General features: G+C 73.0%; 54 protein-coding genes, 2 tRNA genes, 1 other RNA gene and 4 pseudogenes (1 of these 61 running past the window's edge). 28 read left to right on the top strand and 33 right to left on the bottom strand.

Annotated features, from left to right (window positions below; all coding sequences use genetic code 11):
• The 4 genes from recR to ffs form a co-directional block, all read right to left on the bottom strand.
• Window positions 1-353, bottom strand: partial view of a recombination mediator RecR gene (recR, locus tag AB0J08_RS23345; RefSeq protein ID WP_360637435.1) — the 5' portion only. 247 nt of this gene lie to the left of the window's left edge; 353 of the gene's 600 nt are visible here — the first part of the coding sequence; the start codon lies at window positions 351-353; its stop codon lies off the left edge, out of view.
• 210 nt (window positions 354-563) lie between these two features.
• Window positions 564-905 carry a YbaB/EbfC family nucleoid-associated protein gene (locus tag AB0J08_RS23340; RefSeq protein WP_360637432.1) on the bottom strand — a complete coding sequence of 114 codons (342 nt, stop codon included), beginning with the start codon at window positions 903-905 and terminating at the stop codon, window positions 564-566.
• Window positions 906-1123: 218 nt separating this feature from the next.
• Window positions 1124-3280 carry a DNA polymerase III subunit gamma and tau gene (locus AB0J08_RS23335; RefSeq protein WP_360637429.1) on the bottom strand — a complete coding sequence of 719 codons (2157 nt, stop codon included), beginning with the start codon at window positions 3278-3280 and terminating at the stop codon, window positions 1124-1126.
• A 69-nt stretch (window positions 3281-3349) separates the two neighbouring features.
• Window positions 3350-3446: signal recognition particle sRNA small type (gene ffs, locus AB0J08_RS23330), an RNA gene on the bottom strand.
• A gap of 142 nt (window positions 3447-3588) precedes the next feature.
• Between ffs and AB0J08_RS23325 the strand changes: the two genes are divergently transcribed.
• A tRNA-Ser gene (locus tag AB0J08_RS23325) sits at window positions 3589-3673 on the top strand.
• 76 nt (window positions 3674-3749) lie between these two features.
• On the opposite strand, the gene AB0J08_RS23320 is transcribed toward AB0J08_RS23325, so the two are convergent.
• Complete coding sequence (locus AB0J08_RS23320) at window positions 3750-4661, bottom strand: LysR family transcriptional regulator ArgP (protein WP_360637426.1); 912 nt, start codon at window positions 4659-4661, stop codon at window positions 3750-3752.
• Between the two features lie 67 nt (window positions 4662-4728).
• On the opposite strand from AB0J08_RS23320, the gene AB0J08_RS23315 reads away from it, so the two are divergent.
• Window positions 4729-5340 carry a LysE/ArgO family amino acid transporter gene (locus tag AB0J08_RS23315; protein ID WP_360637423.1) on the top strand — a complete coding sequence of 204 codons (612 nt, stop codon included), beginning with the start codon at window positions 4729-4731 and terminating at the stop codon, window positions 5338-5340.
• A gap of 504 nt (window positions 5341-5844) precedes the next feature.
• Entirely contained in the window at window positions 5845-6402 is a 558-nt protein-coding gene (locus AB0J08_RS23310; protein ID WP_360637419.1) for a hypothetical protein, read from the top strand.
• Between the two features lie 417 nt (window positions 6403-6819).
• Here AB0J08_RS23310 and AB0J08_RS23305 read toward each other — a convergent pair whose 3' ends face one another.
• On the bottom strand, window positions 6820-7386 hold the full coding sequence (locus tag AB0J08_RS23305) for a TetR/AcrR family transcriptional regulator (RefSeq protein ID WP_360637416.1): 567 nt from the start codon (window positions 7384-7386) through the stop codon (window positions 6820-6822).
• Window positions 7387-7460: 74 nt separating this feature from the next.
• On the opposite strand from AB0J08_RS23305, the gene AB0J08_RS23300 reads away from it, so the two are divergent.
• Entirely contained in the window at window positions 7461-8270 is an 810-nt protein-coding gene (locus AB0J08_RS23300; RefSeq protein ID WP_360637413.1) for a cupin domain-containing protein, read from the top strand.
• Between the two features lie 280 nt (window positions 8271-8550).
• Entirely contained in the window at window positions 8551-10359 is a 1809-nt protein-coding gene (locus AB0J08_RS23295; protein WP_360637396.1) for a serine/threonine-protein kinase, read from the top strand.
• A gap of 147 nt (window positions 10360-10506) precedes the next feature.
• Here the strand turns inward: AB0J08_RS23295 and AB0J08_RS23290 are convergent.
• Window positions 10507-11031: pseudogene (locus AB0J08_RS23290) on the bottom strand (MOSC domain-containing protein); the annotation flags it as partial.
• 121 nt (window positions 11032-11152) lie between these two features.
• On the opposite strand from AB0J08_RS23290, the gene AB0J08_RS23285 reads away from it, so the two are divergent.
• Both AB0J08_RS23285 and AB0J08_RS23280 read left to right on the top strand, forming a co-directional pair.
• Complete coding sequence (locus AB0J08_RS23285) at window positions 11153-11797, top strand: RNA polymerase sigma factor (protein WP_360637393.1); 645 nt, start codon at window positions 11153-11155, stop codon at window positions 11795-11797.
• The gene (locus AB0J08_RS23280; protein ID WP_360637390.1) at window positions 11794-12576 is read left to right on the top strand and encodes a hypothetical protein; all 783 of its coding nucleotides are present in this window, start codon (window positions 11794-11796) and stop codon (window positions 12574-12576) included. Before AB0J08_RS23285 ends, AB0J08_RS23280 begins: the two co-directional genes overlap by 4 nt.
• A 164-nt stretch (window positions 12577-12740) precedes the next feature.
• Here AB0J08_RS23280 and AB0J08_RS23275 read toward each other — a convergent pair whose 3' ends face one another.
• From AB0J08_RS23275 to AB0J08_RS23260, 4 genes are all read right to left on the bottom strand, one after another.
• Window positions 12741-13607: a GNAT family N-acetyltransferase gene (locus tag AB0J08_RS23275; RefSeq protein WP_360637387.1), complete on the bottom strand. Its 867-nt coding sequence runs from the start codon at window positions 13605-13607 to the stop codon at window positions 12741-12743.
• 191 nt (window positions 13608-13798) lie between these two features.
• Window positions 13799-14650 (bottom strand): PEP/pyruvate-binding domain-containing protein, encoded by an 852-nt coding sequence (locus AB0J08_RS23270; protein WP_360637385.1) that lies wholly within the window; start codon window positions 14648-14650, stop codon window positions 13799-13801.
• The gene (locus AB0J08_RS23265; protein WP_360637382.1) at window positions 14647-16341 is read right to left on the bottom strand and encodes a PEP-utilizing enzyme; all 1695 of its coding nucleotides are present in this window, start codon (window positions 16339-16341) and stop codon (window positions 14647-14649) included. Before AB0J08_RS23265 ends, AB0J08_RS23270 begins: the two co-directional genes overlap by 4 nt.
• Before the next feature lie 60 nt (window positions 16342-16401).
• Window positions 16402-16980, bottom strand: coding sequence for a helix-turn-helix domain-containing protein (locus AB0J08_RS23260; protein ID WP_360637379.1), 579 nt, complete (start codon window positions 16978-16980; stop codon window positions 16402-16404).
• Between the two features lie 267 nt (window positions 16981-17247).
• On the opposite strand from AB0J08_RS23260, the gene AB0J08_RS23255 reads away from it, so the two are divergent.
• Window positions 17248-18375: an NADH:flavin oxidoreductase gene (locus AB0J08_RS23255; protein WP_360637376.1), complete on the top strand. Its 1128-nt coding sequence runs from the start codon at window positions 17248-17250 to the stop codon at window positions 18373-18375.
• Between the two features lie 115 nt (window positions 18376-18490).
• Here AB0J08_RS23255 and AB0J08_RS23250 read toward each other — a convergent pair whose 3' ends face one another.
• The gene (locus AB0J08_RS23250) at window positions 18491-19240 is read right to left on the bottom strand and encodes a DUF4386 domain-containing protein (protein WP_360637373.1); all 750 of its coding nucleotides are present in this window, start codon (window positions 19238-19240) and stop codon (window positions 18491-18493) included.
• A 77-nt stretch (window positions 19241-19317) separates the two neighbouring features.
• On the opposite strand from AB0J08_RS23250, the gene AB0J08_RS23245 reads away from it, so the two are divergent.
• Window positions 19318-19995 (top strand): TetR/AcrR family transcriptional regulator C-terminal domain-containing protein, encoded by a 678-nt coding sequence (locus AB0J08_RS23245; protein ID WP_360637370.1) that lies wholly within the window; start codon window positions 19318-19320, stop codon window positions 19993-19995.
• A 171-nt stretch (window positions 19996-20166) separates the two neighbouring features.
• Here the strand turns inward: AB0J08_RS23245 and AB0J08_RS23240 are convergent, their stop codons facing one another.
• On the bottom strand, window positions 20167-21102 hold the full coding sequence (locus AB0J08_RS23240) for an AraC family transcriptional regulator (RefSeq protein WP_360637367.1): 936 nt from the start codon (window positions 21100-21102) through the stop codon (window positions 20167-20169).
• A gap of 59 nt (window positions 21103-21161) precedes the next feature.
• The gene (locus tag AB0J08_RS23235; protein ID WP_360637364.1) at window positions 21162-22088 is read right to left on the bottom strand and encodes an NADP-dependent oxidoreductase; all 927 of its coding nucleotides are present in this window, start codon (window positions 22086-22088) and stop codon (window positions 21162-21164) included.
• Window positions 22089-22317: 229 nt separating this feature from the next.
• On the opposite strand from AB0J08_RS23235, the gene AB0J08_RS23230 reads away from it, so the two are divergent.
• A complete protein-coding gene (locus AB0J08_RS23230; protein ID WP_360637361.1) occupies window positions 22318-22818 on the top strand; it encodes a carboxymuconolactone decarboxylase family protein in 501 nt (166 codons plus the stop codon).
• 103 nt (window positions 22819-22921) lie between these two features.
• On the opposite strand, the gene AB0J08_RS23225 is transcribed toward AB0J08_RS23230, so the two are convergent.
• Entirely contained in the window at window positions 22922-24445 is a 1524-nt protein-coding gene (locus tag AB0J08_RS23225) for an alpha/beta fold hydrolase (RefSeq protein WP_360637358.1), read from the bottom strand.
• Window positions 24446-24538: 93 nt separating this feature from the next.
• Between AB0J08_RS23225 and AB0J08_RS23220 the strand changes: the two genes are divergently transcribed.
• Complete coding sequence (locus AB0J08_RS23220; protein WP_360637355.1) at window positions 24539-25471, top strand: MerR family transcriptional regulator; 933 nt, start codon at window positions 24539-24541, stop codon at window positions 25469-25471.
• Between the two features lie 82 nt (window positions 25472-25553).
• Here the strand turns inward: AB0J08_RS23220 and AB0J08_RS23215 are convergent, their stop codons facing one another.
• On the bottom strand, window positions 25554-26402 hold the full coding sequence (locus AB0J08_RS23215) for an isocitrate lyase/phosphoenolpyruvate mutase family protein (RefSeq protein ID WP_360637352.1): 849 nt from the start codon (window positions 26400-26402) through the stop codon (window positions 25554-25556).
• A gap of 118 nt (window positions 26403-26520) precedes the next feature.
• On the opposite strand from AB0J08_RS23215, the gene AB0J08_RS23210 reads away from it, so the two are divergent.
• Window positions 26521-27228 (top strand): winged helix-turn-helix domain-containing protein, encoded by a 708-nt coding sequence (locus tag AB0J08_RS23210; RefSeq protein ID WP_360637349.1) that lies wholly within the window; start codon window positions 26521-26523, stop codon window positions 27226-27228.
• A gap of 92 nt (window positions 27229-27320) precedes the next feature.
• On the opposite strand, the gene AB0J08_RS23205 is transcribed toward AB0J08_RS23210, so the two are convergent.
• The 11 genes from AB0J08_RS23205 to AB0J08_RS23155 all read right to left on the bottom strand — a co-directional run bounded on the left by AB0J08_RS23205 (window position 27321) and on the right by AB0J08_RS23155 (window position 38973).
• Window positions 27321-27812, bottom strand: coding sequence for a DinB family protein (locus AB0J08_RS23205; protein ID WP_360637346.1), 492 nt, complete (start codon window positions 27810-27812; stop codon window positions 27321-27323).
• A complete protein-coding gene (locus AB0J08_RS23200; RefSeq protein WP_360637343.1) occupies window positions 27812-28609 on the bottom strand; it encodes a VOC family protein in 798 nt (265 codons plus the stop codon). The genes AB0J08_RS23205 and AB0J08_RS23200 overlap by 1 nt, the downstream gene beginning before the upstream one ends.
• A 162-nt stretch (window positions 28610-28771) precedes the next feature.
• The gene (locus AB0J08_RS23195) at window positions 28772-31384 is read right to left on the bottom strand and encodes a terpene synthase family protein (RefSeq protein ID WP_360637341.1); all 2613 of its coding nucleotides are present in this window, start codon (window positions 31382-31384) and stop codon (window positions 28772-28774) included.
• 328 nt (window positions 31385-31712) lie between these two features.
• Window positions 31713-32054, bottom strand: a complete 342-nt coding sequence (locus tag AB0J08_RS23190) for a DoxX family protein (RefSeq protein WP_360637338.1) — start codon at window positions 32052-32054, stop codon at window positions 31713-31715.
• Window positions 32055-32165: 111 nt separating this feature from the next.
• Window positions 32166-33716, bottom strand: a complete 1551-nt coding sequence (locus tag AB0J08_RS23185; RefSeq protein ID WP_360637335.1) for a hypothetical protein — start codon at window positions 33714-33716, stop codon at window positions 32166-32168.
• Window positions 33713-35689: a hypothetical protein gene (locus tag AB0J08_RS23180; protein WP_360637332.1), complete on the bottom strand. Its 1977-nt coding sequence runs from the start codon at window positions 35687-35689 to the stop codon at window positions 33713-33715. Before AB0J08_RS23180 ends, AB0J08_RS23185 begins: the two co-directional genes overlap by 4 nt.
• A complete protein-coding gene (locus AB0J08_RS23175) occupies window positions 35686-36513 on the bottom strand; it encodes a toll/interleukin-1 receptor domain-containing protein (RefSeq protein WP_360637329.1) in 828 nt (275 codons plus the stop codon). The genes AB0J08_RS23180 and AB0J08_RS23175 overlap by 4 nt, the downstream gene beginning before the upstream one ends.
• A gap of 93 nt (window positions 36514-36606) precedes the next feature.
• The gene (locus AB0J08_RS23170) at window positions 36607-37926 is read right to left on the bottom strand and encodes a helix-turn-helix transcriptional regulator (RefSeq protein ID WP_360637326.1); all 1320 of its coding nucleotides are present in this window, start codon (window positions 37924-37926) and stop codon (window positions 36607-36609) included.
• Between the two features lie 214 nt (window positions 37927-38140).
• Complete coding sequence (locus AB0J08_RS23165) at window positions 38141-38362, bottom strand: hypothetical protein (RefSeq protein ID WP_360637323.1); 222 nt, start codon at window positions 38360-38362, stop codon at window positions 38141-38143.
• Complete coding sequence (locus AB0J08_RS23160; RefSeq protein ID WP_360637320.1) at window positions 38359-38583, bottom strand: hypothetical protein; 225 nt, start codon at window positions 38581-38583, stop codon at window positions 38359-38361. The genes AB0J08_RS23165 and AB0J08_RS23160 overlap by 4 nt, the downstream gene beginning before the upstream one ends.
• Before the next feature lie 30 nt (window positions 38584-38613).
• Window positions 38614-38973, bottom strand: a complete 360-nt coding sequence (locus AB0J08_RS23155; RefSeq protein ID WP_360637317.1) for a hypothetical protein — start codon at window positions 38971-38973, stop codon at window positions 38614-38616.
• Window positions 38974-39325: 352 nt separating this feature from the next.
• Here AB0J08_RS23155 and AB0J08_RS23150 point away from each other — a divergent pair.
• The 5 genes and pseudogenes from AB0J08_RS23150 to AB0J08_RS23130 form a co-directional block, all read left to right on the top strand.
• Window positions 39326-39574, top strand: a pseudogene (locus tag AB0J08_RS23150) (Scr1 family TA system antitoxin-like transcriptional regulator); the annotation flags it as partial.
• Between the two features lie 25 nt (window positions 39575-39599).
• Window positions 39600-39789 (top strand): annotated as a pseudogene (locus AB0J08_RS23145) (DUF397 domain-containing protein); the annotation flags it as partial.
• 268 nt (window positions 39790-40057) lie between these two features.
• The gene (locus tag AB0J08_RS23140; RefSeq protein WP_360637314.1) at window positions 40058-40651 is read left to right on the top strand and encodes an HhH-GPD-type base excision DNA repair protein; all 594 of its coding nucleotides are present in this window, start codon (window positions 40058-40060) and stop codon (window positions 40649-40651) included.
• A 176-nt stretch (window positions 40652-40827) separates the two neighbouring features.
• Window positions 40828-40977, top strand: a pseudogene (locus AB0J08_RS23135) (TetR/AcrR family transcriptional regulator); the annotation flags it as partial.
• Between the two features lie 83 nt (window positions 40978-41060).
• Complete coding sequence (locus AB0J08_RS23130; RefSeq protein WP_360637311.1) at window positions 41061-41330, top strand: DUF2087 domain-containing protein; 270 nt, start codon at window positions 41061-41063, stop codon at window positions 41328-41330.
• 21 nt (window positions 41331-41351) lie between these two features.
• Here the strand turns inward: AB0J08_RS23130 and AB0J08_RS23125 are convergent, their stop codons facing one another.
• Complete coding sequence (locus AB0J08_RS23125; RefSeq protein WP_360637308.1) at window positions 41352-41564, bottom strand: KTSC domain-containing protein; 213 nt, start codon at window positions 41562-41564, stop codon at window positions 41352-41354.
• Between the two features lie 65 nt (window positions 41565-41629).
• Window positions 41630-43150 carry an MFS transporter gene (locus AB0J08_RS23120; RefSeq protein ID WP_360637560.1) on the bottom strand — a complete coding sequence of 507 codons (1521 nt, stop codon included), beginning with the start codon at window positions 43148-43150 and terminating at the stop codon, window positions 41630-41632.
• 93 nt (window positions 43151-43243) lie between these two features.
• On the opposite strand from AB0J08_RS23120, the gene AB0J08_RS23115 reads away from it, so the two are divergent.
• Complete coding sequence (locus AB0J08_RS23115; RefSeq protein WP_360637305.1) at window positions 43244-44218, top strand: YafY family protein; 975 nt, start codon at window positions 43244-43246, stop codon at window positions 44216-44218.
• Here AB0J08_RS23115 and AB0J08_RS23110 read toward each other — a convergent pair.
• Both AB0J08_RS23110 and AB0J08_RS23105 read right to left on the bottom strand, forming a co-directional pair.
• Window positions 44215-45111 carry a hypothetical protein gene (locus AB0J08_RS23110; RefSeq protein ID WP_360637302.1) on the bottom strand — a complete coding sequence of 299 codons (897 nt, stop codon included), beginning with the start codon at window positions 45109-45111 and terminating at the stop codon, window positions 44215-44217. The genes AB0J08_RS23115 and AB0J08_RS23110 overlap by 4 nt on opposite strands.
• A 25-nt stretch (window positions 45112-45136) precedes the next feature.
• Window positions 45137-45655, bottom strand: coding sequence for a YbhB/YbcL family Raf kinase inhibitor-like protein (locus tag AB0J08_RS23105; RefSeq protein WP_360637299.1), 519 nt, complete (start codon window positions 45653-45655; stop codon window positions 45137-45139).
• Window positions 45656-45762: 107 nt separating this feature from the next.
• Between AB0J08_RS23105 and AB0J08_RS23100 the strand changes: the two genes are divergently transcribed.
• Window positions 45763-46419, top strand: coding sequence for a rhomboid family intramembrane serine protease (locus AB0J08_RS23100; protein ID WP_360637296.1), 657 nt, complete (start codon window positions 45763-45765; stop codon window positions 46417-46419).
• Window positions 46420-46523: 104 nt separating this feature from the next.
• A complete protein-coding gene (locus AB0J08_RS23095; RefSeq protein WP_360637293.1) occupies window positions 46524-47690 on the top strand; it encodes a hypothetical protein in 1167 nt (388 codons plus the stop codon).
• Window positions 47691-47746: 56 nt separating this feature from the next.
• Here AB0J08_RS23095 and AB0J08_RS23090 read toward each other — a convergent pair whose 3' ends face one another.
• A complete protein-coding gene (locus AB0J08_RS23090) occupies window positions 47747-49387 on the bottom strand; it encodes a helicase HerA-like domain-containing protein (RefSeq protein WP_360637290.1) in 1641 nt (546 codons plus the stop codon).
• 148 nt (window positions 49388-49535) lie between these two features.
• On the opposite strand from AB0J08_RS23090, the gene AB0J08_RS23085 reads away from it, so the two are divergent.
• On the top strand, window positions 49536-49832 hold the full coding sequence (locus AB0J08_RS23085; RefSeq protein WP_030061387.1) for a type II toxin-antitoxin system VapB family antitoxin: 297 nt from the start codon (window positions 49536-49538) through the stop codon (window positions 49830-49832).
• Between the two features lie 249 nt (window positions 49833-50081).
• Entirely contained in the window at window positions 50082-50732 is a 651-nt protein-coding gene (locus tag AB0J08_RS23080) for a LytR C-terminal domain-containing protein (protein WP_360637557.1), read from the top strand.
• A 99-nt stretch (window positions 50733-50831) separates the two neighbouring features.
• Here the strand turns inward: AB0J08_RS23080 and upp are convergent, their stop codons facing one another.
• Window positions 50832-51467 (bottom strand): uracil phosphoribosyltransferase, encoded by a 636-nt coding sequence (gene upp, locus AB0J08_RS23075; protein ID WP_329488640.1) that lies wholly within the window; start codon window positions 51465-51467, stop codon window positions 50832-50834.
• A 183-nt stretch (window positions 51468-51650) separates the two neighbouring features.
• On the opposite strand from upp, the gene AB0J08_RS23070 reads away from it, so the two are divergent.
• The 6 genes from AB0J08_RS23070 (at window position 51651) to AB0J08_RS23045 (ending at window position 54397) form a co-directional block, all read left to right on the top strand.
• Complete coding sequence (locus AB0J08_RS23070; RefSeq protein WP_360637287.1) at window positions 51651-51887, top strand: hypothetical protein; 237 nt, start codon at window positions 51651-51653, stop codon at window positions 51885-51887.
• Between the two features lie 232 nt (window positions 51888-52119).
• Window positions 52120-52692, top strand: coding sequence for a tRNA adenosine deaminase-associated protein (locus tag AB0J08_RS23065; protein WP_360637284.1), 573 nt, complete (start codon window positions 52120-52122; stop codon window positions 52690-52692).
• A gap of 39 nt (window positions 52693-52731) precedes the next feature.
• Window positions 52732-53247, top strand: coding sequence for a tRNA adenosine(34) deaminase TadA (gene tadA, locus AB0J08_RS23060; protein ID WP_360637281.1), 516 nt, complete (start codon window positions 52732-52734; stop codon window positions 53245-53247).
• Between the two features lie 69 nt (window positions 53248-53316).
• Window positions 53317-53406: transfer RNA gene (locus AB0J08_RS23055), tRNA-Ser, on the top strand.
• Between the two features lie 451 nt (window positions 53407-53857).
• Entirely contained in the window at window positions 53858-54022 is a 165-nt protein-coding gene (locus AB0J08_RS23050; RefSeq protein ID WP_360637278.1) for a hypothetical protein, read from the top strand.
• A gap of 81 nt (window positions 54023-54103) precedes the next feature.
• Window positions 54104-54397: a Dabb family protein gene (locus tag AB0J08_RS23045; RefSeq protein ID WP_360637275.1), complete on the top strand. Its 294-nt coding sequence runs from the start codon at window positions 54104-54106 to the stop codon at window positions 54395-54397.
• The last annotated feature ends 127 nt before the right edge of the window (window positions 54398-54524 follow it).

Below are 54524 nucleotides of genomic sequence, written 5' to 3'. Positions count from 1 at the left end.
GGGCCGACGCCCTCGATCGGGCTGATCGCGCCGCCCAGCACGTGGTACCGGCCGCGGAACTCGCGGGTGCGCTCGATCGCGACGACGTCCTTGGACTCCTCGACCACGCAGATCACCGCGAGGTCGCGGCGGGGGTCGAGACAGACGCGGCACTGTTCGGCCTCCGCGACATTGCCGCAGACGGCGCAGAACCGGACCTTGTCCTTGACCTCCAGCAGCGAGTGCGCCAGCCGGCGGACGTCGGTGGGGTCGGCCTGCAGGATGTGGAAGGCGATCCGCTGCGCGCTCTTGGGCCCGACGCCGGGCAGCCTGCCCAGTTCGTCGATCAGGTCCTGAACCACGCCCTCGTACACGTCGCGCCTTCCCTCAGGGGTCTGTGGTGCACCGGTTTCCCGATGTCCCGGTGCCATCATCCAACGAATCGGGCGCCGGGCACACCGCCCGACGCCCTACTCCCGCATAAATCACACAGGTCCGTTATCCGAACTTCAGACCTTCATGACTTTCGGACTTTCCGCCCTGCTGCTGCCTTGCTCCTGCCCTGCTCCGGAGAACCGGGCAGGTCAGAACGGCAGACCGGGGATGCCGCCGCCACCCAGGCCCTGGGTCAGCGGGCCCATCCGCTCGGCCTGAATCTTCTGCGCCGCCTGGTTCGCGTCCCGGACGGCCGCGAGGATCAGGTCGGCCAGGGTCTCGGTGTCCTCCGGGTCGACGGCCGCCGGAGCGATGGCCAGGGCCACCAGCTCGCCGGCGCCGGTCACGGTGGCCTCGACCAGGCCACCGCCCGCCGAACCGTTCACCTTCGTCTCGGCCAGCTCCTGCTGCGCCTGGGCGAGGTCCTGCTGCATCTTCTGCGCCTGCTTGAGCAGCTGCTGCATGTTGGGCTGGCCACCACCGGGGAACACGGCTCACTCCTTGCGTTCTGCGTCCGTCGTGCTTCGTATCGTCCTGATCCGCATGCTTCGCCCGCGCCGCCGGGCGTGCTCGGCCCTGCGGTGCGTACGCCGCCGCGTCGTCCTCGTACCGAGCCTACGTGCCGCCGGAACCGGCCGTCCGTTCAGCCGCCGCGCGGTCGCTGAACGGCCGCTTTTCGGCCGCCGCTCAGTGGCCGCCCAGTGCCCGGTCAGTTGCCGCCGTGCCGGATCTCCTCCAGCACCGTCGCACCCAGCTCGCGGATGATCAACTCCTGGCCGGAGAACGTCTCCTCCTTGAGTTCAGGGTCGTCCTCCTCCGGGATGTCGTCCTCCAGCGCGACCGACTGCGCCGGTCGCCCGGCCGGCGCCGCCGGCTGGGCCTGCACCGGCGGAGGCGCCGGTGCGGCCGGCATCGCCGGGGGCGCTGCCATGGGCGCGGGCGCCGGTACGGGCGCCGGCGCAGCTGCCTGTGCAGGAGGCGCGGACGCCGCCGCACGCGCCGGTGGAGCGCCCCAAGCGCTGGTGGAGACACCGGAGCCGCTGGGGCTGCTGCCGCCGGAGGCGCCCCCGCCGGTGCCGCCGGAGCCGCCCGAGGGGTCGACGATGCACTCGATCCGCCAGTCCACGCCGAGCGCGTCCGCCAGCGCCTGGCGCAGAACGTCGTCGCTGTTGCTGCTGACGAAGCTGTCCCGGGCACCCGCGTTGATGAAGGACACCTGAAGCACGCTGCCGTCGAACCCGGCCACCTGGCCGTTCTGGCTGAGCAGGATCCAGGTGAAGCGGCGACGGTTCTTCACCGCCTCCAGGATCTGCGGCCACATCTGCCGGACCTGCCCGGCCCCCTGCTGTGCGGCGCCCGACGGCTGCGCCCCGGCCGGCGCGCCGGCCGGGGCGGGAGCGGGAGCGGGGGTGGCTGCCGGGGCCACCTGGGCGGGCGCGGGTGCCTGCTGCGCGGGCGGCGCCGCCACCGGCGCGGGCGCAGCCCCGCCCGGGGAGAAGCTGCGCGGGATCGGCCACGCGCCCGGCGCCGGTCCGGCCGGCGCCGCAGCGGCGGGAGCCGGGGCGGGCGCGGGGGCCTGGACCGGGGGCGCCTGGACCGAAGCCGCCTGCACCGGCTCCATCGGCGCTGCGGGCGCCTGCATCGGCGCGACCTGCATCGGAGCGGCCTGGACCGGAGGCGCCTGCATCGGGGCCGCGAACCCACCGGAGGCCGCCCGGCGCTCCAGCTTGTCCAGCCGCGCCTGCAACGACAGCTCGTCGCTGTACGCGCCCGGCAGCATCACCCGGGCACAGATCAGCTCCAGTTGCAGCCGGGGCGCCGCGTTCCCGCGCATCTCGGTCAGCCCGGTGTTGACGATGTCCGCCGCCCGGCTCAGTTCGGCCGCCCCGAAGGCGTCCGCCTGCGCCTGCATCACCGCGACCCGGTCCGCCGGGGCGTCGATCAGCCCCTTCTCCCCGGCGTCCGGCACCGTGGCCAGGATCACCAGGTCCCGCAGCCGCTCCAGGAGGTCCGTCACGAACCGGCGCGGGTCGTGCCCGCCCTCGACCACCCGGTCGATCACCTGGAACACCGTCGCCCCGTCGTGCACGGCGAAGGCGTCCACCACCTCGTCCAGCAGCGCGGAGTCCGTGTACCCGAGTAGCGCGGTCGCCATCTGGTACGTCACCCCGCCCTCGGTGGCGCCGGCGAGCAGCTGGTCCATCACCGACATCGAGTCGCGCACCGAGCCGGCCCCGGCCCGGACCACCAGCGGGAACACGGAGTCCTCGACCTGGATCTGCTCCCGGCCGCAGACCTCGGCCAGGTAGTCGCGCAGCGTGCCGGGCGGCACCAGCCGGAACGGGTAGTGGTGCGTGCGGGAGCGGATCGTCCCGATCACCTTCTCCGGCTCCGTGGTCGCGAAGATGAACTTGAGGTGCTCCGGCGGCTCCTCCACCACCTTCAGCAGCGCGTTGAAGCCGGCCGAGGTCACCATGTGCGCCTCGTCCAGAATGAAGATCTTGTACCTGCTGTGCACCGGCGCGAAGAACGCCCGCTCCCGCAGCTCACGGGCATCGTCGACACCACCGTGCGAGGCGGCGTCGATCTCGATCACGTCGATCGAACCGGGGCCGCCCGTCGCCAGGTCCCGACAGGACTGGCACTCACCGCACGGGGTCGGCGTCGGCCCCTGCGCGCAGTTCAGGCAGCGGGCCAGGATGCGCGCGCTCGTCGTCTTCCCACAGCCGCGCGGGCCGCTGAACAGGTAGGCGTGGTTGACCCTGTTGTTGCGCAGGGCCTGCTGGAGCGGAGCGGTCACGTGCTCCTGCCCGATGACCTCGGCGAAAGTCTCGGGGCGATAGCGGCGGTACAGGGCTAGGGACACACCACCGACGATATCGGGACGAGCCGACAAACGCGTCGCCCCTCGACGGGCCCCGCCCGGCCCCGGGAACGCAAAGACCCCTCGCGCACCCGCCAGAGCCCTCCTACCCTTGCTGCCTTCCGGCCCTGGGGGGGTTCAGAGAGATAACGCCACACGAGGGGCTGAACCCCACAGTACCGGATCCCCGGCCCCCACCTCCACCACCCCACCCTCCCCACCCCCGCTCCGCGATCCGCAGGCCACACCCCCGGGCCACCCTCGACATACGTGGTCGCAAGCACCCCCGAACATGTACTAAGCTCTCCCACGGAGGATTCGCCTAGAGGCCTAGGGCGCACGCTTGGAAAGCGTGTTGGGAGCAATCCCTCACGAGTTCGAATCTCGTATCCTCCGCCGGCAGAAGGCCCGGACCACTCAGTGGTCCGGGCCTTCGTCGTCTCGTGGTCTCAGTCGGTTGCACCTGGCACACCTACCGCAGGGCCCGCTCCGCCTCCGCCGCCACCGCCGTGGCAACAGCTGCCAGTGCGGGCGAGTCGAGGCGCCACTGCTGCCAGTACAGCGGTACATCGACCGTGCGGCCCGAGAGGAACTGGACCAGCGCACCGCTGTGCAGCCGGGGCTCGGCCTGGCTACGCGGGACGAGGCCCCAACCGAGACCGGCAGCCACGGCATCGGCGAAGCCTTCACTTGATGGGACATAGCTCCGCCGGGGACTCGCTTCTCGACCGCCCGTCAGATCTCGGGCGAACGTGTCCTGGAGCTCGTCGCGGCGGTCGAAACAGACCACCGGCGCGTCCGGGAGCAGCCGGGCCGGGTCGCCGTCGAGCCAGCGGGCGGCGAACTGCGGCGTGGCCACCGGGAGGTAGACCATCGCGCCCAGCCGCTGCACCGAGCAGCCCGCCACCGGATGGGGCGAGGAGGTGACCGCCGCCATGACCTCGCCCGCGCGCAGCAGCGCGGTCGTGTGTGCCTCGTCCTCCCGCCGCAGGTCGACGTGGACTCGCGCGTCCTGGGCGAGCGAAGCCAGCGCAGGCACGAACCAGGTCGCAAGCGAGTCCGCGTTGACCGCGATCGGCAGCCAGGAGGGGCCCGACGGCCCGGTGCCCTCCCTGCCCTCGGGCATCCCCAGCGCGTCTCGCGCGTCGCCCTCCAGGCGGGCGAGCTGACGGGCGAAGCGCACCACGACCTGACCCGACTCGGTCGGCCGCACCGGCCGGGAACGCGTCAGCAGCACCCGCCCGGTGCGCTGCTCCAGCGCCTTGATCCGCTGGCTCACCGCCGAGGGCGTCACGTGCAAGGACGCCGCAGCCGCGTCGAAGGTGCCTTCGTCGACCACCGCGAGCAGGGTCCGGACCAGGTCGTGCGGCAGCTCAGCCTTCATGAATGCTAATGATACGTAAGAATCTTTAGCTGGCCTTGCGGTGTGACAGCTACCTACCGTGGCACTCATGGGAAGCACACTCACCGCCACCGCGGCCGGATTCGGGACCGGCCTGTCACTCATCGTCGCCATCGGGGCGCAGAACGCCTTCGTCCTGCGCCAAGGTGTCCGCCGAGAGGCGGTCCTACCGGTGGTCGCGATCTGCGCAGCGTCCGACGCGGTACTGATCGCCTGTGGCGTGGGCGGGCTCGGCGCGCTGATCACAGCGTGGCCGACGGCGCTGACCGCGGTGCGTGCGGTCGGCGCGGCCTTCCTCCTCTGCTACGCCGTGATCGCCGCCCGGCGCGCCTTGCGGGCCTCCAGCTTGGAAGGCAGCGGACCGGCCGGCCGCTCAGGCCGCCGCGCGGTGCTCAGCTGTCTCGCGATGACCTGGCTCAACCCGCACGTCTACCTCGACACGGTGCTCCTGCTCGGCGCCGTCGCAGCCACCCACGGCACGTTGCGCTGGCAGTTCGCGCTCGGCGCCGCACTGGCGAGCCTGTGCTGGTTCGCCGCGTTGGGCTTCGGCGCCCGCCTGCTCACCGACTTCTTCCGCCGCGCCTCCTCCTGGCGTGTCCTGGATGCCCTGGTCGCAACGACGATGCTGTTCACCGGGCTGTCCCTGGCCGCGGGGGCCTGACTGAACCTCATGCTGCGCGGCGTCCTGCCCGGATGATTCGTCCGACTCCGACGACTGGCGATTCGGCCGGTCTCAGTTCTGGTCTCGTTCACCCCCGTCCGAGTGGGTTCGACTACTGCCCGGCGGTTCGTTCCACCACAGGTCAGAATCGCAGTGAACCCCGGCGAACAGCGCCCAGGAGAACGGGAAAGCGTGTTGGGAGCAATCCCTCACGAGTTCGAATCTCGTATCCTCCGCCGGCAGAAGGCCCGGACCGCATCCTTGGGTTCACCTTGGGTTCACGCGGTCCGGGCCTTCGTCGTTCCGTGGCTGACCAGCTGCCTGCTGACGGCTACCAGGTCAGCCAGTACCACCGCCAAGGGGCGGCACCCGCCTCCCGCGCCGACCTCCCCCGAGCGGGGGATGCGGTCCGACCGGACGGACGAGGCGGCGGCACCGGGCGTGGTGGGACCGTCATGGGGTCACGCTTCCCCCTCACCCGTCCCAGCAGCCGGAGCCATCCTGATGACCAGCCACCCGTTTTCCTCGGCCTCCCGGACGCCCGCGCCTCCTCGCTGGGCGGTCCTGGCGGCTTGGGCGACCGTGCTGTGCACGGTGCCGTCCTGCCTGTGGCGGCTCGCCCTCGGGTTCGGCGTCGACGTCGGGTTCACCGGACAGCTCGGGGCGCTGTACACCGGGGTGCCGATCATGGTCTACGTGCTGACGCTGTCGGTGGCCTCGCAGGCAGCCGCCTGCCTGACGCTGGGGCTGGTGCGGCCGTGGGGCGAGGTGGTCCCGCCTCGGGTGCCGTGGCTGGGCGGTCGCCGGATCCCGACGGCGGTGGTGGTCGCGCCGGCGGCCGTCGGCGCCCTGGCGGTGATCGGGCTCTGTGCGGCCGTCACACTGGTGCCGGGCGGGCCGCTGGCCAACCCCGACTTCCCGCAGGGTACGGCGGGCCTGGTCATGGACCTCTGCTACGCCCCGCTACTGGCCTGGGGCCCGCTCGTTGCCGCCCTCACGGTCTCCTATGCTCGACGCCGGTGGATCGGCTCGGCGAGCCGCATCCCGGCGGACCGCCGCTGAGCAGCTGTCACGGTCTCGGTTCTGGTCTCGTTCACCCCCGTCCGGCCACGTTCGGACGTTGCCGAGCAGTTCGCTCCATCGCAGGTCAGGACGCCTGCGACCCCAGGCGGACACCGTCCGGGAGAATTGGAAAGCGTGTTGGGAGCAGTCCCTCACGAGTTCGAATCTCGTATCCTCCGCCTCTGCCAGCCATGGCAGCACGAAGGCCTCGACCGCTCGGCGGCCGGGGCCTTCGTCGTTCGTCGGACCTCCCGCCGTGCAGCTTCACGGGCCCTGCACGGTCTCCGGACCTTGCGGACCTGAAAGCCCATCGCATCCCTTGAGCCGGGGTGTTGCAACAACCCCCGAACCCGGGATGCGGTCCGGATCTCCGTCATCTCGTGACTACGGGTCCGGCGCGCCGCCCGGCCGACGGGGTCACCGCTGTGGGCGCAGGCCGTCCAGGGCGAGATCGATGAACCGGCGCCAGTCACCCACCGCGTTGCGGCTGAGCGCCGCCACCGCGCCGGCGATCATGTAGAGATCGGAGACCCCGGCGTCCCCCCGTACCGTGCCGTCGGCCTGGCCCCGTGCCAGCAACTGCTCGCCGATGTCCAGCAGCTGGGCACCCACCTCCCCACTCGGCTCGGTGTTGCCGAACGTCGCCTCGATGGCCCCGGACACCCCGCGCCCCGCTTCGTGCGTCCGCCCGATCGCGTCCAGGAAGCCCACCAGCGCCTGCCGCGTGTCGGGCAGCGACAGGCACTCCTCGCGCGCGTGGCGCAGGATCCCGGCGAACCGTTCCTCGGCGACTGCGGCGACCAGCGCCTGCCTGGTCGGGAAGTGCCGGTAGACAGTGCCGATGCCGACGCCCGCCGCCTTCGCGACGTCAGCCATCTGCACCGCGTCACCGCGCGCGGCGAACAGCTCACCGGCCACCTGGAGCACCCGGCTCCGGTTGCGCTCGGCGTCCGTACGCGGCTTTCGGCCCGCACTCGTTGACATCTCGGCCACTCCTCCGCTTAATCTCTAAACGGAATCGGATTCCGGGTCCGATTCGTCTTCGGAAGGATACCGCTGTGGAACGCTTCCTCCTGCTCGAAGCCGGTACGTCGCGCCCCGCCACCACCCCGCTTCCCGCAGGTACCGCCGTCAAGGCGAGTACCGACGACACCGAGGGACGCTTCGCCCTCACCGAGCACCGGGGCCCCGGCCCCCTGCTGCCGCCCCACCCGCCGGCTGGGGACGAGATCCTCTACCTGCTCGACGGCGAGCTGACCGTCGAGATCGACGACATCACCCACCACCTCACCCCGGGCATGTGCGCCTTCCTCCCGCGCGGCACCGCCCGCACGATCGACCTCCGGCCCGAGGCCCCCGTGCACGCCCTCCGCCTCTCGATCCCCGCCCCCGCCGCGGGCACCGACGGTCGGCGCCCCGCCCACGTCCTGGCCCGCGGCGAGGTGCGGCGCGGACGGATCCCGGTGCCGCCGGCCTTCGCCGCCAAGGTTCGGGGCACCGACACCGGCGGGCGGCTCTCGCTGCTGGAGATGACGGTCGCTCAGCAGATCCCGCGCCACGTCCACCACCTGGCCGACGAGGCGGTCTACGTCCTCACCGGCGAACTCGCCGTCGAGTTCGCCGGGCGGCGGCACCTCCTCTCCCCCGGCCAGTTCGTCCTCCTGCCGCACGGCATCCCGCACGCCTTGGCCCCCGGCTCCACGCCGCCCCCGCGCGTGCTCCAGATCTCCTCCCCCGGCGGCTGGGAGTGCTTCGTCGAAGACTTCGCCGAGGCCCGAACGTCCGTCAGCACCGCCGGCCGGCTGGACCCCCGCGAACTCAACCGCATCGCAGCCCGCCACGCCATCACCTACGAGGACCCGGCCTGAATCTCGTATCCTCCGCCTCTGCCAGCCATGGCAGCGAAGGCCCCGACCGCTCGGCGGCCGGGCCCTTCGTCGTTTCGTGGCTGCAGTAGCTGGGTGACTGCGGATCAGTGAGCCTCTGCAGGAGGCTGCCCCGGGGTCGGCAGGGTCCGAGCGTGCTGTGATCATCTGATGATGATTCCGCGACCGCGAGCCCGTCCCACGGGAGGTCCCGGACCGATAGCGTTTGCTCCGGGCACGTGAGGCGGGGACGGCCGTGCCGGGCGTCGAGGGGAGCGTGGGCATGCAGCCGCTGACAGCGGACGATCCGCGACAGGTGGGCGAGTACCGGTTGCTGCGGCAGCTCGGTGCGGGCGGCATGGGCCGGGTCTACCTGGGCCGGACCACGGGCGGGCGGACTGTAGCCGTCAAGGTCGTCCGTCGCGATCTGGCCGGGGACCCCGAGTTCCGGGCCCGGTTCCGTCAGGAGGTGGCGGCGGCCCGGCGGGTCAGCGGTACCTGGACGGCACCGGTCCTGGATGCGGACACCGAGGGCGAGCATCCCTGGGTGGCCACCGGCTACGTCGCCGGGCCCGCGCTCACCGCCGCCGTACGGGACTTCGGGCCGCTGCCCGAGCCGGCCGTGCGGACCCTCGGCGTCGGCCTCGCCGAGGCGCTCGCCCATGTGCACGGCCTCGGACTGGTGCACCGGGACGTCAAGCCGTCGAACGTGCTGCTGACGCTGGACGGGCCGCGCCTGATCGACTTCGGCATCGCCCGCGCCCTGGACGCCACCACCGTGCTCACCCAGTCCGGCCAGGTGTTCGGCTCGCCGGGCTTCATGTCGCCGGAGCAGGCGAACGGGCTGCCCGCCGGGCCGGCCGGCGACGTCTTCTCGCTCGGCGCGGTGCTCGCGTACGCGGCGACCGGCACGATGCCGTTCGGCTCCGGGGTGAGCGCGCCCGTCCTCCTCTACCGGGTGCTGCACGAGGAGCCGGACGTCTCCGGGCTGGACGGGCCGCTGCGCGCGATAGTGCGCGACTGCCTGGCCAAGGACCCGTCCGCCCGTCCGACGCCCGGTCAGCTGCGGGAGCGGCTCGACGGCGACGGCGCGGCCGCCGCCCGGCTGGGGCACGGGGACTGGCTGCCGACGGCGCTGGCGGCGGCGGTCGGGCGCAGCGCCGTGCAGTTGCTGGATCTGGAGGGGGAGCGGGAGGCCGGGGCGGGGACGGTCGCGGGGGACGGGGCTGCTGCGGCAGCTCCTGGAACCCGGGCCCCCGCCGAGGTCCGGACGGTTGCCGAGGCGGCGAGGGCGGCGCGAGTGGCCGAGGCGGCGAAGGCTGGACCGGGCGACGGTGTGCCCGGGTTCGGGCCGCCGGCGCCGCCGGGTTTCGGCCCGCCGGCCACAGGGCCGGTCGGACCGTACACACCGCCCCCGCTCCCGCCCCCGCTCCCGACACCGTCGGTACCGGTCACGGCGGCGGGCTACGGGCCGCACCCACAGCCGCGCGGCAAACGGGGGTACGGCGCGCTGGCGGCCGTGCTGGCCGTCGTACTGCTGCTGGGCGGCGGATACCTGCTGACCGAGCGGCTGCGGGATGACGACCGGCAGGCCGATGCTTCCGCCGGCGCGTCGAACCCCGGGCCGACCGCCCCGGCCGCGGGCAGGACGGCGCCCGCCGCCCCGGCTTCGGAGAGCCCTGATCCGGCCGACGACAGCCCCGCGCCCGGCGCCGTCCCCACCGACCCGGGGCCGGGCACCATCCCCACGAAGTTCCTCGGGACGTGGGTCGGCCAGCGCAAGGCCGCCAACGGGGACGTCACCACCGTCACCCTCACCATCGTCCAGTCGGCGCCGAGTGAGGAGAAGAGCAAGATCCGCGCCGAGACGCCGAATACCGGCACCTGGTGCGAGGGTGCGTGGACGCTCAGCGAGGCCGACGAGAGCAAGGCCACCTACGCGTCCCGGGAGACCGGCTCCTCGCCCGGTGACACGTGCATCACCGACAGGTCGATCTACCGCCTGATCACGGCACCGTCGGACGGCACACTCCACTACAGCCCGGACCTGCTCAAGCCGGAGGAGTACATGGTGCTGCGGAGGAAGGGCTGAGGCGCGTTCCGGACCGCACCAGCGGCCCGGGCCTTCGTCGTTTCGCGGGGTCGGCTGGGGCCGGGGGCGGTCTCAGGCTGTCGGTTCGGCGGTGTTGAGGCGGGGGCGCGGGACGCGATCGGTGGCCGGGGCGGTGGCGGCGCGGAGTTCGGACGGTCCCCATGCGCTGACCGTCACGTCGTCGCCGACGGACAGTCGGCCGGCCCGGATCACGGCCGCCTTCACACCGAAGGCGACGCCGCCCTCGGCTGCGCGCCGGTGGGAGGCGAGCGTGCGGAGCGGTTCACGCCCGGTCCGACGCCCTGACCGCTGGTCGACCAGGGTGACGGCGCAGCGGATGGCGAGCTTGGCGTACGCCAGCTCCACCGAACCCACCGTGATGCGTCGCGCGCGGTCCTCGGTGTGGGGGTCTTCCCAGCCGTCCACGACGATGTTCGGGCGGAACCGGCTGATCGGCAGCGGTTCCGCGCCGTCCGCGCCGAGGCGCCGGTTGAGCTCGGCCATGGACGAGCGGGAGACGAGGTGCACCGCGCAGCTGTCGGCGTAGCCCGACGGGCCCGCGACGAGTCCGTCGGTGATCCGGTCGTGCTCGGGCGGCACCCGCACGAGCCGGCTCGGCCCGCCCACGACGCCGGAGAGCCAGGCTGCCACCTCGTCGCCCTGGTCGATGCCCGTACGAGTCGCCGCGGACGTACGCCGGGGCCGGCCCGCTCAACGTCACCCGCCGGCCGGCAACACCGGGTCAGTGACGTGGATCACGGCAACGGCGGGACGCGGCCGGACAGGTGTGGCTGTGGAGAAATCGATACGTGCTCGGGTACGAGCCGGGGATTCGGTGGCGTTCGGGGAGATCTTCGAGGATCACGCCCGCGCGGTGTACCGGCATGCCGTCCGGATGACCGGGGACTGGGCCGTCGCCGAGGACGTGGTCTCACTGACCTTTCTGGAGGCATGGCGCTTGCGCGCGCGGGTCGACCCCGAGGGCGAGAGCCTGCGGCCCTGGCTGCTGGGCATCGCCACCAACGTCATCCGCAACACCCGCCGGGCCGCACGCCGTCATCAGAAGGCACTCGCCAAGCTGCCGCCGCGCGATGTCGCGCCCGACTTCGCGGCCGAGCTGACCGGCCGCATCGCCGACGCCGAGCAACTCGCCGCCGCGAAGGCCGCGCTGGAGCAGCTGCGCCCGGCCGAGCGGGAGGTGTTCGCCCTGTGCGTGTGGGAGGGCCTGGACCACGCGGCCGTCGCCGAGGCGCTCGGCAAGCCGGTCGGGACGGTCCGCTCCCGGCTGTCGCGCGCCCGCACCCGGCTGCGGGAACTCACCGCGAAGGAGATGGCTGCGACTCGCTCCGCAAGACGTGTGCAACGCACGGACACCGACGGACAGGTAACAGGTGACCGCGAACACGTGGTCCGGTCGACCAGGGAGACGATCCGATGACTGCCACCCCCCGGCACCGGTCGCAGCAGGCCGAGCAGGAGGAACTGGCCCGGATGCTGCCGGCCGCAGCCGACCCGGAGCTCTCCCTTCGCCGCCACCTCCTTCTGAAGGAACACCTGATGGACACCGTGACCGAGAACTCTCGGCGCTCGGCCAAGCGCCGGACCCTGGCCCTGCGCGTGGCGCTCCCGCTGGGCCTGGCCGCCACCGTGGCCGGGGTCGCTCTCACCTCTGGGACCGGCCGCTCCGTCGCGCCCAACCCGGGCGTTGCCGCCGCCGGGGGCCAGTCGCCGGGCAGTATCACCAACGCGGCCTACACCCTGCAGAGCAGCAGCGACGACCTCGTCAAGCTCACGATCCTCGACTGGTACCAGCCGGTCGACACGACCCAACTGCAGCATGATCTGGACCGGTTCGGTGTCCGCAGCCGTGTCTACGCCGGCGAGCCCGGCTGCCACGCCCCCGAGCCGGAGTCGCCCTCCTACCCGCCGGACGCCGCGGTCGAGGCGGACCGTCAGGGCAGCCAGGGCCGACTGTCCTACTACGGCTGGGACATGGGCTCGGAAGGTCTCAAGGAAGTCCTCACCATCCGCCCCAGCGCCATCCCTGCCGACCTACAGCTCTTCATCTACCTCCCCCTCGCCAAGACGGACCCTGCCAACGGCTCCCGCGAGCTGCAGGCCGGTCTCATGAAGAGTCCCGCCCCCAGCTGCATGCCCAGCAAGACCTACGACAACCCGCTGGCCAGCCTGTACCCGACACCGGCACCGACGCACTGAGCCTGCCGGCACCCCGCTATCGGCGTAACGTCCGCTGGGAAGACCGTGTCAGCGCCCCGGCCGGGCCGCACGCGGTGCGGACTGCCACCGGACCGCACCCGGCTTCCCGACGGACGTGCCGCCGCAACGGACCGCCTTCTTGACCCAGGGCCGCCTGAGCATCTTCAGGCGGGTCGGCTGACGTCCAGGCGTTCGGGCGCCGGTTCGAATCCTGCCGCCCGGTAGGTGGCGACGGCGGCGGCGTTCGAGCTCGGGGTGCAGACGAGTGCGCTTGATGCACCCATGTCCCGCAGTGTGGCAGCGGCGGCGGCGCAGATCGCGGCGCCGTGGCCGTGTCCGCGATGGTCGGCGTGGACGCCCATCGGTTCCAGCAGGCCGGGCCTGCCGGGGCCGGCCGACCAGACCGTCACGGCGGCCACCGCGTTCTGCTGGTCGTCGTAGCCGATCAGGCAGCGGGCGTCGGCGTAGACCGGTCCGGCAGCGAGGACGTGCCAGACCTCCTCGGTGAACCTCGGGCTGCCGAACGCCGAGCGGTGCACCGCGGTCCGCACCTTCGCCGTCTCGGGGCCGGCCACCTCGATTCGCAGGTCGGAGTCCTTCGCCGGCTCGGAGAGGTCGTGGCGCAGCGGCGTCCACGGCTCGTCCAGATTCCAGCCCGCCTCCAGGAGGACCTCGCGGAGCCGTGCACCGCTGGGGACCTCGAGGCCGACCTTCCCGGGCGGCAGGACACCGCGCTCCGGATCATCGAGGTCCGCCGCCAACTGACGGGCCAGGTCCTCGTCCTGTCGCAGGTCCGGCGCGGTCGTCAGGCGCAGCACATCGGGGGCGTCCAGGTATCCGACGGCGATGATCCGCCCGTCCGCGCTCCAGGTGCGGACGGCCGCGGCCAGCCGCTCCGCGCCCAGCGCCCAAGCCCAGCCGAGGTCCCCCGGATGGAGTTGCAGCGGCGTCCGGTCGTCCTGCCATGCGCGGAGCGCGTCCACGACCCCGGTCAGCCCGTCGACGCCGGGCTCGCTCAAAACGATCGTCATGTCCCCGCATCCCACCCCATCGCGGTGACCGGCCGCACCCGATTATTCTCTGGTGGGAGGAGAGGGTGAGCCTCGACGGGCTGCATCGATGGCTTCTCGCCGATCTGCTGACCGGCGGCAGCGACTTCCCCTCCGCGGAGCGACATCGCTGGTCGGCACCCCTGGAGTGGCCCGACCGACGCGCTCGGCCGCTATCCGGCGGACCCGGTCAGCGGCCGCCGTTGCAACAGGTACAGGTGTCCGTCCGCGAAGGCCCACTCGATGTCCTGCGGTCCGCCGAAGACCTGTGCGCAGCGGGCGGCCAGGTCGCGCAGCTCGGCGAGTTGCGCGTCGTCGAGGCAGAGCGCTCGGACGCGTTCGGGTGGGACGGCGACCTGGCTGGTGCCGCCGAGCGGTGAGGGCCGAACGGCGATGTCCTTCACTCCCGGGACGCGTTCCCGCACCTGGCCGGTGCCGTCGATCCGGTAGCGGTCCGGGACGACCAGGCCTTCGACCACCGACTCGCCCAGGCCCCAGCTCGCCTCGACCACCACGGCTTCGGAACCGTCGAGCGGATCGCGGGTGAACAGGACACCGGCGCAGTCGGCCGCCACCAGGGCCTGTACGACGACCGCGATACGCGGTTGCCCCGCCAGCCCGAGCCGGCGGCGGTAGGCGAGCGCGCCTGGGGAGCGGGCGGACTCCCGTACGGCCCGGACCGCGTCGGCCAACGCCTCGGGAGTGTTCACGTTGAGGCAACTGAGGTGCTGGCCGGCGAAGCTCGCCCGGGCGGAATCCTCGCCGGGGGCCGAGGAGCGCACTGCCAGCGGCCGGCCCGGTGCCGAGGATCCGCCGAGAAGTCGGTCGACCGCCGATCGCAGCGCCTCCTGTGCGGCGGTGGCGCCCTCGGCGATCGCGTCCACGAATGGCCAGGAGAGGGCGAGGCCCGGCGGCACCGGCAGTCCGGAGCGGACGGCGGAGGCAAGGTTCGCGGCCTTGCCACCGTACCGGGCCTCTCCCGTCGCGGACCCTAGCGGCACCACCTCGGCGGGCGAGGTCCTCATGACACGACCGCCACTTCGCCGGCCCGGCCGTCGACCCGGACCCGGGCTCCGTCGGGGAGTACCGCAGTGGCATCCGTACAGCCGACCACTCCCGGGATCGCGAACTCCCGAGCGACGATGGCCGCGTGTGACAGCGCCCCGCCGCGGTCGGTGACGATCGCACCGAGCAGCGGCAGGACGATGTTGAAGGCCGTCGTGGTCGCATTGGTCACCAGGACGTCGCCCGGCTGAAGCCGCCCGAACTCCGCCACATCGTGGATGACTCGTGCGGTGCCCTCGTAGACCCCGGGGCACGCGCCCAGACCGTGCACGGTCCGTCCCACGGTACGTGCCGCGGGGGTTCCGAACATCGCCTGGACCACCGCTCCGAGGCCCCGCTCCAGTCGTGCGGCAGCCGGCGGCAGCCACTGCGGTGGCAGCGGATCGCCCGGGGGCGGCCCGAGAAGCGGTGGGGCGTCGGAGTACCGGGCATGTTCCCGGTAGCGGGCGCGGTCGGCCAGTTCGGCGGGGTCCGGCCCGGCGCCGGTACGGACCAGTTCGCGCAGCTCGATGTAGCCGGCCTCGACCAGATGGGCGGGGTCGGTGATCCGTCCGCTCCGGGCGAGTCTCCGGCCGACGGCCAGGATGGCGCGGCGGGTGAGGCCGACGGCCGGGAGGTCGGCGGACGATCCGCGTTCGTCGCGCAGCCGGGACACCAGCCGGGCCTCGGCGAGCAGTTCGTCGAAACGGCCGCGGTGCGGCGGGGGCACGGCACTACGCAGCTCGGCTGCCGTGTCGGCTGCCCACTCCTCGTTCGCGGTCGGCGGACCGGCCGCCGCGGTACGGATGGCACTGACCACGAGACCGGGCATCTCCAGGACGCAAGGGTCCCCGACGTCCTCGCCGTTGACGGGACGCCAGCCCACCTGGTCGAGGTACGCGGCGGCCGCGGCGCCGGTCGGGCCCGGTAGCGCGCGCAGCGAATCCAGCAGCCGGGCGGGCTCGATGGACGCGCCGAAGAGCTTGCGCGCCTCGGGGTCGGCGGTGACCGCCGCGGTCAGCCGCGCGAGCTCCTCGCCGGCCGCCAACGGGTCCGAGCTCGATCCGGCCAGCGGCGCGAGAATCTCCGCCGGAGTCCGGCTGGTCCACTCCTGACAGTGCGCCAGGAAGTCGCCCATCGGCAGCAGAGCGGGCATGTTGAACAGATGGTGCAGGTAGCAGGCCCTCCGCTGGTGCTCGCGGCAGCGGTCGAGGTGGGCCAGCAGGTCCGCGTCGTCCAGGGCGGCCGGCTCCACCCGCAGCAGCACCCGGTGGTCGGCGAGCAGCGACGGCTTCACCTCGCTGTCCCAGCGGCGGAGGTCTTCGCGCCACAGTCGCCGCTCGAAGACCGTCGCGCTGGTCGCCAGCCGTTCCCGGATACGCGGGTCGTCGGCCGCGATGCGCTCCCACACTTCGTGCGGCGGGTGGTCCGAGACGTCCGGCGGCGCGCCCATCGGCCGGGGGCAGTAGTAGCTGAAGCCGTTGACGAACGCCCAGTCGAGACGCTCCAGCAGCGAGCCGTACCGGCGCAGGCCGTCGCCGAAGCCCCGGCCGAACTCGGCCGGGAAGATCTCGGCGTGGAAGCGGGTGGCAGGGCGGGTGAAGTGAGTGGCATCGAGGGACCAACTGCCCGGTCCCGGAGGGGCGAATGCGGGTGCGGCGGCGATACTCATGGCTTCTTCCTCCTCGCCGCTCGAATGGTTCGACTGACCAGGTGACACTGACCGGGTGACTCAGGTGGCGGCTGCGCCTGCCGGCCCCTCTGGATCGCGCTTGAGAGCATCGGTGAGCACCCGGACCGCCCAGGCGGCCGCCTCGCCGGCCTCGGCTCCGTCGAGTCCTGTCTGCTCACGCATGGCCTGCCAGGCCGGTGCGCTCACCAGCAGGTAGAGGACCGCGACCGCGCGCCGCCGGGCCGTCGGGGAGGCCGCGTCGGTGACCTCGGCAAGCGCCGTCTCCACCGAGCGGAACCGGTGGGCCCGGCCCTGGCGCCGAAGCGGCAGGGCCGCCTTGAGGTTCAGCAGGGCCAGGATGAGTGCCTCGTGCTCGTCATACGAGCGGTAGAGCTCCGGAGTCAGGCGGCGAAGCCCTTCGAGGGTGTCCGGATAGGACAGCATGAGCACGTGGAGGTTTTCCTGGGCCCACTCGTTCCACGCCACGAAGAGTTCTTCCCGGGTCGGGAAGTGGCGGTAGACGGTGCGGACGGCAATCTTCGCGCGCCTTGCGACGAGCGGGACGGTGAGCTCTTCCACGGTCTCATCGGCGATGGCTTCGGTCAGTGCCGTGAAGATCCGCTGGCGGGTCTGCTCCATCTGCTCGGCCCGCAGCGGGCTCTCGTACCGACGTCCCTCATTCATGACACGTTGACGGTACTCCAATACATGCCAAACTGTCAATAAACGGGCAAATCATCCATCCGGCTCAAACAAGGGCCTCAGCCGGCGCGACTCGGGCGCGGGGGTGTGCCCTGGATCACAGGGCGGCTTTCCGGGCGGGCGAAATGCCCCGGGCGCCGGGACGGTTGGCACCTGCAGACATTCAATGCACGTGCACATACCGTCTGGTAACGAGGAACATCCATGACCATCACCGCGTCCTCCGCCTCCCGCGCGGCCGAGATCCTCTCCCGGCCCGTCGCGCTGAACGGCCTGACCGTCCCGAACCGCATCGTGATGGCGCCGATGACGCGCATGTTCTCCCCGGGCGGCGTCCCCGGCGAGGACGTGCAGGCGTACTACGCCCGGCGCGCCGCCGCGGGCGTGGGCCTGATCCTCACGGAGGGGACCTACGTCGGCCACGAGTCGGCCGGGCAGAGCGACCGGGTGCCGCGGTTCCACGGCGAGGAGCAGCTGGCGGGCTGGGCGAAGGTCGCCGAGGCGGTCCACGCGGCCGGCGGGACGATCATGCCGCAGCTGTGGCACATCGGCATGGTGCGCAAGCAGGGCGAGCCGCCCTTCGCCGACGCCCCCGCCGTCGGCCCCTCCGGCCTGCGCCTGGACGGCACCGAGGGCACCGGCAAGGCGATGACCCGGAGTGATCTGGACGACGTCATCGGCGCCTTCGCCGAGGCCGCCGCGGCCGCCGAGCGCACCGGCTTCGACGGCGTCGAGCTGCACGGCGCCCACGGCTACCTGCTCGACCAGTTCCTGTGGGCGGCGACGAACCGCCGGACCGACGCCTACGGCGGCGACCACGCGGACCGTACGAAGTTCGCGGCCGAGATCGTGGCCGCCGTCCGCGAGGCCGTCTCGCCCGACTTCCCGGTGGTCTTCCGCTACTCGCAGTGGAAGCAGGAGGCCTACGACGCCAGGCTCGCCGAGACCCCGGAGGAGCTGGAGGCCGTCCTGGCGCCGCTCGCCGCGGCCGGCGTCGACGTCTTCCACGCCTCCACCCGCCGCTACTGGCAGCCGGAGTTCGAGGGTTCGGACCTCAACCTGGCGGGCTGGACGAAGAAGCTCACCGGCCGGCCCACCATCACCGTCGGCTCGGTCGGCCTCGACGGCGACGTCATCCGCGCCTTCGCGGGCGAGGGCGCCCAGGTCCAGGGCATCGACGAGCTCCTCGACCGCCTGGAGCGCGACGAGTTCGACCTGGTCGCCGTCGGTCGCGCGCTGCTCCAGGACCCGCAGTGGGCGGCGAAGGTCCTGGCGGGCCGGTTCGACGAGCTGAAGCCGTACGACGTGGCGGCCCTGAAGACCCTGAGCTAGCGGACCCCGCGCCGCGGGTTTGGGAGGACGCCGCGGGCAGAAGGCCCGGACCGTTGCGACGGTCCGGGCCTTCGCCGTCCCACCGGTGGTGCGGGGGACGGCGGGGGACGGCGGGTCAGTGGGCGACGGCGTCCGCGGCACGGGAGTCGCGGGCGACGGCGTCCGCGTCCGCGTCCGCGGCACGGGAGCCGCGGGAGCCACGGAAGCCCCGGAGGACGAGCCAGCCGGCGAGGGAGAGCTCCCAGGCGAAGACCGGCAGGGCCGCGGCCGCTCCGGGACCGGAGAGCTGCCCGTAGAGCCCGAACCACACGGCCACGGCGGAGGCGCAGATCAACGGCCCGCCCACCAGCCCCAGGGCGGTGATCGTCCGCGGCACGACCCGGGCCCGGTGGAGGAGCAGGGCCAGCAGCAGGGTGTTGACGCCGAGGATCAGGTTGGGCCCGAGCAGGAACGTCCAGTCGTGGACCGCGAGGAGTGCCCTGGCCGCCGTGACGGAGGCCCCGGCGTCCGACGGAGCCGCGTCCCGGCGGAGCGTCACCACCGCGAGCACCGCGACCAGACCGAGGATGATCACGACCGCCTCCAGCAGCCGGGCGCAGACATAGCCGAGGGCGATCCCCTCGTGCTGGCGCCGCAGCACCGGAAAGAGCGTCACCCCGGTGCCCGCCACCGCCAGGGCCAGCACCACTTCGCACAGCGCCCCGAGCAGCACCCGGTTGTCGGCGCCCGCACCCAGCACGTAGTCCGCGCCGCCCAGCACCGGGCGGTAGAGCGCCACCCCGGCGATGGCGGCGACCTCGGTCACCAGGAACAACACGCCCGCCGCGATGCCGTTGCGTCTGTCCGCGCCTCTGTCTGCGTTCATTCGGAGCTCCCCACCCGGTCCAGGTGTACGGCGTACACCTGGTGCTGACCATAGGCGTACGCCGTACACTCGTCAAGATGAAGCAGTCAGCGGACGGAGCGCGGCGGGCGCCGCTCAGCCGGGAACGGGTCCTGCGCGCGGCGGTGTCGTTCGCCGACGGCGCCGGGACGGACGCGATCAGCATGCGCAAGCTCGCCCAGGAGCTGGGCGTCGTGCCGATGGCGCTCTACAAGCACGTGGCCAACAAGGACGAACTCCTCGACGGCATGGTGGATCTGGTCGTCGGCGAGATCGGCCCACCCGGGGCGGGCGAGTGGCGGCTCACGATGCGCGCGCACATCCTCGCCGCGCGCCGGGTCCTGCTGCGCCACCCCTGGGCCGCCGGCGTGATCCAGTCCCGCACCAGTCCGACCCCGGCCGTGCTCGGCCACCTCGACTCCATGGCCCGCCTGTTCCGGGCCGGCGGCTTCTCCGTCTCCCTCACCCACCACGCCATGCACGCCATGGGCAGCCGGCTGCTGGGCTTCAGCCAGGAACTGTTCGACGACACCGCCGCCACCCCCGACCCGGCGCTCCTCCAGCAGCTGGCGCGCGCCTACCCCCACATCGCGGAACTGGCCGGAGCCGTCGGACACGACGCGGCGTCGACCGTCGGCAACTGCGACGACCAGGCCGAGTTCGAGTTCGCGCTGGACCTGCTCCTGGGCGGACTCGAACGCCTGAGGGCGGCCGAGAGCGTCGGCCGCGGCACATAGTCGTCCACCCGACGTGCGGTGCGTTCGACGCGCCGCCCCAAGGGAGTTCGGTCCACGTTCCGCATAGGCCTCACTGCTTCGACGCCCTCGCCACCCGGCGCACCCGGCCGGCCGTGACCGAGGAGGTGGCCGGGAGTTCGCCGCACGGCGGGGCGGGGCGCTCCGGTGCCCTCAGGCGGCGCGGGCGGTGCGGCGGTAGCTGCCGGGCGGTTGGCCGTACTCCCGCTTGAAGGCCTTGGCGAAGGCGTACTCGGAGCCGTAGCCGGTCCGGGCGGCGACCGTGGTCAGCGGGGCCTCGGACTCGCGCAGGAGGGTCGCGGCGGTGGTCAGGCGCCAGCGGGTCAGGTAGGCCATCGGCGGTTCGCCGACGAGCGTGGTGAAGCGGCGGGCGAAGGCAGCGCGGGACAGTCCGGCCCGGCCGGCCAGGGACTCGACCGTCCACGGCGCCGACGGGTCCTCGTGGATGGCGGTCAGGGCCGGTGCGACGGCGGAGTCGCCGAGCGCGGCGGCCCAGCCGGCGGCGGCCGCGGGCGGCTGGTCCTCGAACCAGGCGCGCAGGATGTAGAGGAGCAGCGAGTCGATCAGGGCCGGGACGATGCCGGCCGATCCGATCCGGGGCTTCTCCAGCTCGGTGCCGAGGAGTTGGACCGCCGCGCTCAGCTCGGGGTGGCGGCCGTGCCGGGTGGGCAGGTGGACGACCTCGGGCAGTTGGCGGACCAGCGGGTGCGGACGGCCCTGGTCCAGGTGGTAGTTGCCGCACAGCAGGCTGGTGCGGGGGCCGTCGCCGCCGAGCGTGACCAGGCCGATCGGCGACCCCGGCCGGTACTGGTCGGGGCGCTCCTCCTCGGCCGGGGTGGTGGGATGGTCGGCGAGGATGTGGCCGCGGCCGTCCCGCAGGAAGACCACGTCGCCGGGGCTGAGCGCGATCGGCTCCGTACCGGGCGCGTCCTCCAGGGGGACCAGCCAGCACGTCCCGTACAGCACCACGTGGAACCCGGCGCCGGCGACCGGGGGGAGGCGCAGGCCCCAGGGGGCGCGGCCCTCGGTGCGTACGGACGTGGGCTGCCCCGTCCGCATCGAACTCAGCGCCTCGGTCAGGATGTCCAACGCCTTCCCCCACTTCCCCGTACGTCCGACGCGTTCGGCCTTCCACCTTAGGGGCGCGGTCAGGCGACGGTCAGGACGACCTTGCCCTGCACCCGGCCGGACCCGACCAGTTCGTGGGCCTTGCCGGCCTCGGCCAGCGGGAAGGTCTCGCTGACGTGCGGGCGGATGCGGCCCGCGTCGACGAGTGCGGTGATGGCCTCCAGCGAGGCGTAGTCGGGCTCGACCGAGACGCCTGCGAAGTGCCGGCCGGCGGCCTCGATCCGGGCGGCGAGCTCCTGGTTCCAGTGCTCCATGATGCTGACCAGGGTGCCGCCGGGGCGCAGCACCGCCAGGGCACGTTCGCCCTCGGACGAGGAGTCGAAGACGACGTCGACGTCGCGGACCGCCTCGGTGTAGTCGGTGGTCCGGTAGTCGATCACCTCGTCGGCGCCCAGGCCGCGCACGAACGCGTGCTTGGCCTCGCTCGCCAGGGCGATGACGTGGGCGCCCCGGGCCTTCGCGATCTGCACCGCGAAGTGGCCGACGCCGCCGGCCGCGCGGTGGACCAGTACCCGCTGCCCCTCGGTCACCCGGGCCGCGTCGACCAGCCCCTGCCAGGCGGTGAGGGCGGCGAGCGGAACGGCGGCGGCGTGCACGTGGTCGAGCGTCGCGGGCTTGCGGGCCACCTGTCGCGAGGGGACGGCGACGTACTCGGCGTAGCCGGTGGCCGCGCGGGGGAAGAACGGCATGCCGTAGACCTCGTCGCCCGGCTTGAACCGGGCCCCCGGACCGGCCTCCTCGACGACGCCCGAGATGTCCCAGCCGACGCCGAACGGCGGCTCGCCGAGCAGCGGGTAGGCGCCCGAACGGACGGCCACGTCCACCGGGTTGACGGCACTCGCGTGGACCCGGACCAGGACCTCGCCGCCGAGCGGGGTCGGGCGCTCGATCTCGACGGTCTCCAGAACCTCGGGGCCGCCGAAGGACTGCTGGGTGACTGCGCGCATGGGAGGACTGCCTTCCTGGCTCGTCCGGCCCTCGTTCGGCCGGTTGCTGTTGTCCCCAACCCTAGGAAGATCCGACGAGCCGATGAATATCCTCCAGTCTTCGGAAGATGTCCCAGCGTCTTGCGGCGCGGGCGGCCCGCACAACCGTCACCCGCGGCCGGAATTGACCCACGGAGGGGCCGCCGGAATGCCCTTCCGAACAGGTCTCCCGCCTTCTAGATTCATGATCATGACGAACGCCACCGCACCCGCACCCGCCGCCACCTCTGCCCGGGCTCCCCGGATCAACTTCGCCAAGGCCGCCCCGGCGGCCTTCAAGGCCCTGATCGGCTTCGACGCCGCCGCCCGCGAGGGCCTCGACCCGGCGCTCGTCGAACTGGTCCAGATCCGCGCCTCGCAACTCAACGGGTGCGCGTACTGCCTGCACCTGCACACCTCGGACGCGCGCAAGGCCGGTGAGAGCGAGGAGCGGCTGCACCTGGTCGCCGTCTGGCAGGACGCCGCGCACTTCTTCACCGAGCAGGAGCAGGCCGCCCTCGCGCTGACCGAGGCCGTCACGCTGATCGGGCAGGCGGGCCTGCCCGACGACGTGTACGCGAGGGCCGCCGCCCAGTTCACCGAGGAGGAGCTGGCCCGCCTGCTGGCCCTGGTCCTCACCATCAACACCTGGAACCGGATCGCCCTCAGCACCGCCAAGGTGCCCGGCACCGACGAGCGCGTGGCGCACTGACGCGGCGTGCTGGCGCGGCGCACCGACGTGACGTACAGATGTGGCGCACCGACGCGACCCCACGCGTGGGCGCCCGGCGGCGCCCACCCGGGGGCCGGGCGGATCAGGGGCGGAGGTGGCCGAGGACGGAGCGGAAGGCCCGCTCGATGGCCTCGCGCGACTCGTCCGTCGGGTCGAGGGTGTCGAACCCGTGGTGGCCGTGCGGGACATCGATCACTTCGAGGTCCGTCTGCCGCGCTTCGGCCTCGGCCACGAACGCCTCGACCGTCGCGGCGATCTCGGCGACCTCCAGGCCCACGCGGGTCAGCACGACGGGCAGCCGGCCGGCCCCGGCCAGGGCGACCGCCGGGCGGAACCGGCTGTCCACGACGTGCCAGCCGGGCAGCGGCGCGAGGACGGGGTAGGTCGCGGCGAGGCAGCGCAGCCAGGACGGGGGCGCGGACAGCCAGTCCGCCGAGAGCAGACTGCCGCCGGAGAAGAACCAGAGGGCGATGCGGTCGCCGTCGACGCGCGGGTCGGCGCGGAGCAGTTCGACGGCGTCGGCGACGTCCTGCGCGGCGAGCGGGTAGTCGGCGAGGGAGTGCAGCCGGTGGTCCAGGGTCGCGCCGATCACGCCCCGGCTCGCCGCGTACCGGCCGTGGCCGACGTAGGTCGTCCAGTCCCTCGGGGTGGGCTGCAGGCCCTCGGGGACGGGGCCGCCGTGGACGAACAGCACCGCCGGCCGCGGCGCCCCCGCCTCGACGAGGTCCGACGGCAGGTGGAGGTCCACCCGGCCGACGCGCTCACGGGCCTGCTCGGGCACGTCCAGCACGAACGGGCGGAGGTAGCCGGGCTGCTCCTCCGTCGGGGGCGCGGTCAGCCGGTGGCCCTCGCCGGCGGCGGCGCGGAGCAGGAGGTCGGCCAGGTCGTCGGGGCGGGAGAGCATCGGCCAGTGGCCGGTGTCCAGGTCGAAGAAGCCCACCCGGGGGTCGGCCAGCGCCTTGAGCTGCGGCATGCCCAGCGTCATCAGACCTTCCAGCTTGGCGATGCTCATCCCGCTCGCGGTGCAGAAGATGCCCGAGGTCGGCACCGCCGCGAGCGCCCCCGACAGCCGGAGCGGCTGGGTGAAGGTGGCGCTCGGCTGCGGCGAGGCGAGGTCGGTCAGCCGGGCCAGCGCCTCCTCCGAGAGCCCGGCGGTGCTCCCCCAGCGCTGCCACGCGTCGGCGGCCGGCGGGGCGATCCGCCAGTCGTCCCCCTCCGGTCCCGCCGGGTTCAGCAGCCGCCCCCGCACCTCCTCGTCGGGAACCGACTGGAGTGCGGCGTCACCGTCCTGGGGCATGCCCGCGTCCAGGTAGACGATCCGGGCGATCCGCTCCGGGCGCCGATCGGCCGCGCCCAGCACGGGGTGGATGCCGTAGTCGTGGCCGACGAGCACCACCTCCGGCGCGTCCGTCTCGTCGATCAGCCGCAGCACGTCGTCGATGTGCGTCTCCAGACCCGTGTCCGGGCCGGCCAGGTGACGGCGGTCCCCCAGGCCGGTGAGCGTCGCCGGGGACACCTCGGCCCCGGACTCCCGCAGCCTGGCGGCCACCTCCCGCCAGACCTGGCCACCGGTGAAGGGACCCGACACCAGTACGAACGTCGTCATGATCATCTCCTCGCGTATCGTCCGTCAGGCCGACCTCCCGGCCGCCCGTGCACACGGGTACGGTAGGAACTCCCCCTGAGGGAGGTTCAAGTCATGTCGCCCGACGTCATGTGGAGCATCGGGGAGCTGGCCGAGCGCGCGGGCACCACGGTCAAGTCCGTCCGCTTCTACTCCGACCGCGGCCTGTTGCCCGAATCCGGCCGGAGCTCCGGCGGGCACCGCCGCTACGGCCCGGAAGCGCTGGACCGGCTCCGACTGATCCGCTCCCTGCGCACGCTCGACCTGCCCGTCCCCGAGGTGGGCCGGGCCCTGGAGCACGAGTCGGCACTGGAGGACGCCGTCGCCCGGCAGTTGCGCGAAGTCGGGTCGCAACTGGCCGCCCTGCGCTGGCGCGAGGCCGCCCTCCACCTGCTCCAGGACTGCACCCCCGCCGAGCGCGCCGACCGGCTCAGCCTGATCGGTACGGTGGCCGGCCCGCCCGACACCACCGTGATGGCCCGCTTCTGGCGCCGTGTGCTGCCCCCGCGCCTCCCCGCCGCGCTGCTCACGGCGGTCATCGACGCGGCCGTCCCGGAGCCCCCCGCCGACCCGAGCCCGGCCCAGGTCCTGACCTTCGCCCGGCTGCACGCGCTCACCGCCGCCGGCCGGCTCAGCGTCGACGTCTGCCGGCCCGACCTCCGCGACCCCGGTGACGACTACCGGCCGGCGGTGCTCTACCAGGGCCTCGGCTTCGCCTACGAACTGGCGGCGGCGGAAATGGCGAAGGGGGCGTCGTACGCGGGCGAATCCCTGGACTGCTTCGTCGCCGCGCACGCCGACTCCAGGGGCCTGCAGGACACTTCGGAGTTCCGTCACCGCCTCGGGTACGTCCTCGACCAGACCGCCGACCCGGTGATCGACCGCTACTGGCAGCTCACCACCGAGCTCGCCACCCCGGCCGACGGCCCGCCCGCCATCACGCCCGGCTCCGCCCACGCGTGGCTGCGCGCCACCCTGGATGCCCAACTCGCCGACGCAGCAGCCTGATCGGCACTGCGGCAGCGCCACGACTTCGCCGCCCGGCCTGCCGCACCGGTCCGGCGCGTGCCCCGGCCGCTCGCAGCGGCCGTCAGGCCGGCCAGGGCCGATGTCCCGGCCGGCCGATCCTGCCGGGCGGGACCTGATCGAGCGGGCGGTCCTCGTGCAACGCCGCGACCGCGGCGTACCCGGGCGCCGAGGCAGCCGCGTCGGGCAGGGCGCCGCCGTCGCGGACGGCCACCGCCGTCCCGACCGCCGCCGCCAGGGCCGCCCGATAGGGCAGCGAGCCGAGGCTGACCCGGGCGACCCCGAGCTCGGCGAGCCGGGCCAACGGCGGACCCGCCGGGGTGAACAGGACGTTGAGCGGGACGGCGATCCGGCCGACCAGCGCCTCGATGGCGGCCGGCTCGGCCAGCCCCGGGACGAACACGCCGTCCGCGCCAGCCTGTTGGTAGGCGGCGAGGCGGCGCCCGGTCTCCGGCCCGGGATCGGGCAAGCCGAGCCAGTGGGTGTCGGTCCGGGCGTTGACGAAGAGACCGGGGGCGGCGGCCTTCACGGCCGCGAGCTTCGCCGCGTGCACGGCGACGGGGGCGAGCGTGCCGTCCTCCCGACCGTCCTCCAGGTTGATGCCGACCGCCCCGAGTTCCGCCAACTCGACGGCGAGGTCGGCCACTTCCGACGGGTCGTCACTGAAGCCGGCTTCGATGTCGACGGAGAGCAGGAACCGGCCCCGGCCGAGGCGCCGGGTGAGGCGGAGGGTCTCACGACGGGTGGCGGCGGCACCGTCGGGCAGGCCGGCGGCCGCGGCCACGCCGAGGCTGGTGGTGCCGATGGCGGCGAAACCCTGGCCGGCGAGGGCCGCCGCACAGGCGTGGTCCCAGGCGTTGGGCAGCAGCAGCGGCTCGCCGGGGCGGTGATGCAGGGCGGCGAACGGGGTCATGCCGTTGCCTCCCCGGTGGCCGGGCCGGCGGCGGGAGTGCTCGGGGTGCTCATGGCCGCCATGCTGGACCCGGGACGTTTCGGCCCCCGCCGAACCGTCCCCGGGGCACCATGGAGGCATGTCGCTCGCCCAGCTCGCCGGACTGCTCGCCGACCCCACCCGCGCCGCCTTCTGCACCGCCCTGCTCGACGGGCGGGCCTGGACCGCCGGCGAACTCGCCCGGCACGCCGGCGTCGCGCCCTCCACCGCGAGCGAGCACCTGTCCCGGCTCATCGCCGGAGGCCTGTTGGCCGAGGAGCGGCAGGGGCGGCACCGGTACGTCCGGCTCGCCGACCCGGCGGCGGCGGCGCTGATCGAGGACCTCTGCGCCTACGCGGCGGCCACCGGCCCGGCGCGGCCCCGGCCGGCCAACCTGCGCGAGTCCACCCGGCTGAGCGCCGAGGCCCGGGCGCGGACCTGCTACGACCACCTGGCCGGCCGGCTCGGGGTGGCGGTCACCGAGGCCGTCCTGGCGCGCGGACTGGTGGCGGACGACGCCGGCCTCGCGGTCACCGTGCACGGGCTGGAGTGGCTGGCCGGCCTGGGCGTCGAGCTTCCGGCCGGGGCCGGGCGCGCGGGCGGCCGACCGCTCGTGCGGAGCTGCCTGGACTGGACGGAGCGCCGCGGCCACCTGGGCGGGGTCTTCGGCGCGGCACTCTGCCGGACGGCGCTGGACCGGGCCTGGGTGGAGCGGATCGGCTCCGGCCGGGCCCTGCGGGTGACGACGGACGGCGGCCGCGCGCTGCGCGAACTGCTCGGGGTGGCCCTCGACCCGGTGGCGGCGTGACGGACCGGACGCCCGCCGCCGCTCCTGCGAAGCCGCTCCGCCGCCACCGCTCTCCCGCCGAATCCGCTCTTCCGAAGCCACCGCCGAAGCCCTCACCCCATCGTCTTCGCCCCGTCCAGCGACTCCCGGATGATGTCCGCGTGCCCGGCGTGCTGCGCGGTCTCCGCGATGATGTGCAGCAGCACCCGCCGCACGGACCAGCCGGCGCCCGGCTCGAACCACGGTGCCTCCGGCAGCGGGTGGACGAGGTCCAGGTCGGGCAGGGTCGAGACCAGCTCGTCCGTCTCGTGCGCCACCCGCTCGTACGCGGCGAGCAGGCCGGCCAGCGTCTCGCCGTCCGCCATCCGGAACTGGCCCTCCCAGTCGATGGCCGCCCGCTGCATCGCCTCCGCACCGCCGACCGCGAACCGCATCCAGCGCTCCTCGACACCCATGACGTGCTTGATCAGGCCGCCCAGGCACAGCTCACTCGCCGTGGTGCGCCGGGCAGCCTGCTCGTCGTCGAGGTCGCGGACGGTGTACCGGAGGAAGCCGCGGTGCTTGTCCAGCGTCTGGAGCAGGTCGGCCCGTTCCCCGCCACTCATCAGTCGTCCGCCAGCACGGGCATGTCCCCGGAGGTCGTTCCGAGGTCGATGATGCCGAAGGCCGCGCCCTGCGGGTCGCCGACCGCCGCGAACCGGCCGAACGGGCTGTCCATCGGCCCGAAGTACAGCTGTCCGCCGTGCTCGGTCACCTTGGCGACGGTGGCGTCGCAGTCGTCCACCGCGAAGTAGACGCTCACGTACGACGGCGCCTCGGGCGGGAGGTCCTCCGGGCCCACCTTCATCCGGCCGAGAGCGGGGCGGTCGGCGACCTGGAAGATCTTGTAGTCGACCTGGTCGGCCTCCATCCGCTTGGTGCGGTACGGGAAGACGGCGGGGAAGAAGGCGTCGGCCTTGTCCGGCTCGCGGGTGAGCACCTCGGCCCAGGTGTACGCACCCGGCTCGCCCTGCTTCTCGAAGCCCTCGTGGCTGCCGGCCTGCCAGACGCCGAAGGTGACGCCGCCCGGGTCCTTGGCGATCGCCATCGAGCCGAAGTCGCCGACCTGCATCGGGCCCATCAGCACCTCGCCGCCCGCGGCGCGGATCTTCTCGACGGTGGCGGCGGCGTCCGGCGAGGCGAGGTACAGGCACCAGGCCGACTTCACCTCCTCCCCGGGCATCGGCGGGACGACGGCGGCCACCGCCTTGCCGTCCGAGTACGCCGTCGTGTAGTTGCCGAACTCCGACGCGCTCTCGCCGAAGGTCCAGCCCAGCACCGCCCCGTAGAAGGTCTTCGCGCCGTCCAGGTCCTTGAACATCGCATCGGCCCAGCAGGGCATGCCCTCAGGTAGCACGGCCATGATCCTGTCCTCCATGTAGCGATTTGCCCCGATTCGCCACAGTAGCCAGTCCCCCGCCGGACCGCGCCCCGAGCCGCCTTGCCCCCCTGCACCCGGACGCGCCGACGGCCCGCCGCATCCCGGCGGGCCGTCGGCGAACCTGGTCGCCAGGACCGGTCACCGCTATCCGCTCACCCCGGCCCCGCCACCCGGGAGGACCGCGGCGAGCGGCGGCCGCGCACCCGCCGTACCGAAGCCGACCGGCCCCGTCGGTACGAGCCCCGGCCGCGGCGCCGCCTCCGCCCCGCCCGCGGCCGCCTGCACCGGCGCAGCCGCGAGGGCGAGCCGCGCCGCCGACGTCCCCAACCCGGGCGCACCGAACGGAAGCGCACCCCCGGCACCGGCCGGCACCGACTCCGCGGGAGCCACCTCGACCGGAAGCTCGGCAGGCGGCTCGGCAGACCGCTCGACCGGCCGCTCGACGGGAGGCCCGCTCGGGACCCCCACCGGGGCCGCCGGTACCGCACCGGCCGCCGGTACCGCACCCGCCGTACGCCCGAAGTGCCGCCGCAGATCCTCCTCGCCGTACCGGTGGCAGTCCCGGTGCCAGATGTAGATGCCCGCGAGCCAGTTCTCCAGCTCCTCCACGTACCCGTCCAGCAGCGCCCGGGCCTCCGGCCCCAGCTCGAAGTCGTCGTACAGCACCGGGAACTCGTTCTGCGCCACGTGCTGGAACTGCCTCAGCCGCGAGTGCATCAGGTCGTCGACGATGCGGACGGCCGCCGGGTAGTCGCAGTTGAAGAAGTTCTGCACCACCAGTACCGCGTTGTGCACCTCGCCCTCGTACTCGACCTCCTTCTGGTACGAGAACAGGTCGTTCATCATGCACGCGTAGTCGGCGGCGGCGTTCTCCAGCGAGCGCATCGGCCCGCTCTGGTAGATCGCCGGCGGGACGGCCTGGCCGTGGGCCAGCCGGCACAGGCTCATGGTGAGGTCGGAGCCGAAGGTCTTCCGGCGCATCTCGATGTAGTCCACCGGGTCGGGGATCCGGTGCTGCGCCTGGTTGTTGAGCTCCCAGACCCAGCTCAGCGTCATGTCCTCGACGGCGGTGCGGAACTTCCGCCGGGCGTCCTCCGTCATCGGGGCGCTGGTCCGGTCCCAGAGGTCGGCCAGGCCTCGCTCCAGGGCGTTCGCCGGCACCGGCATCGGGCTGCCGTCGACGGGCATGAAGGTCGAGAAGCGCTCGGTGGTGAGCTTGGCCCCGACCAGGTCGCGGGTCCGCCCGTAGACCACCGGGTAGTAGTCGTCACCGTACGTCCCCCACGTCAACCAGGCCGAGGTGAGGTCGAGTTGTTCGGCGGTGGCGTCCGGGTGGATACCGGCCGAGCAGAGCGGGAAGTCGTAGTCGGCGAGCTTCTCGGCCGTCCAGATATCCGAGCCCGGGACGCCCGGCTGAGCCTCCAGCATGCCCATCCGCGCGGCCCACTCCACGGTGTTGCGCCGGGAGGCGTCCAGATGCGGGCTGAGCTGCACGGTGTACGGGAGCTTGAACTCCGGCAGCCGGGAAGGCCCGACCTGTTGGAACGGCACGTGGCTGTGCGACCTGGTCCGTCGCGCAGCCGGGTCGACGCCACCCAGCGAGCCGGGCGTCCCCTCCAGCGTGTTCACTCCACTGAGCGAGCCCAACTCGCCCGTTCCACCCGGGAGTCCACGTGCCGCACCGGCCCGGAGCACGTCCAGCGCCGACGTCCCGATCCCGCCGATCGCGTACTGGTCCCACCAGTTGGCCGAACGCGCGGCCGCCCCGCCCCCGTTCATGTACCGGCTGGACCGCATGTGCCACTCGTGGCCGCCGGACTGCCAGTCCTGCAGGCCCTTGACGTACGCCAGTACCCGGGCGACGCCCGCCGGGTCGAGCCCGGTCTCGGTGAACAGCCACGGCAGTTCGGTGAACACGGTGTTCTCGAACTGCTGGAGCCGCGAGGTGAGCAGGTCGTTGACGGCGTCCGCGGCCTCCTGCGTCGTACAGCCGAGGAAGGTCTCCAGCACGAGGATGCCGTTGCTCAGCTCGCCCTCGTCCTCGACCTCCCGCTGGTAGGAGAAGATGTCGTTGCGCAGGTGGACGCCGTCCGAGAAGGCGTCCATCAGGACGCGCAGCGGCCGCGAACCCGAGACCTCCTTCGGCACCTCGGCGTTGGCCGCGTACTCGATCAGGCCCGCCGACCAGGGCGCGCCGCCCACCTTGCGGCGCATCTCGATGTACTCGACCGGGTTGGCGATCCGGCCGGCGTTGATGTTGGCGAGTTCCCAGAGCGACTCGTTGAGCAGGTTGCGGGTGCTCTCGGCGAAGCGGATCCGCCAGTCCTCACCCATCGCGGGCACGGTGCGCCGCCAGAGGTCGGCCAGCCCCGCCTCGACCGGGTTGGTGGGCTCGGGCATCGGGGTGGCCGGGTCGGCCGGCATGAAGAGCGGCAGCCGGTCCAGGTAGGCCTTGCCGCCCTTACGGTCGTTGCTGCGCTTGTAGATCTCCAGGAAGTGGTCGTCGAAGAAGAAGACCCACACGTACCAGTCGGTGACCAGCGACAGCGCCTCGGCGGAGGCGTCCGGGTGGGTGTAGGCGCAGAGCAGACCGTAGTCGTGCGCCTCCAGATCGGCCTGGTCCCAGATGCCCGACCCCTCCAGCATCCCCATCTCCCGCGCCCATGCGGTGGAGTGGACGCGGGCTCCTTCGAGATGCGGGTTCAGCCGTGCCGGGTGCGGCACGTAGAAGGAGGGCAGTTCGAACGGCTGAGTCACCGGGCGAGCCTTTCTGGACGCGTCGAGGAGGCCTACCGGCACGGCGGAGCGAAGCCTTCGGTCCGCCGCGTCCGCCACCCGGTCGGCTCAGCATTACCCCTGGTCGACGATCTCCACCGGACAACCGCAACAGTCGTATGAGATAAGCCGCTTGAGTCGAACTCCTGCCCGATAGAACGGACGGTTCTGGTTCATCTGTACGGGTCCGGGCCGGTCCACGGGTCCGAGCAGCCCACGCGTCCGGGGCAGCCCACGCTTCCACCCGCCCGGGAACGCCGGGAGGGGCGAGCGGTGACCGCTCGCCCCTCCCGGTAGTGCCGCCCCGTCGTCAGCCGATCAGCGCCAGCGAGGCGGCGGCCGGCGCCAGGTAGACCAGCGGGAAAGGGACGTGCGCGTACGCGCGGGCCCGGACGACGGTGACCACCGCACCCGCGAAGTACAGCACCAGCCCGATCGCCGCCAGCACCCCGACCACCGGCACGAACAGACCCGCCACCAGGCCCACCGCCCCCGCCGCCTTCGCCGCCCCCAGCCAGTTCCACCAGGCCTGCGGCACCCCGTACTCGGCGAGCGGCCCCACCACGAACGCGGCCCGGACGAAGATCGCCCCACCCGAGAACCCCGCCATGACGGCGGCCAGCACAGTGACGACGACAGCAGTGGTGGACATCAGACGTTCTCCCCATCGGAATCGGGCGGGTCTCGCGTGCTCTTCACTCCTCTGACCCGCCGCACCGCCCCGGTGTGACAGCACTGCCGAAGATCTTTTCGGCCACTCCGCTCAGCCCCCGATGATGGACGGCGGCTCCTCCGACCCGCCGCCGTTGACGGAGTCCCTGAGCACCTCCCAGGCCGAGACGACCGGCCCCTCCTCGTCCGAATCCCCGGGGCCGGCGTCACCGGCCGGCTGGTGGACCGGCTGCCCGGTCCCGGGCCGCACCGGCCCCGGCACGAACCCGACCGGTGCTGCCGCCCCCGCGTCTCCCTCCGCTTCGGGCTCCGCCAGACTCGCCTTGATCAGGTCCGCCCCCTCCGGCCTGCCCATCGCCTCGGTGAGGCGGGCGATCCGATGCGCGTAGACGGTCCGCTCGTCCTCCCCGCTGATGTCGACGTCGTCCATCAGATCGTTGAGCGGCCCGACCACCACCGGCCCCCGCCTCGGCCCGTCCGGCTGCCCGTCCGGCCCCGCGCTCGGCTCCGGGATCGTCGGCGTCGGCCACGGGCCCGGTGCCGACCAGAGCTTCCCCGGCTCGGCGCCGGACCACGCGCCGGCATCCGCTCCCGGCTCGGCACCGGCCACCCGGTCGGTCGCCGCCGACGCCGCACCGCCCGTCTCCCCCGAGAACAGCTGCGCCGCCGCCTCCGCCACGTCCGCCCCGGCCACCATGTGCCGGTACAGCACGTCCACCGCCTGGTCGTTGGCGGCCGCGGACAACTGCGCCAGCGGGCCGATCATGTCGACCGTCTGCTGCACCTCCTCGGAGTTCCGGGCCAGCCACCAGACCACGGCGCTGCCGGTCGACTTGAGCACGTCCTCGCCGAGATACGCCCGTCGGGTCCGCTCGTGCCGCAGTTCGTGTTCCCAGAGCTCCGCCGTCTTGCGCACCTCGGCCATCTGGTCGAGCCGCGCCTGGTCGGCCTCCGGAATGCGGAGCGCGATCTTCTCGGCCATCGCCACCACCAGCCCGGATGCGTCCTGCTCCGCCAGACCGAGCACCCCGGCCAGCCGGTACCAGACGAGGTCCGGCCGGGCCGGGTGTTCCCGCTCGGTCACCGCCTTGGCGCGGGCCAGCACGGTGTCGACGGCCAGGCCTCCCAGGTTGGTGTGGACCAGGCCGCTCACCTGCGGCAGCGGCCGCCACCGGACGGTCGCCGAGAACACGAAGTCGTAGTCCGGCACCCCGCTCGGCAGCGCCACGTTCTCCACCCGGGCTTCCTGGTAGGGGACTTCGACCGGCGCGGCAGGCGTCTGCGGCAGCCCCGAGTCCGCCCGACCGGGATCGAAGGCCGAGTCGGACGCTGCCGTCGGCCCCGACGGCGACGGCGCGGTCGTGTACACGGTCGACCGGGCGAACGTCTGCGCCGCCGTCGGAACGGGCCCTGGCCGGTTCCACTGATACGCCTGGGACGGGTCCGGACCAGACTGCGGCGCCGGCCGCTCCCCGCTGCCGCGCCAGACCAGTTGCAGCACCACCACGACGACGAAGCCCGCCGCCACCGCCCACACCCAGGCCGGCCAGCCCAGGGCCAGCCCCAGGGCGACGGGCACCAGCCCGGCCGCTGCGGCGAGTCCGCCGACGCGGGCCCTGTTCATGGAGTTCATGGAGCTCACCGATACCTCTCCTCGATCCGGCCCACTCGGGGCGGGTCGGACAACTCGATGCCCTGTGCGTCATCGATCTCCTGCCAGAACCGGGCCGCGACATCGGCCCGGCCGCTCTGCTCCTCCGGCTGCCCGGCTGCCGCCGCCCAGTCACGGGCGACCAGGTAGAGCCGGGAGAGGAGATCCCCGCGGCCCCGGGCGGCGTCGACCAGCACCCTCATCAGCCGCCGTGCCGTCGGACCCGGTGCCGACGCGGCCGCCGAGAGCCACTGCCCGACCGTCGACTCCCACCAGTGCGGCGGAACCGCCGCCAGCACCCCGGCCCAGCCCCGTGTCAGCGCGTCGGACGGGACCCACGACGTCGGCGGAGGGTTCACCAGCCCGAGGAAGAGCCGGATGTCCGGGGTGGCATCCCGCCGGGACTCCAAACCGTCCCAGAGCCGGGCCAGCAGCTTCGCGTACAGCCGCCGATCGTGCCGGGCCAGCTCGAACAGCGCCTCCCGCACGTCGGACTCGCTGCTCCCCCTGGTCCTCCGCGCGAGGTGGTGCAGCCGGACGAGTGCCTGGTCCGGGTGGGTCCGGGCCATCACCTCACCACAGGCCCGGGCGAGCACCCGGGCCAGGTTCGGCTGCACGGACCCCACCGGGGTCGCCCATTCGTAGATCTTGGCCCGGAAGCCCGCGGCGTGGCGTTCGTGGGTGAGGCCGAGTTCGAGAACCGCCATCGCCTCGCTCGCCCGGCGGGGGTCCGCGGCCCACTCTCCCGCCAACCGGTGCAGCAGCGGCCACTCCGAGGTGCGCAGGCTCTGCTCGGTGAAGCGTTCGACGAGCGTTCGCCGCTCCTGCAGCCCGAGCGCCGGGTGCGGCTGGTCCACCGCGTCCTCGACCCACGCGCCGAACCGGTCGCGCAAACCCGGGAAGTACGTCCAGAAGTGGGCTCGGACCGCCCCGTCGTACGCCAGCGAGGTGAACCGGATCCTGCCGTGCCCGTCCACCTCCACCGGCAGCGCCTTCAACCGCTCCGCCAGGTCGGCGCGCTCCAACTGCGGCTTCTCGTCGGGCGTGTGCTCGACCAGCCTCAGCAGTCGGTCGGTGTGCAGGAAGACGGCGTCGGCGGGCGCCCCGGCCATCATCGCCGCCACGAACAGCAGCGCGCGCTGCGGGCCGGAGTCGAGGGCCGCCACCTCCTTGGTCACCTCGGCGCTGCGGTTGCTGAGCGCGCCGAGCGCCTGCCGGATCCAGCCGGCCATCCCGCCGGACGGATCCGCCGTCCTGGCCTGGGCCACCAGGTTCGCGAAGCGCTGGATGTCCCGCATCGCGAAGGTGTCCAGCGACCGCAGTTCCCCCTCCTCCAGCGCGTCCGGCTCCCAGCGAATGCGGTCGCACTCAAGATGCCTGCGCAGGACGGCCGTGGCACGCGGCCGACCGATCGCGGCGACCAGCTGCCGAAGCCTGGGGTGCAGCAACTCCTCGTCGCTGAAGGGAAGTACGGCCACCAACCGGGCGTTCGCAGCCTCCACCTTGCCCCAGAAGGAGTACAGCAGTTCCTGCGCGCGCGGGTAGGCCTCCTCGGAGACGGCGGAGAGATCCAGCAGCAGCCGGTCCCCCTCCTCCGGGTCCGGGACGTCGTCGTTCTCCTTGTCCATCGAGAACGACATCTCGATGAAGGGGGTGTCCTCGTCGTCGGGGCCGTGCAGCAGCATCACCGCGGCGGTCCGCCGACCGCTGCCGGCCGGGCCGGCCAGCAGAACGGTGGTGCCGACCCTGGCCAACCGCTGCTGCGCGTCGCCGAAGCCCGCGGGAGCCACGAACCGCTGCTTCAGCCAGCTGCGCTGCTCCAGAGCCACCCGCCACGGATCCACCTTGGGGCGGGCCATCGGCGGCTGGTCGGATCCGTAGAAGTGGTTGTGCTGGGATCCGGGCCCTGTGTGCGCTGCTCCCCGGATCTCCTCGATCCGGGTGCCGCCCCCGGCATCGGTCACCGCTGCCGGCCCTCGCGGCGGCGCTCCTCGCGGTCGTCCCGCTCCTCGCGCCCGTCCCGCTCCCGGAGACCGCCGAACTCCTGGTTCACGGAGCCGCGTTCGAGGTAGTTCGCGCCATCCCCGGTGAACTGCACGCCGCCGTTGCGGATCTCGTTGTGCTGGTCCCCGCTCCCCGTGTGCAGCGGCCCGTTCGCCGTGTTGATGAACGTGCCCACGTCGCCGCCCACGTTGCCGATGCCCCCGCTCTGCCGGTGCGTGTAGTCCCTGGCCTGGACGACGCTGCCGTCGACCCGGCCCACCCGGTTGCGGGCCTCCGGCTGCTCGGCCTCGCTCTTCGCGATCTGCCGTTGCGCTTCGGCGAGTCCGGGGAGCGCCTCGGCCAGGTCGTCGCCGATCCGGGCCAGGTCGGCCTCCGCGTTGCGGGTGTCCAGCCGGCGGTACTGGCAGTCGGCCAACTCGCCCAGTGCGGCGGGGAGGTCGCGCCGGTCGAGCCGGGTGGCGCGGCCGACCAGCACCGGCACGACCAGCGCGCCGCTCTCGAAGGCCTCGACGATCTCCCGCCGGGTCCAGTCCTCGGGGTCGTCGAGCGCGCGCCGGCCGTCCGCGGTACGGGCGTCGGCCCAGCGGTCGCCGATGACGGCGATCAGCACGCTGCTGCGGCGCACGGCGGTCAGCAGTTCCTGCGGGAAGCGCCGGCCGACCTTGATCGATTTGCTGGCGCGGAACACCCGTTCGCTGCCGAACCGCCGGGACAGCTCGCGCTCGATCAGGGTGGCACCGGTGTCCTCGTCGCTGGTGCGGTAGTTCACGAAGATGTCGGGCATGGCGGATCACCTCTCCAGGGTGTTACGGGGGGGCAGGGCCGGGCCGGGGAGACGCCGGGGAAAGGCCGGACGAGGGCCGGTGGAGGCCCCGGTCTACGGGTGGAGCGCCGCGGCGAGCACGGGCTGGAGGTCGAGCACCGCCCGGTTGGCCCGGAACCGGGCCAGCTCGCGGGCGAGCCGCTCCACGTCGGTGGTGATGGTCGCCGACCGCAGCCCCGGGACGAGCGGCAGCAGTTCGGCGGCCAGCGCGCAGGCGTGCTCGATCTCCCCGGCGGCCGCGTGCGCGAGGGCGCGCCGCAGGCCGTACCGGGCGCGGCTGCGGGTGGCGTGCGCGGGGATCCGCGGGTACTCGCGGTCGAGGACCTCGGCGGCCTGCGCGGGGCGGCCGAGGTCGTGCAGACACCAGCCGGCGACCATGGCGGCGGGGTCGGTGAGGTTGCTCGTCCCGAGCACGGGCGTGCCGGTGCCGTCCTCGGCCGCGGCCCGGGCCAGCAGGTCGCGGGCCCGGTCGAGGCTGCGCAGGCTGGCCGTGTGGTCGCCGGCCAGGGCGTGGCCCTGGGCCTCCCGCTGGGCGGCGAGGCCGCGGATCCGGGGCGGCAGCCTGCCCTCCTGGGCCTGGGCGACCAGCTCGACGGTCTGGGCGGCGTCGCCCGCGTAGAGGGCGACCAGAGCCCGGCGGACGAGCGCGTACGAGGCGAGGTCGCGGTCGCCGCCGGCCTCGGCGAGTTCGACGGCGCGGGCGGTCCACCAGAGGGCGGCCGGGTTGTCGCCGGCCTCCTGGGCCATCCAGCCGGCGTACTCGGCGTACCGCGCGGCGAGCCCGAGCAGCTTGGGTCGGCTCGACGCTCCGGCCTGGACGGCGAGTTCACGCAGGGTGTGGGTCTGGACGGTGAGCAGTGGCAACAGGACGCCGGGGTCGGTGGTCTGCCCGAGCGTCCGCATCTGGTCGAACTGCAGGCGGAAGATCTCCACCGGCGCCGTCTCCGTGGCCGCCTGCGCCTGCGCCTGCTGCGGCATCACGGTGGCGGCAACTCCCACCCCCAGCAGCGATGTCGCGCCGACGGCGAGCAGTCGGCGCCGCCCGAGGCCCCCGGGCCAGCGGACGCCGTCCGGGCCGACCCGGAGCAGCCATGCCTCGTCGTCGACCGTGGCGCCGTCCACCCCCGTTCCACGCTCGGGGGTCTCGGACGGCACCAGCTTCTCCAGCTCGCCACCGGCGCCGAGTCGGGCGTCGCAGCGGCGGGCCAGGTCGGGCGGCGGCGTCTTGTGGCCGCGTTCGATCTTGCTGAGGTGGCCCTTGCTGTAGTTGAGCAACTCGGCCAGCCGGGTGAGCGTCAGCCCGGCGGCGATCCGCCGTCTGCGTAGTTCCGGCCCGAACTCGCCGGCCGTGTCGGGCGATTTGGACGTGCGCATGCCAACCCCCTCTCTGGAACCGTCTGCCCGTGGTTCTGCGTCGTGGGCCCGAGACGGTCTCTCCCCCCGCCTCCGCATGAATATTGACATGCGGACGAGGGGGGTGAACGGGGAATGGCACTGTTTCCCGTTTCCTCTTTCACCGGTGCCGATGTGGCGGCTACTCGCCCTGAGGACAAAGGGAATTGGCGACAAGTCCACTGATATGACGGGACTATCGGCCCTCCTTCCCGCGCCCGGGCCGGCACTGCGCGACCCGGCCCCGCCCGTACGGAACACCGACCGTCAGCACGGTGACGTTCGCCGGCCACCGGGCCGGCCGACGCACACCGGGCCGGCCGGCATCGACGAGCAGGGCGGCGAGGGCGGAGACCGCCACGGAGGCCCCGACGACCAGCAGGACGAAGGCCACCTCGGCGCGGCCGTCCCGCCTCACCCGCGAATCCCCGTCCGGATGAGCTCGGTGCATCGCTCGACGACGTCCGCCCGGACGGCTCCGAGGTCGATCAGCACGACCCCGGTGGTCTGCGCCGAACGCCAGTCGACGCCGGCCGAGGGCAGCATTAGCCCGGCGGCGGCGAGCGTGGCCCGGAAGTCGTCGAAGGCGTCGGCGGCGCGGCGCCGGTCGTGCGCCGTCATTCTGCCCGGGATGCTCATGGCCCTTCCTCAGATGGGGAGTTGACGGGTTCAGGACGTCGCCGCGGGCACCGGCGACGCCTGCTGCGCGAGCCATCGGGGCTCGGTGTCCCACTCGACGCCGCCGCCGAACGGCCGGAGGAACGCCAGTCCGTGCCGGAAGGCCATGAACGCGCCCCACCGCCCGCTGCGGACGTCGAAGACGGCGTCCCCGCGCCGGGACGGGCGACAGGCCACCGCCGGCGGGACGGCACGGAGGACGGGAGGCGGCGCGACCGGGAGAAGGCTGCTGCCGCCCAGCCCCACCCCGGGAACGGTGTCGTCGCAGCGCTCGCAGCGACAGGACGGGAAGTTCCGCTCGATGACCGGAGTCGCGGCGCCACTCTTGCCGCGATTGTGATCGTTCGTCATATCCAATCCCATGTTCGAGGACGATCTGTTTCATGGGCGCGAAAAGGGAACCGCTGGAACTGCTGGGGTTTCCGCGAATCCCTTGCGAATGGAGTGTCGCTCTGTGACCGTGGGGTGACCAAGGGTTTCCACAAAACACTTCAGGCGCTCTTACGGCGGGGAGGTGGGCCGAGTGGCTCGCCGGAAGGTGGATCCGGGCGATCGGCCCCGGACCTGGGGAGACGAACTCGCCCACGGGCGGCAGGCGTCGGAGCTGCGGCAGGACGAGCTGACCCGACCGGTGAACACACATCAGACCCACGTGTCCCGGTTCGAGCTGAGCAAGGCACCGCCGACGCTCAAGGACACGGCGATGTTCGACCGCGCGCTCGAAGCGGGGGGCCAGCTCGTCCGGAGCTACGAACTCGTCGCCCCCTACCGGCACGACCACCACCCGGACCGGTTCCAGGAGTTCGCCAGATCCGAGGCGAAAGCCGTTGTGGTCCGGCAACTCCAGACCGGCCGAATCTCAGGCTTGCTGCAAACCGAACGCCATATGCGCACGCTGTTCACCGAAGAGAACGAAGGGCTCGCCCCCAGCGAGCTCGACGACATGGTCCACCGCATCATGAGAGGACCGAGCAACAGTGTCCCAAGCCCTCGATCTTACGAACACGACGTGGCGCAAGAGCAGCTACTCAGGGGGAAACGGGGGCGAGTGCATCGAGGTGGCCCCCGGATTCCCCGGCCTCGTCCCGGTACGTGACAGCAAGGACCCCCACGGCCCCGCCCTGGTCTTCTCCCCCCGACGCCTGGCGGGCCTTCCTCCCCGCCGTCAACACCGGCGACTTCGACACCCGAGCCGGCACCCGGTCGGCGCCGCTCCGTCCGGTCGATCAACGCCGTTGGCACGGGCCCCGATCGGGGATCAGACGTCGGCAGCCGGGGCCGAACACCCATGGATCGAACACAAACAAACCCTCCGGGACAAGGCCCCGCCCAGTAACCAATCCTCTCCCACGGGCGTGTTGACCCCCTCCCCTCCTCCGCCGTCCACCAGACTGGGCGGCGATCCGAGTCTCCACGATCCGAGGAGGGCTTGCCCATGAACGTCACCGTCCGGCTCGCACAGCAGCCCGAGGCCGACGACCTGCTCGGGCGCAGCGCGCTCGCCGCGCTCGTCGGGATGCTGCTCGACCAGCAGGTGCCCATGGAATGGGCGTTCACCGGCCCGCTCACCATCGCGCAGCGCCTGGGCCGGGACGACCTGGACGCGCACGAGATCGCCGTCCACAACCCCGAGGCGTTCGTCGCCCTGCTCTCCGAGAAGCCGGCCGTGCACCGCTACCCGGCGGCGATGGCCAAGCGGGTGCAACAGCTCTGCCAGTACGTGGTGGCGCAGTACGACGGCGACGCGGCGGCGCTCTGGCGTGATGTCGCGACCGGCCGGGAGTTGCTCAGCCGCCTCAACGCCCTTCCCGGGTTCGGGAAGCAGAAGTCGCAGATCTTCCTGGCGCTGCTCGGCAAGCAGTACGGCGTGAGGCCCGAGGGCTGGCGCGAGGCGGCGGGCCTGTACGGCGAGGAGGGGGCGTACCGGTCGGTCGCGGACATCACCGGGCCGGAGTCGCTGGACAAGGTGCGCGCCCACAAGCAGGAGGTGAAGCGGGCCGCCAAGGAGGCCAAGGCGGCCAAGGTTTGACAGACCGTCGCGCCCGTTTCCCGGACGTACCAGCAGTGCTGGGAACGGGCGCGGCGGAGAGCTCCCGAAGGACTACGCCCGCGCCGCCTTCTCACCCGCGTCCGCGAGCCGACCGGTCCAGACTGTCGATCGCCGCACCGGCGTCCTCCTCCCCCGGGATCGCGGTAACCGGGTGGGTGCTCGCCGGGGATCCGGTGATCCAGACGATCACGACCGACGAGCTCGACGCCCTCCGCGCCCGCCTGCGCGACGACTGCATCGGCGCGGTCCTCGGCGCCGTCCGACCGCTGCTCGCCACCGACCCCGCCCCGGACTGGCCGCGCTGAGCCACCGCGCCGAACCCGCGCACGCGGCCCCGTACCTCGAAAACGTGTTGCCCGCCCACCACCACCCGGGCGAGGCTCGACGGATGACCGACACCACCGCACCCGGCGTGCGCTCCCTCTTCTCCGCCGAGGGCCGCCTGCCCACGATCCCCCGCAAGGCTGCCCGCCGCGAGCAACTGCTCGCCCACCTCGCCGGCACCCTCTTCGAGCCGGACCGCTCCTACAGCGAGCACGAGGTCAACGAGACGCTGCGGACGGTGCACGACGACTACCCGGCCCTGCGCCGCTTCCTGGTCGAGGCCGGCCACCTCGTCCGGCCGAAGGACGGCAGCAGCTACCGCCGCGCCGCCTGAACCACCGAGGTCCGGGCCACCTCACCGCACCCGCCGGTACGCGTACCGGCCCCGGATCTCCCGGGCGAAGTACCGGCCGTGGCTCTCCGCCGCCATCAGCTCCCGGTGCACCCGCCCGGGCACCGCGTCGTACACGTAGACGTGCCCGTCGGTGAACTCCAGCTCCAGCACGCGCAGCGCCGCGTCGTACCCGACCGAGCGCAGCGCCGAGGAGTCCACCGCGAGCCGTTCCATGGTTCTCCCAGTGTGCGCGCGAGGGCCCCGGCCGCGCATCGCGACCGGGGCCCCACCACACACCGTCAGACCAGGACGGGCTCCTGCTCCTCGGCCGCCTTCACCGCCCCCTCAGCGGAGGCGGCGACAGCCGCCTTCCGCTTCGGCAGCGCGAACATCAGCAGGAACACCGCCACCAGCACCCCCACGACCCACCACATGGCGTTGATGAACGCCCCGCCGAAGGCCGTCCCGACCGCCTCCGGGGCGATCACGTCGTCCATCGCCCCGAAGAACGCCACGGACACCAGCCCGAGCCCCAGCGCCGTCCCCAGCTGGTTCACCGTGTTGATCAGGCCCGACGCCGAACCGGCGTGCTCACGCGGCACCTCCGCCAGCACCGCGTCCGTGATCGGAGCGACGATCAGGCCCATGCCGGCGCCCATCACCACCAGCGGCAGCGCCATCTGCCACGGCGCGATCGCCGTGCCGTACCGGTCGGCCTCCCAGATGTAGATCAGCGAGCCCGCCGCCATCACCAGCGCTCCCGCCTGGAGCACCTTGCGCCCGAACCGCGGCACCAGCTTCTGCACCGAGAGCCCGGCCGCCATCGAGATCGCGATCGAGAACGGGATGCCCGTCGTCCCGGCCTTGAGCGGGCTCCAGCCCAGCCCGATCTGCATGTAGAGCGTCCAGACCAGGAAGAAGATCCCGGTGACCAGGCCGAAGGTCAGCTGCACGCCGATGCCGGCCGCGAAGCTCTTCACCCGGAACAGCGACAGCTCGACCAGCGGCGAGCCGTCCCGCCGCGTCTTCACCTTCTCGTACGCGACGAACAGCGCGAACACCGGCAGGCTGCCGGCCATCGAGAGGTAGCCCCAGAGCGGCCAGCCGGCCTCGCGGCCGTGGGTGAGCGGGTAGAGCAGCATCAGCAGACCGACGCTGGCCAGCACGACGCCCACGATGTCCAGCTTGAGCGCCTTCTCCGCCCGCGACTCCCCGATGAACGCCCGGCCGAGCAGCAGCCCGACGATGCCGACCGGCAGGTTGATCAGGAAGATCGGCCGCCAGGCCAGCCCGAAGAGGTCCCACTCCGTCAGCAGCGCACCGATCAGCGGCCCGGAGACGGCGCCCAGGCCGACCACCGCGCCGAACAGGCCGAACACCTTGCCGCGCTCCTCCGCCGGGAAGGTCGCGTGGATGATCGACAGTACCTGCGGCACCATCAGCGCCGCCGTCCCGCCCTGCAGGATCCGCGTCGCGACCAGCATCTCGGCGCCGGTCGCCAGACCGCAGAGCGCCGAGGCGACGGTGAAGCCGCCGATCCCGATCAGGAACAGTCGCTTCCGGCCGTAGATGTCGCCCAGCCGGCCACCCGTGATCAGCCCGATCGCGAACGCCAGCGCGTAGCCGCCGGTCACCCACTGGACGGCACTGAACGAGGCGCCGATGTCCTCCTGGATGCTGGGGATGGCGATGTTCACGATGGTGACGTCCACCAGGTCCATGAACGACGCCATCATCACGATCGCCAGCGCGATCCACCTCCGCCGGTCGGACACCACCCCGGAACCCGCTCGGGACCCCACCCCGGAACCCGCTGTCATCTGCTTCTCCTCTACCTCGCTCTTCGGCACGTCGAGGACGATAGAGGTCATGTAGGTCAGCTCTTGTCCTCCTTGTCCGGCATCCTGGTCGCCATGACCGACACCCCGGCGAGACTGCTGACCCTGCTGTCCCTGCTGCAGACCCCGCGCGAGTGGCCGGGCAGCGAATTGGCCGAGCGCCTGCGGGTCAGCCCCCGGACGATCCGCCGCGACATCGACCGGCTGCGCGTGCTCGGCTACCCCGTCCAGGCGACGATGGGCGCGGTCGGCGGCTACCGGCTGGTCGCGGGAACGGCCATGCCGCCGCTGCTGCTGGACGACGAGGAGGCGGTGGCCATCGCGGTCGGGCTCCGGGCGGCCGCCGGGCACGCCGTGGTCGGCATCGAGGAGGCCTCGGTCCGCGCCCTCGGCAAGCTGCTCCAGGTCCTGCCGAGCCGACTGCGCCACCGGGTCGGCGCCCTGAACACGGCCACCGTGCCACTGCTGACCGGCGACGGCCCGACCGTCGACCCGGAGGACCTCACCGTGCTCGCCAACGCCGTCACCAACCGGGAGCGGCTGCGCTTCGGCTACCGGGCCGGCGACGGCGCCGAGACCAGCCGCCAGGTGGAGCCCAACCGCCTGGTCTCGGCCGGGCGGCGCTGGTACCTGGTGGGGTACGACCTCGACCGGGACGACTGGCGGCTCTTCCGGGTGGACCGGATCAGCGAGCCGTTCGCCACCGGCGCCCGGATCACCCCGCGCGAACTCCCCGCCGAGGACGCGGCCACCTACGTGGCGAGCAAGCTCCGCCGGCTCGCGCCGACGTACACCCTGGTCGCCACCCTGCACATGCCCGCCACCGACATGCCGTACTGGCTACACCGCGACTCCGAGGTCGAGCCGATCGACGCACGCAGCTGCCGCCTGCGCTCCCGCGCGGAGTCACTGGAGTGGCTGGCCATGCGCCTGGTGATGCTCGGCTGCGAGTTCGAGGTGCACGAGCCCCCGCAGATGCACGCCCACCTGCGCGAACTGGCCGCCCGCGCCGGCCGGGCGGCGGACAGCGCGGGTGACGCCAAGCCCTAGACGTCCAACCGGTACCAGACGTCACCGGCCCGGAACCGCAGCACGCCGTCGCGCCCGTACGCCCGCTCCCGGTCGAGCCCGCCGGGCAGCTGGAGCCGCCCGCGCCCGGTCTCCCGCCAGTCCTTGCCGACCAGCTCGCACCGGACGACCTCGCCCGCGCCGGTCAGGAAGACGCCCCGCCGACCGCTGATCGCGAATCCGATCGGCAGCCGCACCGGGCACTTCACGCTCGACGACGGGCCGCCGGACGGATCGATCCTGGTCAGGTGGCTGCCCGAGCTGTCGGGGTACCAGGCCAGCCAGACGGCCCGCCCCTCGGTGGCGGCGGCCAGGCCCTCCAGCGGGTAACCGGGGAGTTCCCCCGGCCCGGGTCGCCAGACCACCCGGCCGGCGGTGTCCGCAGCGGTCAGGCCGGGGTGCGCCATCGGGTGGTCGCCGTAGACGCCCTCGTCCCCGAAGGCCATCCAGATCCGGCCGTCCCGGTCGGTGACCAGGGCCCGGACGTCGTCGCCGAGCGACAGCTCCCGGGCCGGCCGGCCGTGCGCCCCGAACACGACGGCGTTGGGCTCCCACGGCCCCGAGGCGTTGTCGGACCGGTAGCTCGCCACCAGCACCCGACCGCCGGGCAGCAGCGCCAGATGGTCCGGCCCGACGGTGACCGGGGCGAGCGGCAGCCGCCACTCGCCCCGGGCGGTCACCGTCACCAGCTCGGCGTCGAACGGCGTCCGGATCCGCGGCCACCCGTCGACCGGCCCCCGGTGCTTCTCGTGCACCAGCAGCACGGCCGACTCGCCGGCCGGGCCGACCGTCCAGGCCACGGCCCGGCGGCCCGCCCGGAGGTCCTCCTCGGGCAGGCGCCACACCTCGGCGGGCCGAACGACCGGCGGCGACATCTCCGAACGCCCCCTCAGACCCGGATCAGACGCCGAACTCGGCGGTCAGCACCGCGCGGCCCAGCGTGTGGAAGGTGAGGTGGAAGCCGATCTGGGCCGCCGGCGTCTCCGGCGTGACGTCCAGCTCGTCCACGTCCAGCGCGTGCACGGCGAAGACGTAGCGGTGCGCCGGGCCGGGCGGCGGGGCGGCACCGTCGTACTTGTTGCCGGGGAAGTCGTTGCGGCCGTGGAACGAGGCCGCACCGGGCAGGTCGGCGTCCGACGAACCGGCGCCGCGCGCCAGGCCGGTGGTGTCGCCGGGCAGGTTGAGGGCGAGCCAGTGCCACCAGCCCGAGCCGGTCGGGGCGTCCGGGTCGTAGCAGGTGACGGCGATGGACCGGGTGCCCTCCGGCAGGCCGGACCAGGACAGCTGCGGCGACAGGTTGCCGCCCGCGTGGATGTACTCCTCGGCCAGCTTGCCGCCTTCGGCGATGTCCTCACTGGTCAGCTCGAAGGACGGCACCTGCGGCAGGAACTCGTAGGGCAGCGGCGGACGAACGCTCATGAAACGGTCACCTCTCGACACAAGCCGGGACAGCCCGGACCAGGCTGAATGACGCGATTCACTGTAGTGGGGTGCCACCACGCACGGGCCCGCTCTAAAGTCGGGTCATGGCCCCCAAACCCGCCCGCCTGCTGGCCGACTCCCGCCGTGCGCTCCTCACCATGCTCGGCTTGCTCGCCGTCATCTGGCTGGTGCAGCTGGTGAACTGGATGGACGACTACGGTCTGTCCGAGGACTTCGGGCTGATGCCGCGCCGGCTCGACGAGCTGCCGGACATGTTCACCATGCCCCTGCTGCACTTCGGCTGGGGGCACATCGAGGCCAACTCCTGGCCGCTGTTCGTGTTCGGCTTCCTGTCCGCCTACCGGGGCATGAAGAAGTTCCTCTGGGCGACCCTGATGATCGTCGTCTTCAGCGGCCTCACGGTCTGGCTGTGCGAGCGCCCCGAGGCGGTCACGGCCGGCGCCAGCGGCCTGGTCTACGGCTACTTCGGCTATCTGGTGCTGCGCGGGGTGCTCGACCGCAACCTGCTGGACGCGGCGATCGGCGTCGTCGTCGCGGCCGTCTACTCCTACCTGCTGATCGGCGTCCTGCCCGTGGCCCAGGGAGTCAGCTGGCTCGGCCACCTCGGCGGGCTGCTCGGCGGGCTCGCCGCCGCCTGGCTGCTCCGCAACCGCGGGCCGAAGGCGGCCGACCCGGCGCCCGAGCCCGCCGCCGGCCCCCGGTCCGCCCTGCTCAAGGAGCTGAACGACCTCGGCCTCTGACGGCGCGCGGAGGGGCGGCTCCCGCCCGTTACGGCCAGGTATAGACCAATCCCGGCCCTGCGGCTAGCGTGGGAGGAATCCGCCCCCTGCCCCGGAGCCGCACCGTGGAGTCGTCCGTCCTCGCCTTCGCCACCGACCTGCTGGACGAGGGCGCCGACACCTTCTTCGGCAACCTCGCCGACCGGGCCGGGGTCGGCGGCGTGACCCTCGCCTCGGTCTACCACGAGGCCCGGGACGTCTTCCCGCACAACCCGCACCGGGTGATCCGCTACCTGGAGCCCGGCGCCGCCTACTTCCGTCCCGACCCGGCGCGCTGGGCCGGCCGGCGCCTGCGGCCCACCCCCTCCACCGCGATCGGCGACCGCGACCCCTTCGCCGAGGCCGCCGCCGAGGCCCGGCGCCGCGGGCTGAAGCTGCACGCCTGGACGGTGTTCTGCCACAACGACCGGCTCGGCTTCGAACACCCCGACTGCGCGCCCGCCAACGCCTTCGGCGACCGCCACCTCACCGAGCTCTGCCCGGCCGCCCCGAAGGTCCGCGAGTACGCGCTCACCCTGGTCGCCGACCTGGCCCGGTACGGCGTGGACGCGATCCGGGCCGAGTCGCTGCACTTCCACGGGCTGCGCCACGGCTACCACCACGAGCGCTACTTCGAGGAGCTGGGCCCGGTCGCCGAGGCGCTGCTCGGGATCTGCTTCTGCACGCACTGCCGCGCCACCGCCGTCCGCGCGGGCGTTCCGGCCGACGAGGTGGCGGCGGCCGTCCGCACCGAGCTGCGCCGCCGGCTGGCCGACGACACGGCCGCCGCCGAACCCGCCGCCCTCGACGAGCTGGCCGACGGCGCCGTCGCGGCCTACGTCGACGCCTCCGCCGCGACCGTGACCTCGCTCGCCACCGAGGTGGCCGAGGAGGCCCGGCGGCACGGCATGCGACTGAGCTTCATGGACGGCGGCGGCCCGGGCCGGGGCTGGCTCTCCGGCATCGACCTGCCCGCGCTCGCCAGGGCGGCCGACCAGATCGAGACGCTCGGGTACGCGCGGACCCCGGAGGCCGTCCGGGAGAAGGTCGCCGCCTTCGCCCTGCACGGGGTCCGCCCGCAGGACATGGCGGTGATCCTGCGCCCGATGGCGTCGGACTGCGACGGCCCGGCCAACCTCGCCGCGAAGATCGCCACGCTCCGGGAGCTGGGCGTGCCGGAGGTCGAGTTCTACCACTACGGCCTGATGCGGCTCTCCTCGCTGGACCGGATCGGCGCCGCGCTGGCCGGCTAGGCCGCCGCACCCGGCCTACCGGGCCGACCCGGCCGACCGGGCGGACACCGCGCCCCTCAGCGCCGCCGCCGGGACGTCCCGAACAGGCTGCGGGAGATCTCCCGTCCGAGCTGTGACCCGGCCGAGCGGGCGAAGGACTTCAGCATCGGGTTGCTCATCAGCATCCCGAGCACCCCGCCGCCGTCCTTCTCGGCACCCGACTCACGCGACGCACGCGAACCCTGCGCCTCCCGCGACTCCCGGACGTCCCGCGACTCCTCCCCAGGAGCCGGCACCGGCACCGGCGCCGGCTCCGGCTCCGGCTCCGGCCGCGCCGCCCGGGCGGCCAGCTTCTCGTAGGCCGACTCCCGGTCGATCGCGTCCCGGTAGCGGGCCGACAGGGCCGACGCGTCCACCGCCGCCCGCAGCGCGGCCGGCTCGACCGGGCCCATCAGCGACTGCGGCGCCCGCAGCCTGGTCGCCGCCACGGGCGTCGGCGCCCCCTTCTCGGAGAGCACCGTGACCACGGCCTCCCCGGTACCGAGCGAGGTCAGCACCTCGCTCAGGTCGTACGAGGACCGGGGGAAGGTCGAGACGGTCGCCTTGAGCGCCTTGGCGTCGTCCGGGGTGAAGGCCCGCAGCGCGTGCTGCACCCGGTTGCCCAGTTGGGCGAGCACATCGGCCGGGACGTCCTTCGGCGTCTGGGTGACGAAGAAGATCCCGACGCCCTTGGAGCGGATCAGCCGGACGGTCTGGGTGATCGCCTCCAGGAAGGCCCTGGAGGCGCCCTTGAAGAGCAGGTGCGCCTCGTCGAAGAAGAACACCAGCTTGGGCTTGTCGAGGTCCCCCACCTCGGGCAGCTCCTGGTAGAGGTCGGCCAGCAGCCACATCAGGAAGGTGGAGAACAGCCGCGGCCGGTCCTGCACGGCGGGCAGTTCCAGCACCGAGACGAGGCCGCGGCCGTCCGGCGCCGTCCGCAGCAGCTCGGCGGTGTCGAACTCCGGCTCCCCGAAGAACGCCCCGGCGCCCTCGTTCTCCAGCATGGTGAGCGAGCGCAGGATCACTCCCACGGTGGCCGCCGAGATCCCGCCGATGCCCTTCAGCTCCTCCTTGCCCTCCGGTGAGGTGAGGAAGGTGATGACGGCGGTGAGGTCCTTGAGGTCGTACAGCTCCAGACCGTTGCGGTCGGCATAGTGGAAGACCAGGCCGAGCGACGACTCCTGGGTCTCGTTCAGGTCCAGCACCTTGGCGAGCAGCAGCGGACCGAAGCTGGTGACGGTGGCCCGGATCGGGATGCCCGTACCCAGGCCACCCAGCGCGTAGTACTCGGTCGGGCAGCCCCGCGCCGACCAGTTCTGGCCGACCTCGGCGGCCCGGGCGGCGGTCCGCTCGCTCGGCGTGCCGGGCGCGGAGATCCCGGAGACGTCGCCCTTGATGTCGGCCAGGAACACCGGCACTCCCTGGGCGGAGAGCTGTTCGGCGATCAGCTGGAGCGTCTTGGTCTTGCCGGTGCCGGTGGCACCCGCGACCAGCCCGTGCCGATTGAGCACCCCGAGCGGGATGCGCACCTGGGCGTCGCGGTGGGCGGTGCCGTCCAGCAGCACCGCGCCGAGGTCGAGGGCGGGCCCGGTGAAGGCGTACCCCGCGGCGATCTCCCGCACCGCGGGCGGGAGGAGTTCGGTGCCGGCGGTGGTGGACGGCGGCTCGGCGGTGGACATCGGTGCACACTCCAGGGCAGAGCTGAGGGGCGACGTTCGCGACATTTCCCATGAAACAGCCGCAATCGCCCGCCCGCAGCTCGCGTCGGTGCGCGTGGCGGAGCCTCGGCTGCTGCGCCATCCGCCGCCCAAACGGTAGGCTTTCCGTGTGATCTTCAAGCGCATCGGCAATGGGCGGCCGTACCCGGATCACGGCCGGACCAGCACCCGCCAGTGGGCGGACGTCGCCCCGCGTCCGGTGCGGCTGGACCAGCTGGTGACCACCAAGGGCCAACTCGACCTGGAGACCCTCCTCGCGGAGGACTCCACCTTCTACGGCGATCTCTTCGCCCACGTCGTGAAGTGGCACGGCGACCTCTACCTGGAGGACGGGCTGCACCGCGCCGTACGCGCCGCGCTCCAGCAGCGCCAGGTGCTGCACGCCCGCGTCCTCGAAATGGAGTGACGGGCCCCTCCCGCACTCCGCCACCCGCGTGGACACCGCCCTCCGGCCACCTCCGGAGGGCGGTCCGCGCATTCGCCGGTACCCCCGTTCGGGTGCCGACGTACTCCAGATGATGATCATTTAGTACCTTCGCAGCCGTACGGCACTAATCTGCTGACTACGGCCGCAGTCCGTGGCGAACGCCGCCCACCCAGGCCGATTCCGTCACCCGATCCCCGCCCTGGCACGAGGGGGAGACAAACCGTGAGCATGTTGACTCCCCAAGGCCTGAAGGGGAAGCAGTACCGCATCACCGGCAACGCCTATCCACGGCTCGGCCGGCCGCCGAAGAAGAGCCGCAAGGTCATGGCCCTGATCGGCTCGCTGCTCGCCCTGGCGCTCATCGCGCTCGGCGGCGTCCAGCTCTACGACATCTTCACCGGCAAGGGCAAGAACGCCTCCGCCCAGGCCTGCGCGACGCCGTCCGGCAAACCGCTGGCCGCTCCCACCCCCACGCCGGACGCCCCGGCCGGCGACCCGCACGCCATCCCGCAGCCGGCCGGCTTCAAGCTGAACGTCTTCAACGCCACCACCAAGTCCGGCCTGGCCGGGCGGACCGCCGACGAGTTCACGAAGCGCGGCTTCACCGTGGACAAGAAGGGCAACGCCCCGGCCGAGCTGGACAAGAAGGTGCCCGGCACCGCCGTGGTGATCTCCGGCCCGGCCGGTGCCGGCGCCGCCACACTGATCAGCTCGCAGATCGCCGGGGCCACCGTCACCACGGACGCCCGCACCGACAACACCGTGGACGTCGTCGTCGGCGACAGCTACAACACCCTGCTGGACGAGACCCAGGCCGCCGCCGCACTGGCCCTGGCCACCAAGCCCTCCCCGACCCCGAGCTCCACCGGCAGCTGCTGAGCCGGCCCGTCCGGCACGCACGAGAGCCCCCCGGCACCAGCCGGGGGGCTCTCTTCGTACGCTCGGACGACTACCGCCCGGGGGCCGGAGGCCCGGGGATCAGCCCGCGGTGCCGTACAGGCGGTCTCCCGCGTCACCCAGGCCGGGGACGATGTAGCCGTTCTCGTTCAGGCGCTCGTCGACGGCGGCGGTCACGACGGTGACCGGCAGCCCGGCCAGCTCCTTCTCCATCACCGCGACGCCCTCGGGCGCGGCCAGCAGCACCACGGCGGTGACATCGGTGGCGCCCCGCTCGATCAGCATCCGGATCGCGGCGACCAGCGTGCCGCCGGTGGCCAGCATCGGGTCGAGCACGTAGACCTGGCGGCCGGAGAGGTCGTCCGGCATCCGGGTGGCGTAGGTGGAGGCCTCCAGGGTCTCCTCGTTGCGCACCATGCCGAGGAAACCCACCTCGGCGGTCGGCAGCAGCCGGGTCATCCCGTCGAGCATGCCCAGGCCGGCCCGCAGGATCGGGACGACCAGCGGGCGGGGGTAGCTCAGCCGGGTACCGGTGGTGACCGCCACGGGGGTGGTGATCTCCACCTCCTCGGTGCGGACGTCCCTCGTCGCCTCGTACGCGAGAAGGGTCACCAGCTCGTCGGTCAGGCGACGGAAGGTCGGCGAGTCGGTGCGCTCGTCGCGCAGGGTGGAGAGCTTGTGGGCGACCAGGGGGTGGTCGACGACGTGGATCCGCATGCATCGAGGTTAGCCCGGCCCCGGGTGCCCGGACGCCACCCGGCGGCCCGCCCGGCCGACTCCGCACCCCGCACGGGGCCGTCCGGGCTCACCCAGTGATGACGCGCCGTGACGCACCGCGAATGTCGGGGCGGAACGTCCTCCTGTGGTATCAATCCGGCCGATCTGGGAAAGTCAGGTCCTATGACGAGCAACCCGAAGAACGGGGACGGCTCGGCGGACGGGCCCACGGGCTCGTCGGGCGGGCACTCGGGCCTGCCCCCGGACCATCCGGAGACCGAGGCGGAGCGCCGCAAGCGGCGGACGGTGTTCCTCCGCGAACTCGCCGAGGCGCGCGAACTACGGGAGCGGGTCCAGCCCCGGCGCACCAAGGAACGGCGGATGCGCGAAGCGATGCGGATGCGAACCTTTCGGATCTGACGGGCCCGCGGCACTCTTCCGAGCGGCCGGCGGCGCCCACCCGGCGCACCCGGCGCCCGTTCACCGGCTCCCGGCCCACCCTTCCGACACGACCTGCGAAGACGCGCTGCCGAACACCCCCCGCAAAGCCGGGCTTTCTGTCACGATTCCGATGGGACGGTCCGAACAGCGGGCCGCCTCTGGCGCGGGGGCGGCCAGATTTCGCTTTGCCCGGAGCGCCGAGCCGAGACCGATGATCTTGGGAGTGTCCCTGGTGGCGTACTTCGCTGCAGTGCTTGCTCGCACCGAGGACGGGTGGGATGTGAGCGAGACGGAACTCGACGACGTCGAAACCCTGGCGGACCTGGCCGATCTGGCCCGCGAAGCCGCCCAGGACGACGACAGCGTCCTGGTCTTCATCGAACAGGAGGACGTCTGGTTCGCCGTCGTCCGGGTGGACGGCGAGGAGGATCCGCGGATCTTCGTGTCGGACGGCGCCGCCGCCGCCCGCAGCAGCTACGGCTCCGTCCTCACCGACGAACTGGTCGACCAGGCCGGCGAGAGCGAGTTCGGCGACCTCGACAACCTGGTCGCCGAACTGGAGGACGAGGCTCAGGCGGCGGAGCAGGAGGACGAGGAGGCGGAGGCGGACGCCCGCGGCGGCGTCCCGGTCGGCCCGCTCGGCGACGCCCACCTGCTCACCGAGTTCGGCCTCCCCTCCGAGGAACTGCTCGCCCTCAGCGGTGAGGGTGCCGTCCCGGGTGACGCCCTGGAGGAGATCGCCGAGGCCCTCGGCTGCGGCGAGATCCTGGAGGCCGTCCGGTAGCGGCCGATGCCCGTCGACGGATGCCGGACACTGGATGCCATGCAGTCCGCGTCCGCCCGTCAGACAGTCCAGCTCCCCGCCCCCGTCCGCCCCGACCCGGTCCGTGACCGCTGGGCGGCGCCGATGCGCCTCGCCATCACCGAGGCCGACCTGGCGCCGGCCACCGGGGACGTCCCGGTCGGGGCGCTCGTCCTGGGCCCGGACGGCGCGGTGATCGGCCGCGGCCACAACGCGCGCGAGGCGGTCGGCGACCCGACCGCACACGCCGAGGTGGTCGCCATCCGCGAGGCCGCCGCCGCACTCGGTCAGTGGCGGCTCAGCGGCTGCACCCTCGTCGTCACCCTGGAGCCCTGCACCATGTGCGCGGGCGCCATCGTGCTCTCCCGGGTCGACCGGGTGGTCTACGGCGCCCTCGACGAGAAGGCCGGCGCCGCCGGCTCGCTCTTCGACGTGATGCGCGACCGCCGGCTCAACCACCGCCCGGAGGTCGTCTGGGGCGTCCTCGCCGACGAGTGCGGCGAGCAGCTCCGCGCCTTCTTCGAGACCCACCGCTGACCGCACCCGCCGGCCGCCGTCGCGATACGGATTTCGTGCCCGCGCCACCTGTCCGGTAGAGTTCCCCTCGGTAGCGTGTCCGAGCGGCCAAAGGAGCACGCCTCGAAAGCGTGTGTGGGGGCAACTTCACCGTGGGTTCGAATCCCACCGCTACCGCCAGCGACACGAGGGCCCCGACCGGAGACGGTCGGGGCCCTCGTCGTTTCCCGCACGCCCGTGGGCGCGGAGAAGCTCCGCACCCGGGGCCGATGACCACCAACGCCCGGCGAGTACGGAGCCTGGAGGGGGAGCGGCTCGGGGGACCAACCGCTCCCCCGGCGGAGTCCCACAACCGGGGCCGCGTCGGGGGGAAGTCGCGGCGCCCGGTCCCACAGCGGGGAGCTCCGGATCCACGTGCCGGGGATTCCTGCCAGACCCCCGGCACATCACCCATCCTGCTCGACGACTCCCGTCCGGGCACCCGGAGAAAGGCCCCACTCGCGGGGACCTTCGTCCCGCCGGGTGAACGCGTCGCACACTTGATGGGCCGTCCGGTGGATAAGCTGCCCAATGCAGAGGGCCGCTCGGGGACCGAATGGCGGCGGCCCACAGCAGGGAGGAAGGTCACCGGATGGCGCAGGCGAAGAAGATCGGCATGGTCCTCCTGCTCATCTTCGTGCTCTACACGATCATCACCGCGCCGGCCCGTGCGGCCGAGCTCGTCCAACTGGGGTTCGAGGGCATCTCGAACGCCGCCAAGGCCGTCGGCACCTTCATGACCGGGCTGGTCAAGTAGCCCGGGGGGCGGTCAACCGGCCCGGCCGGCACCGACTACGGTGAGCGGGACCCTCACCCCCCGTCCGCGAGGAGCGGCATCGTGATCCGGCACCTGGTCCTGTTCAAGCTCAACGACGGCGTCAGCAAGGACGACGAGCGCGCGCTCGCCGGCGCCAAGGCCTTCGAGGCGCTCGGCCCGGTCATCCCCGAGCTGTGCGAGTGGGAGTGCGGCTGGAACACCACCGAGCGCGACATCGCCCACGACTACGCGATCAACAGCCTGGTCGAGGACCGCGACGCGCTCCAGGCCTACCTCACCCACCCGGCCCACCAGGCCGCGGCCGGCCAGTGGCGCGAGTTCGCCACCTGGGTGATCGCCGACATCGAGGTCTGATCCCGGGCCGTCCCCCGGACGGCGCAAGGCGCCCCGCCCGGGTCTCGGGCGGGGCCGAGCGCGAACTGCCAGCGCAACGTGCCGTGGGTGGCTGCGACGGCGCCGAGCAGGAGCACCGTGTCGAGGA

Source organism: Kitasatospora sp. NPDC050463 (assembly GCF_040655255.1).
In the GTDB taxonomy this organism is placed as follows: Bacteria; Actinomycetota; Actinomycetes; order Streptomycetales; family Streptomycetaceae; genus Kitasatospora.
This window is presented reverse-complemented; position numbering and strand designations above follow the sequence as displayed.

Bases quoted from the DNA above. Each gene is read 5' to 3' on its own strand.
- AB0J08_RS23230 (WP_360637361.1), top strand. From the start codon at position 22,318: ATGACGAACGCCACCGCACCCGCACCCGCCGCCACCTCTGCCCGGGCT.
- AB0J08_RS23110 (WP_360637302.1), bottom strand. From the start codon at position 45,111: ATGTCGCCGCCGGTCGTTCGGCCCGCCGAGGTGTGGCGCCTGCCCGAG.
- tadA (WP_360637281.1), top strand. From the start codon at position 52,732: ATGCAGTCCGCGTCCGCCCGTCAGACAGTCCAGCTCCCCGCCCCCGTC.
- AB0J08_RS23275 (WP_360637387.1), bottom strand. From the start codon at position 13,607: ATGACGATCGTTTTGAGCGAGCCCGGCGTCGACGGGCTGACCGGGGTC.
- AB0J08_RS23245 (WP_360637370.1), top strand. From the start codon at position 19,318: ATGAAGCAGTCAGCGGACGGAGCGCGGCGGGCGCCGCTCAGCCGGGAA.
- AB0J08_RS23220 (WP_360637355.1), top strand. From the start codon at position 24,539: ATGTCGCCCGACGTCATGTGGAGCATCGGGGAGCTGGCCGAGCGCGCG.
- upp (WP_329488640.1), bottom strand. From the start codon at position 51,467: ATGCGGATCCACGTCGTCGACCACCCCCTGGTCGCCCACAAGCTCTCC.
- AB0J08_RS23265 (WP_360637382.1), bottom strand. From the start codon at position 16,341: ATGAGTATCGCCGCCGCACCCGCATTCGCCCCTCCGGGACCGGGCAGT.
- AB0J08_RS23080 (WP_360637557.1), top strand. From the start codon at position 50,082: ATGTTGACTCCCCAAGGCCTGAAGGGGAAGCAGTACCGCATCACCGGC.
- AB0J08_RS23125 (WP_360637308.1), bottom strand. From the start codon at position 41,564: ATGGAACGGCTCGCGGTGGACTCCTCGGCGCTGCGCTCGGTCGGGTAC.
- AB0J08_RS23320 (WP_360637426.1), bottom strand. From the start codon at position 4,661: ATGAAGGCTGAGCTGCCGCACGACCTGGTCCGGACCCTGCTCGCGGTG.
- AB0J08_RS23215 (WP_360637352.1), bottom strand. From the start codon at position 26,402: ATGACCCCGTTCGCCGCCCTGCATCACCGCCCCGGCGAGCCGCTGCTG.
- AB0J08_RS23260 (WP_360637379.1), bottom strand. From the start codon at position 16,980: ATGGAGCAGACCCGCCAGCGGATCTTCACGGCACTGACCGAAGCCATC.
- AB0J08_RS23305 (WP_360637416.1), bottom strand. From the start codon at position 7,386: ATGTCAACGAGTGCGGGCCGAAAGCCGCGTACGGACGCCGAGCGCAAC.
- AB0J08_RS23315 (WP_360637423.1), top strand. From the start codon at position 4,729: ATGGGAAGCACACTCACCGCCACCGCGGCCGGATTCGGGACCGGCCTG.
- AB0J08_RS23160 (WP_360637320.1), bottom strand. From the start codon at position 38,583: ATGAGCATCCCGGGCAGAATGACGGCGCACGACCGGCGCCGCGCCGCC.
- AB0J08_RS23310 (WP_360637419.1), top strand. From the start codon at position 5,845: ATGACCAGCCACCCGTTTTCCTCGGCCTCCCGGACGCCCGCGCCTCCT.
- AB0J08_RS23100 (WP_360637296.1), top strand. From the start codon at position 45,763: ATGGCCCCCAAACCCGCCCGCCTGCTGGCCGACTCCCGCCGTGCGCTC.
- AB0J08_RS23205 (WP_360637346.1), bottom strand. From the start codon at position 27,812: ATGAGTGGCGGGGAACGGGCCGACCTGCTCCAGACGCTGGACAAGCAC.
- AB0J08_RS23050 (WP_360637278.1), top strand. From the start codon at position 53,858: ATGGCGCAGGCGAAGAAGATCGGCATGGTCCTCCTGCTCATCTTCGTG.
- AB0J08_RS23130 (WP_360637311.1), top strand. From the start codon at position 41,061: ATGACCGACACCACCGCACCCGGCGTGCGCTCCCTCTTCTCCGCCGAG.
- AB0J08_RS23175 (WP_360637329.1), bottom strand. From the start codon at position 36,513: ATGCCCGACATCTTCGTGAACTACCGCACCAGCGACGAGGACACCGGT.
- AB0J08_RS23070 (WP_360637287.1), top strand. From the start codon at position 51,651: ATGACGAGCAACCCGAAGAACGGGGACGGCTCGGCGGACGGGCCCACG.
- AB0J08_RS23255 (WP_360637376.1), top strand. From the start codon at position 17,248: ATGACCATCACCGCGTCCTCCGCCTCCCGCGCGGCCGAGATCCTCTCC.
- AB0J08_RS23235 (WP_360637364.1), bottom strand. From the start codon at position 22,088: ATGCGCGCAGTCACCCAGCAGTCCTTCGGCGGCCCCGAGGTTCTGGAG.
- AB0J08_RS23115 (WP_360637305.1), top strand. From the start codon at position 43,244: ATGACCGACACCCCGGCGAGACTGCTGACCCTGCTGTCCCTGCTGCAG.
- AB0J08_RS23270 (WP_360637385.1), bottom strand. From the start codon at position 14,650: ATGAGGACCTCGCCCGCCGAGGTGGTGCCGCTAGGGTCCGCGACGGGA.
- AB0J08_RS23140 (WP_360637314.1), top strand. From the start codon at position 40,058: ATGAACGTCACCGTCCGGCTCGCACAGCAGCCCGAGGCCGACGACCTG.
- AB0J08_RS23170 (WP_360637326.1), bottom strand. From the start codon at position 37,926: ATGCGCACGTCCAAATCGCCCGACACGGCCGGCGAGTTCGGGCCGGAA.
- AB0J08_RS23225 (WP_360637358.1), bottom strand. From the start codon at position 24,445: ATGACGACGTTCGTACTGGTGTCGGGTCCCTTCACCGGTGGCCAGGTC.
- AB0J08_RS23190 (WP_360637338.1), bottom strand. From the start codon at position 32,054: ATGTCCACCACTGCTGTCGTCGTCACTGTGCTGGCCGCCGTCATGGCG.
- AB0J08_RS23155 (WP_360637317.1), bottom strand. From the start codon at position 38,973: ATGACGAACGATCACAATCGCGGCAAGAGTGGCGCCGCGACTCCGGTC.
- AB0J08_RS23105 (WP_360637299.1), bottom strand. From the start codon at position 45,655: ATGAGCGTTCGTCCGCCGCTGCCCTACGAGTTCCTGCCGCAGGTGCCG.
- AB0J08_RS23295 (WP_360637396.1), top strand. From the start codon at position 8,551: ATGCAGCCGCTGACAGCGGACGATCCGCGACAGGTGGGCGAGTACCGG.
- AB0J08_RS23200 (WP_360637343.1), bottom strand. From the start codon at position 28,609: ATGGCCGTGCTACCTGAGGGCATGCCCTGCTGGGCCGATGCGATGTTC.
- AB0J08_RS23280 (WP_360637390.1), top strand. From the start codon at position 11,794: ATGACTGCCACCCCCCGGCACCGGTCGCAGCAGGCCGAGCAGGAGGAA.
- AB0J08_RS23210 (WP_360637349.1), top strand. From the start codon at position 26,521: ATGTCGCTCGCCCAGCTCGCCGGACTGCTCGCCGACCCCACCCGCGCC.
- AB0J08_RS23250 (WP_360637373.1), bottom strand. From the start codon at position 19,240: ATGAACGCAGACAGAGGCGCGGACAGACGCAACGGCATCGCGGCGGGC.
- AB0J08_RS23090 (WP_360637290.1), bottom strand. From the start codon at position 49,387: ATGTCCACCGCCGAGCCGCCGTCCACCACCGCCGGCACCGAACTCCTC.
- AB0J08_RS23065 (WP_360637284.1), top strand. From the start codon at position 52,120: ATGATCTTGGGAGTGTCCCTGGTGGCGTACTTCGCTGCAGTGCTTGCT.
- AB0J08_RS23120 (WP_360637560.1), bottom strand. From the start codon at position 43,150: ATGACAGCGGGTTCCGGGGTGGGGTCCCGAGCGGGTTCCGGGGTGGTG.